This window comes from Gottfriedia sp. NPDC057948 (assembly GCF_042887255.1).
In the GTDB taxonomy this organism is placed as follows: Bacteria; Bacillota; Bacilli; order Bacillales; family Bacillaceae_G; genus Gottfriedia.
Map to the genome: position 1 here is coordinate 57,672 of NZ_JBHVPN010000018.1, position 40,741 is coordinate 98,412.

A 40,741-nucleotide genomic window follows, 5' to 3' on the forward strand; every position below is an offset into this window, starting at 1 on the left:
GTTTTGAATGTGCCATTTTATAGGCCATCACGCCAAAGAATACTCCCGCCAATCCTCTGAATATCGTTGAAATAATCATGGCAATATTCATACTGAATGATTCAAGTAAAAAAACACCAAATTGTGGAGCGATGAAGGCAACGATTGAAAGTAAGAAATTATAATTGGCAATATAGGAAGTGCGATGTTCTTCTTCTGTAGCTTCTAGTAAGCTATTAAAAAGTATTAAAACTGTACCAGATACAAAAAATCCTGATGTAAAGTTTACGATAAATAGGTATACATAATTTGTTGATAAAATATTTAAAATAGGTGCAGATGCCATTCCGATTGAAATCCAAATTAATAATTGAGTATTACTATAACGATTAGCCATCTTTGCCCACCAACGAAAACTAACGATTTGCGATAGTTGGTTGCTTACAGTAAATAAACTAATCCAGAAAGCAGTTGCATGAGCAAATCTTATTTGATAGATCGAAAATAAAGACCATGCCATTTGCCATGCGAAGTTAAAAAATAGCGCACAAACTAAAAATGAGATATAGGGTTTATACTGAAAAAGATGTTTTGAAAAAGGAGAATAATGATTTGAAATTTCAATTTTTTGCTTCTCCTCTTTATGTTTCAATATATAAAAGAACTCAATCATTCCGAATATAAACGCGAATAAAAAAAGTAATTGATATGGAAGGGCACTTTTTGGGCTGATGGATTTCATACATATTCCTGCTACAAGCGTTACAATCATTCCTGTAAAGGTTAATATTCTATTTCGGTTGCCAAAAAATGTGTTTCGACGATCTGCTGGAATTAAATCACCAATAAATGCTTGCCAGCTTAAATTTAGAAATGTACCTGGAAAATTCATTAATGCAATTAAAATAACAAAAAACCATGCGATATGCTCTGATTTAACAAATGGAAGAAAAACCATTATTAATAGAAAAAAACGTGTAAAGAAAATGGAGTAGGCAGTGAATTTTCTTTTTTCTTCTAGCTTATTAACCATAAAAGCAGCTGGGAGCATCGCGGCCATTCCGACGATTGAAGGTAAGGAAGAAATTAAACCAACTTGATAATTGGTAGCACCTAAAATTGCAATAGCAAACAATATAAAATAGTTATTTGATAAACTGATTGCGATTGTAGATGCAGCTCCATTTTTAATGCTCTGGGATTCATTGTGTAGCACATCTTGTTTACTGTAAATCAACTGACGTTCCTTCTTCCTTTTTATTAATTTCCTAATTTTAAACAAAATTCAAAATAGAATATTTGATTTTAAATTTTTAAATAATTCATTAGAACAATAGCATATTTATTCATTAAATTCTATGTTTTAGAACTAAGTTTTAATGTAAAATAATGGCTTTAATTTAAACGAAAATTTCCAAAAATTAGCTATTAACTTCAGAGTTTTAAAATTGCATTTTATAATAATTTTTAATAAACTAGAATAATGTGTCTGATGTACTAAGATTAATATTTAAAACATATTAAATATTGGAAAGAACATTTTTTAATAGTTAAGCCATACTAATATTAGAATTGACGTAAAAATAATCCCAATTATTTCATCGTCAATTTTTTATTTCACTATGATGATGAGTACGCGAGCGGAGTAGGCAATTGCACTACGTCTGACTTCGCCTAAAAGGCTTGTCAATCGAAGTTTTCTTTATTTTACATAATTAAGAATATACGGCAAGGAGAAGAGACATATGTTTTCACCAGTTTACAAAGTAAATGATGATGGAGAAATTTACTTAAGTACAAAAGGTTTTTCAGTAACCTACGACCAATTTAAAGAGGATGAACAAGGAAACGCATATGTAATCGTAAAAAGCGATGAAGAACCTCTAATCAGAGTAAAACTACTTCTACATAATATTGGTAATGCAAAAACACCAGAATTAGAAGTGAAAAACAAATCTGGATTAGGTCAGGTGGAAATAAGATTACTTCGTGTAAAAATTAAAAAATTCAAAAATGGATGGGGTGCAAAAATTCCTTTATCCAATGGAGAAGTGACGATTAAAGGTGATATACCTAAACACGTCAAAATCCAAGTAGTTCGAAAAGTTAAATTATCGTAAATTTTTATTTAATATTAACTAATTAAAGTTCCACTATTTTTTGTCCTTATTATGCTTATCTATTAATAATTTTAAAAACTAATTTATCGACTTATATTAATAAAACAGGGAGTCTGCTCCTACTAGTTAGCCCTAGTTCTATATAAGAACTTGGGTTTTCTTTTAATCATCTTGAATAGTTATATATAATTATGTACATCAAAGTTTCTATTTAAGAAAACTGAATCATCAACTAAAATTGTTCAGAATGTAGTATATAAAAAAGGATTTTATGAAGCTTCAAAGAATATGTAATGATTAAAATATAAAAATAACATATTCTAATAGACTTTATTAATGATAATATTTTAAAAAATGAATAGTAAGATAGTATCCTCCGAATTGAATAAAGATGAATATTAAATGAATAAACTAAACTGTTTTTTAAGGATGTGAAAGAAATTAATATTGAAAATATAGAAGCGTTTATCCATGTAATTCACTATGGTAGCTTTAACAAAGCTGCAGAATCACTTTTTCTATCACAACCAACTGTTACAGCTAGAATTCAATCGTTAGAAAGAGAATTAAATTGTCAGTTTTTTCACCGTTCCGGTAAACAAGTTAATATTACAGAAGAGGGTAAACGCTTCTTACCGTATGCTCAACAATTAGTTCATATATACGAAAAAGGGAAGATGCACATTAATCAAAAAAAATCCCATAATAATGAATTGAAAATTGGCTGTACTGTTTCGGTTTCAAATTATGTTATTTCAGAAATTTTGCCAAAACTTTCGGTAAGTAATGAAGATTTACATTATAAAGTTATTACAGGTAAGAGTGATGAATTAATGGATAAAGTGTTAAATAATGAAATTGATATAGGTTTTGTTCGGAAAACTAGTCACCCTAGCTTTCAATCAATTAAATTATTTGATGATCCAATTACACTTTATGTTTATAAAGATCATCCATTTATTTCAAAAAAATCAATCACAATTCAAGATATCGCTCAGGAAAATCTTATTTTCTTTGAATGTGGTTCTTTGGATTGGCTGAGAATTCATCGATTATTTGAAAATCTAGAGGCTCCTCCAAATATTAGGATTCATACTGATAGTTCGGAGATGGCAAAAAAACTTCTAATAGAACAATTTGGAATTGCTTTCTTGCCTAGTATCAGTGTCAAAAAAGAAGTTAAAGAAGGAATACTATTTCCAATACATATTGAAGAAACAAAGGGAATCTTTCTTCAAACAAATATTTTCTGCAATCGTGGAGAGTATACAGATTTAATGAATGAAATAGTTGATTTAAGCAAAGAGTTGGTGAAATAGCCAACTCTTTTTTTTTATAAGGATATAACAATTGGGGGCATCTACATTTGACAATCAACTAGATCGTACTGAAAGGATCAATAAAATTAATGAGCTAATTCAAATATTTAATTAAACGATAGAAAACTTCTATTGGAAATTACGTTGACTAAATATTCTGTCAGTGATAAAGTTTATAACAATTAATTCCTAGTTAACCAATAAGAAATATTGGTTTTAAGAGATGAGGAGGGAAATCATTGAAGGAAATCGTCATTATTTCAGCTAGTTCGTCACCAAACTCAAGATTGAATGGCATACTCCAATTTGTAAAAGAAAAATGGACCAAAGAAGGTGTTAAAGTATGCCAAGTAAATATTGGGGATTTACAAGCGGAAGCTTTAATTAAGAGCGATTTTAATAATGAAGAAATTAAAGAAGCCCTTAATAAAATTGAGAATTCAATCGGGGGTGTTATTGCTGGACCTGTCTATAAGGCCTCATATTCAGGTTTATTAAAAATATTTTTAGACTTAATTCCCCAGAATGGTTTGAAAAATAAAGTTGTGCTTCCTATCTTCATCGGTGGTACAATTGCCCATTTACTTAGTTTAGATTATGCATTAAAACCAGTCCTCTCTGTTCTTGGGGGAAATCATTTTGTTTCTAGTGTTTATGCAATTGATGATTGGGTAATAAGAGATTATCAAAATCATTTTTTATTATCTAATGAATTAACAGAAAGACTAAATAAAGCAACTGAAGAATTATCAGAAGAATTAATTTGGCAAGCAGTAAGACCTTAAAAAAATTATCAGAAATGAGGAATTGAGAATGAAAAAGTTTGTGATTACACTTGTATCCTTGGCAGTCGTTGTTTTAATCATTACATTTGCTTTAAAAAATAAAGATAAAGAGGCAGCAACAGCTACTGGTTCAAAAGTTCAAAGAATTGTTGTAGGTACTGGTACACAATTTCCAAATGTGTGCTTTATCGATAAAAATGGGAATCTAACTGGTTTTGATGTTGAACTTGTAAAAGAAGTTGATAAAAGATTACCAGAATACAAGTTTGATTTAAAAACATATGAATTTTCAAGCTTATTGTTAAGTCTAGAAACTAAGAAAATAGATTTTGTTGCACACGAAATTGAAAAAAATCCAGAGAGGGAAGAGAAGTATTTATTTAACAAAGAAGCTTATGCGCATTGGAAAAATAAAATCGTTGTTGCAAAAGGTAATAATTCAATTCAATCAATTGATGACTTAAAAGGCAAAAAGGTATTAACAACAGCTACAAGTGCAGAAGCACAAATTCTTGAAAATTATAATAAAGAGCATAATAACGCAATTAAAATTGTTTATCAAAATGGTGGAGCAAATGACACTGTACAACAAATTACGTCAGGGCGTGTAGATGCTACAGTCTCTGCAGATTTTACCTTATCTTTGATTGATCCAAAAGGCGAATTGAAAGCAGTAGGGCCAGCTTTAACCGAGGCTGATGTATTATTTGCCTTTAGAAAAAATGATACAAAAGATCAAAAATTAGCAGATGCAATTGACGAAGCACTATTAAAAATAAAAGCTGACGGAACACTTGCTAACTTAAGCAAAAAGTGGTTAGGTGCTGATTATACAGAAAATTAAAGCTAAAACCAAAAGGGTGAGAAAGAATGGGTGCTGATTTTAAAGCTGGATTGATCTTTGAATATTTTATTAAATTACTACCTTTTATAAAGATTTCGTTAATCATTGTAGGGAGTTCTATTTTAGTAGGGTTGGGTGTTGGTCTACTTGTAGCCTTACCTAGAATGTATAAGGTACCAATTTTTCAAAGAATCTCGCAAATATATGTTTCATTTTTTAGGGGAACTCCTATTTTAATTCAATTATTTTTAATTTATTATGGCGTACCTGAGCTATTAAAACTAGTAGAAGTAGATGTTAGTAGAATTGATGTTTTATATTTTGTCATTTTAACATACGGATTACACAGTGCAGCTTTTATTTCAGAAGGTATTCGTGCATCAGTTAGTGCTGTAGATAGAGGGCAAATTGAAGCAGCTTATTCTGTTGGAATGGACGGATATCAGGCTTTTAAGAGAATCATAGCACCACAAGCATTCGCAATATGGATCCCTATTTTAGGAAACTTATTAATAGGAACACTAAAAGATACATCATTAGCATTTACTCTTGGGGTAATGGAGTTAACAGGGCAATCACAAACATTAGGTTTACTAAATCGTCATTTTATTGAATCCTATCTTGCCCTTGCTCTCGTTTATTTTATTTTAAGTGTCTTTCTTGAAAAAGGATTTATCTTATTAGAAAACCGATTTGGAAAATATGAAAGAACAAGTGTTGAAAAGAAAGAAAAAACTTTTAGGATCCGTAACTTATTTGGAAAAATGAATCGTGATGTCGTTGTTGTGAAAGAAGGTACGAGATTATGAAACTAGATTTCTCATTTATTTGGGAGGCATTTATACAAATACTACCTGCAATTCCAACTACACTTTTCATAACTTTTTTGTCAGTCCTTATTGGATTTGTAATAGGAACTTTTACGGCTATTGTTCGTATTTATAACGTTCCAATATTGAGTCAGGCAGCATCTAGTTACGTTACGATCATTCGAGGAACGCCGATGATTACACACTTGTTAATTATTTATTATTCAATCTCAATGCTATTAGATTCACTTGCTAAACATTATCATTTATCTTTTAATTCATCATCAATTCCTATGACGGCTTTTGCAATTATTTCCTTTTCTATTACAGCAGGTGCGTATTTATCTGAAGTGGTTAGAGCTGGAATTACAAATATCGATCGAGGACAAATTGAAGCTGCTTATTCAGTTGGTATGACAACAACACAAGCACTAAGAAGAATTGTATTTCCACAATCCTTCGCTGTAAGTTTACCAAATTTATCAAATACATTTATTGGAATGCTGCATGGATCAACTTTGGCATTTATTGTTTCTGTTGTAGATATAAACGCAAAGGCACAAATTGTTGCTTCTACAAATTGGAAGTTTTTTGAGGCATATATTGCAGCCGCACTAATTTTCTGGGGAATTACATTAGTTATTGAAAGAATGACAAGTTTATTAGAGAAGAGATTTAGCGTCTTTAGTCGAGGGGGAGTGAAATGATTACTTTAACGAATGTAACAAAGTCCTTTGGAAAAAATCATGTGTTAAAAGGTATAGATTTAACAGTTAATAAAGGAGAAGTCGTCGCAATTCTAGGTCCTAGTGGATCAGGAAAAACAACTTTACTTCGTTGTATAAATTATTTAGAGAAACCAAATAAAGGAAAAATTACAATAGACGATTTTAAAGTAGATTTTAGTCAAGCTTCAAAAACTGAAATTCTTTCATTGCGCCAGAAAACTGCTATGGTATTCCAACAATTTAATTTATTTAAAAATAAAACAGTAGTTGAAAATGTAATGGAAGGATTAATAGTAGCTAAAAAATGGCCTAAGGAAGCAGCATACAAAAAAAGCGCTGAATTACTTGAGAAAGTAGGCTTAGGAAACAAGTTAGATTCTTACCCTCTACAGTTATCCGGCGGACAGCAACAAAGAGTAGGAATTGCTCGGGCCCTTGCTTTAAATCCAGAGGTCATTTTATTCGACGAACCAACCTCTGCTTTAGACCCTGAATTAGTAGGTGAAGTACTAGCGATTATACGAAAAATAGCAAAAGAAGGAATTACAATGATTATCGTCACACATGAAATGGCATTTGCTAGGGATGTTGCTAATCATGTTGTGTTTATGGACGGCGGCATAATTGTTGAAGAAGGGAATCCCAAGGCTATCTTTCAATCACCTAAAGAAGAAAGAACAATTCAGTTTTTAAAACGATTTTCAGAGGAAGACATGTACTATATTTAAAAAAATGGAGGAAAGAATATGGGACTTAAATATGGATTCTTAGATCAAAGTATTGTTTTTCCTGGTCAAACTGCAAATGAAGTACTTATAAACACTATAAATCTAGCAAAAGAAGCTGAAAGATTAGGATTTAACCGATTTTGGGTATCAGAGCATCACAATTCACAAGGAATTGCTGGATCATCTCCAGAAGTACTTGTTTCACATATTCTTGCTAAAACTGAACGAATTGCTGTTGGTTCAGGTGGGGTAATGCTACAGCATTATAGCCCGTATAAAGTAGCAGAAAACTTTAATGTATTAGCTAATTTGTCACCAAATAGAGTAGAACTTGGCATAGGAAGAGCACCGGGCGGATTTCCAAAATCTAGCCAAGAGCTCCAAAAAAACTTGAAAGAACCTCAATCTCTTGAAGAGAAAATTGATGAACTAGAAAATTTTTTATATCAGGAAGCTTCAGAAGTAAGTTCGTTTGATTCTTTACAAGCTTCTCCATTACCACAGATTAGAGTTCCGCTATTTTTATTAGGAACAAGTGTATCAAGTGCAAAATTTGCAGCTAAAAAGGGCTATCCATATGCATTTGCATTATTCATAAATAATGACCCAGTGGCAGCAAAGGAAGCGATCGAGGCTTATAATAATTCCTTTAATCAACAAAGTAGTCGAAAACCAAAGTTTATTTTAGCCTTGTCTACGATTGTGACTGAAACGGAAGAGGAAGCACTAAAATTATCAGATCAATTACAAACTGTGCGAGTTACATTAGGGAATGGGCAAATTGTAAATGTCGGCACGCTTGAGCAAGCAGAGATTTACGCTAAACAAGCTGGCCAAACCTATACTACAGAAGTTCGAGAGGCAGACGTTCTTAAGGGAACAAAAGAAACTTTTCAAAAAAGAGTTTTTGAATATCAAAAAGAATACGGTATTGATGAATTTATTTTCACATCATTAATTTCAGATTTTGAACGAAGAGTTCGTTCGCTGCAATTAATTAAAGAGGCTTTTACAGAAATAACAGTTTGACTTAACAGTTTAGGAGTTGAAAACCATGCAATTTGAGATATCTGATGCGCTACTTGAAAAGCTAATTCAAATTAGAAGGAGTTTACATGCAATACCAGAGTTAGCGTTTGAAGAATATGAAACAACAGCCACACTTGTTCAACTTTTAACAGAGTATAACATACGGATCCTTTCTTTACCGTTAAAAACTGGTCTTGTTGCAGAAATCGGTGATGATCGAAAAGGTCCTACAATCGCAATTAGGGCGGACATTGATGCACTTCCAATTCAGGAGGAAACAGGATTACCTTTTTCATCAAAAAATCCAAATAAGATGCACGCTTGTGGACATGATTTTCATACAGTTGCAATCTTGGGTACAGCCATTTTATTGAAGGAAATTGAAAGTGAACTGCCGGGAAAAGTACAGATTCTATTTCAACCTGCTGAAGAAATCGGAAAAGGTGCATTAGATATTATTAAAACAAATGTATTAAAGGATACAAAGGTGATTATTGGTATGCATAATAAACCTGATTTAACAGTTGGAACGATTGGGATAAAATCAGGTCCTTTAATGGCAGCTGCCGACGGATTTACTGTTGAAATAAATGGGAAATCTAGCCATGCAGCGGTACCGGAAGCAGGGCTAGATTCAATCCTTACTGCATCACATATTATTACGTCCCTTCAATCGATTGTGAGCCGTAATATTAGTCCCCTTGAAAATGCAGTTGTAAGTGTAACAAAATTCCATAGTGGGAAAGCATCAAATGTGATCGCAGACAAAGCGGTTTTTAGTGGGACAGTTCGTACCTTTAAGATGGAAGTCAGACAGAACATTCAAAATCGATTAAATGAAATTAGTAAGTCTGTTGGTGATGCTTTTAGAACGGATGTTCATACGATTTGGAAACCTGGTCCACCCCCTGTTGTTAATGATGAAAAATTAGCACGAATTGCAAGAGATGTAGCAACTGATCAAAGCTTACATGTAATTGAGCCGTCAATATCTGCAGCAAGTGAAGATTTTTCCTATTATTTAGAAGATATTCCAGGTTTATTCGTATTTTTTGGAACTTCAGGAAAATATGAGTGGCATCATCCTAAATTTGATCTTGATGAGAAAGCAATCCCACTAAGTATTAAATTTTTTACAGATTTTTCTATAACGATACTGAATGAACTTTCAAAAAGTGTAGTCAAAATATAGGAGGAAATAGATGAGTACTTTATCAATTGAATTAAGTGAATTTAAGCAACTTTATGACTTACTATCGGAAAAAACTTTCAATCTTCCAAAAGAGAAACTGCATTGGAAGAAAAATGAAAGATCGTGGAGTATTTTAGAAGTGCTAACTCATTTATTAGATCATGCATTTGTAGTGAACTTTCGACTAAGGGAGGTTTTAGCTGGATCAAGTGTTCAATTACCTGCTTTTGATCAAGATAAATGGATTGCAGGGCAATATGCAAACGATGGAAATATTGCAGATGTACTAGAAACATACCGTGTTATTTTATATTACAATAGTCAATTGCTTAAAAGACTAACAAGTGATGATTGGAAGAAGAGCGGAATAAACCCTCAAAATGCAATCGTTACAGTTGAAGACATAATTAAATCTTTTATTTCACATGTTCATCTTCATTTAAAACAAATACAACGTATTTTGTATGAATACAGCTTAGTTTAATTAGAGGAGGTAAACTATGTCTTCAAAACGCTTAATTATTAGAGAGTCCCAACCAAATGAAATAGATAAAATAAAAAAAGTGTTAATCGATGCGTATGAACAATATGCTGCTATTCTTTCAAAAGAACAATGGGAAAACTATAAAAATAGTATTATTGATGCAACTGATAACAGCCACACTAAGACAAAGCTTGTTGCGATTGTCGATAATGTTCTATTAGGTGCATGTTTTATCTATGACTCTGCTGAAAAAGCATATGGGAAGCCTGAGTTAGAGATTAATTATCCTATTATTCGCTTAATAGGTGTTTCCCCTAAAGCAAGAGGATTAGGGATTGCGACAGAATTAATAAAAGCAAGCTGCAATCTTTCATTAGAGTGGGGAACGGACAGAATTGTTCTTCATACATCAGATATGATGGAATCTGCCATAAAGTTATATGAAAAAATAGGGTTTAAACGGGCTAAACAATATGAGTTTATGAATGGAAATATACTCGTTAAGAGCTACGAACTTAATATTAAAGATACGGCAATATTAGCGAATTAATGGAGGGGAAAAAAATGACAGAAAGAAAAAAACTAAAGCTTGGTGCACTAGTTCATGGAGTAGGAGGCAGTATGTCTGGCTGGCGTCATCCAGAGGTTCAAACGGACGCAAGTGTAAATTTTTCCTATTACCAAGAGCAAGTGAAATTAGCTGAGAACGGAAAATTTGATTTAGTTTTTATTGCAGATGGATTATATATAACAGAAAAGTCGATACCACATTTTTTAAATCGCTTTGAACCAATTACCATCTTATCGGCATTAGCAGGAGTAACAAAGAATATAGGCCTAGTTGGTACGCTCTCAACTACTTATAGTGAACCATATACTGTAGCGAGACAGTTCATGTCAATTGATCATATAAGTAATGGGCGTGCAGGATGGAATTTAGTTACTTCTCCACTTGAAGGCTCTGCTAAAAACTATAGTAAAAATGGTCACCCTTCACATGATAATCGATATAAAATTGCAGAAGAGCACTTAGAAATAACTAGAGGTCTATGGGATTCTTGGGAAGATGACGCGTTTGTTCGAGATAAAGAATCAGGTGTATTTTTTGATCCAAATAAGCTACACAGATTAAATTATGAAGGGAAGTATTTTCAAGTAGAAGGTCCTCTTAATATCGGACGCTCTAAACAAGGTCAACCAGTTGTGTTTCAAGCTGGATCTTCAGAGAGTGGTAAGGAATTAGCTGCTAAAGCAGCTGACGCAGTGTTTACTGGTCATGATAATATAGAAGAAGCTAAGCAATTTTATAAAGATGTAAAGGATCGTGCAGTAGCATACGGCAGATCAAAAGATGATATCGTTATTTTCCCTGGTATTGCTCCAATAGTTGGTCAAACCGAAGAGGAAGCAGAGCAAAAATATTTAGATCTTGTTAATTTAACAAGTATTGAAAATGCGTTGGATTATTTAGGTCGTTTCTTTGAGCATCATGACTTTTCTCAATATCCTTTAGATGAACCTTTCCCAAATATTGGTGATTTAGGGAAAAATAGTTTTAGGAGTAATACAGATAAAATAAAGAAAGAAGCGAAAGAAAAAGGATTAACACTTAGACAGGTAGCATTACAAGCTGCTACTCCTAGAAGTGCATTTATTGGCACCCCGGAAAAAATTGCTAATCTAATTCAAGAGTGGTATGAACAGGAAGCAGCTGACGGTTTAATGATTTATTCTGCAATTCCAAGTGCATTAAAGGATTTTACGGAACAAGTCATACCATTATTACAGGAACGAGGAATCTATCGTACAGAATATGAATCGTCTACTTTGAGAGGAAACTTAGGATTACAAATTCCTCAAAATCGTTATATTACTAATCTAGTTAAAAACTAATCTTAAAATTTATCGAAAACCATCTTAGACAGGTGGTTTTTTTTATGATTTTTATTCTAAAAAAGTCAAAAATAATTATGTGTTAAGTAAAAATTAAGGTTTCTATTACATAATTCAATTAATTGAATTTAAGGAGTGGAATCAAGATGGAAGATTTGGAATCAAATTTCGTAGAAAAAAATCAAAAAACGAATTTGAAGAATCGTTCAACTATGGGTGCGTTTTCGCCTAAAGTCATTTCTATTTTATTAGTTATCAATTTAGTAATTGGCATTTTTACGTTAATTGGAATCGGCTATTTAAGTTATAAAAATAATAATCGAACGGAAATGATGAGAAACTTCCGAAATGGAGGAGGATTCCCACAAAATGGTGGCGGAGTTTTTTTCAATCAACAACCAAGCGATTCATCAGGCAGCAATTAAAGGAAAACCACGGTTGTCGCACATATTAGAATTATATAAACTTCAAGCTACAATCGGTAAACATGAACAAGAAACAGATACAATTACAATTTTAATCGAATATTCGTACTTAGCTCATTTGGTGGTATGATAAGTGTAACAAACTGTATTCAATTAAAGTTATTGCATTCAATTTACCTGTATTTTCTCTATTAATTTAGGTGATTTTTTAGGGTATTCCCTGTAGAACTTCAAATATGAGACCAATTCAAGCAGTACGATTTGAATAAATAAAGGGGAGCGTTGTTATATGATGAACGCTTCTTTTTAGTCTAATGGAGGCAAAAAAAGTGAGAATTTTAGTTGTAGAAGATCATATAGAAGTTTTAAATTCAATCGTTGTATTATTATCAAATGATTTTAAAGTAGATAAGGCGTTAGAAGGGGAAGAAGGCTTTTTCATGGCGATGCAAAACATATATGATGTGATTGTGTTAGATGTAATGTTGCCTGAGAAAAATGGTTTTGAAATTGTTAAGGACTTGAGAAAAGTAGGGGTACATACACCAGTTCTTTTCCTAACTGCCAAAGATTCACTTGAAGATCGTGTTAAAGGATTAAACTTAGGAGCGGACGATTATTTAGTAAAACCATTTCAAGGGCCGGAGTTACTAGCAAGAATCTATGCATTACTTAGAAGAAGTGGTAAATTAACAATTGATAGTTCATTGAAGTATCAAGGAATCATTTTAAAAGGAAAAGAGCATCCTGTTGAAATAAATAATGAATCGATTCATTTAACCATCAAACAATATGAACTACTGGAATACTTCATTCAAAACCAAGGCAAGATTTTAATGAAAGAACAAATTTTTGATAGAATTTGGGGTTTTGATTCTGATACGACTGTTGCGATCGTTGAAGTATATGTACATCAACTCCGAAAAAAACTAGAGCCATTTAATTATGGTAGTATGATTAAGACTGTCAGAGGAATCGGATATATTATGAAAGATGACTAGGTGAAGAGATGTTTAAGAAAACAAAAATTCGATTAACGATTATAAATTCAGTAGTATTTATCTTAATAATTGGAATCCTTTCTTTAATTATTTATTCATATACAAATAATCGTTTATATAAAGAAGTTGATCAATCACTTTTATGGAATATTAATCGCATACAAAATAGTGATAATCCAAATCGTTTACCAATTTCCAATCGAGATCCACGTGTTTTAATGATCATGTGGGATGAAAATAAAAAATTAGTAAATCCCATGCCGGGTATGAATGCGATTATTCTACAAGATGAACTTAAATATCCTACAAAAATAAACGAATTATATAATGATAAAATCGGGGATATGAATTATCGAACGATCTCAATTCAAGGTGAGACGAATCGAGGGAAAATTACTTTACAAATTTTACGTAATATCGACTCTGAAAAGGATTTAGTTGATACATTATTAATCATATTAATCGTTGGTTGGGTTTTGGGAAGTGTATTATCAGTTGTAGCTGGTTATATTTTGGCTGGACGTGCACTCGTACCAATAACAAACGCATGGCAAAAACAACAAGAGTTTGTATCAGATGCTTCTCATGAAATACGAACTCCTTTAACCGTAATTCAATCACGTTTGGAGTTATTGCTTAGAGAGCCAGGCGCAACAATCGAAGAAAAGGCACAAGACTTTTCAATTATGTTAAAAGAGAATAGGCGTCTATCCAAACTAGTAGCAAGCTTATTAACCTTAGCTAGATCAGATTCTGGGCAAATACAATTAAATAAAAAAATATTCTCTTTAAATGAATTGTTAGAAGAAGTTGTTTCACACTTCACTGAAATCATTTCATTTCAAAGTAAAGAAATATTTTTGTCTATTAAAGATACGTATTTTTATTTTGGTGATCAAGAAAGAATTCACCAATTACTTGTGATTTTAATCGATAATGCAATGAAATTTACAAACGAAAATGATACGATTCAAATTAGCTGTATTCAAGTGAAAAATAATTTTCTAATTAAGGTTATAGATAGTGGAGTGGGAATAAAAGAAGAAAACCTTCCTCGAATATTTGACCGTTTCTTCCAAGAAGATGTCTCGCGTACATCCAAAAATGGAATTGGACTTGGATTATCAATTGCAAAATGGATTGTTGAAGAACATGGTGGGAAAATCAAAGTTCAAAGTAAAAAAGGAGAAGGCACTAGTTTTGAAGTATCTTTACCGATTATGTCCTCATCAAAAAATAGTTAAATGCCAAGTTATCGTAGCTCAAGAAAGTATTTTGGTGATTTCCCCAAGAAAATATAGTATATTTCCGACATTATTTCCTAAGAAATAACGATAAACTACAATAAATTAATTAAAACAAAAGAATTTAAGTGAGAAAATCTACTGAACTAAGTAGGTTTTTTTTATGGGAGAATAAATGAAGGATTTCAAATACATTACTTGAGGAATGAAAGGAATCATTAATTATCGAATAGAATATGTATTTAAAAGATTAAATGTAATATTCTGGAGCTTTTTTATATAATTAGTTGTGTCTTATATGAGTAAACAATGATTCAAAAAGCAACGTTCTACTTTCACAGTTATTAGTTCTTTGATCTTTGATCTAGTTCCTGCTTTTCTAAGATTAAAGCGTGGAAATCAGCATTCCTCTTAAAATAGATACTAAGTCGCATTTTTAAATTACACCTACATAAAATAATAGTAAGGAGGTCATTTGAGATGGAAAAATATATTTTATCACTTGACCAAGGGACGACTAGCTCAAGAGCAATTTTGTTTGATAAAAAAGGTAAGATTGTACATACAGCTCAAAAAGAGTTTACACAATATTTTCCACATCCAGGTTGGGTAGAGCATAACGCAAATGAGATTTGGGGTTCAGTACTTGCGGTCATTGCAACGTGCCTTGCAGAATCAAATATTCGTCATGATCAAATTAGTGGAATTGGGATTACTAACCAACGTGAAACGACTGTAGTTTGGGATAAACAGACAGGGGCTCCAATCTATAATGCGATCGTTTGGCAATCAAGACAAACAGCCGAAATTTGTGAGGAACTGAAAGCGAACGGTTAAGATTCAATTGTTCGCGAAAAAACAGGCCTATTATTTTAATGTACCTGTCGAGCGCCCTTTAATAAATGAAACAACAGCCTTAGGTGCAGCATATTTAGCTGGTTTAGCAGTTGGATTTTGGAAAAACCGAGAAGAAATAGCCGGACAATGGCAAATGGATCGATGCTTTGAACAACAAATGAAAACTGAATTAAGTAATGAGTTATATTCAGGCTGGAAAAAAGCAGTTAATGCCACTTTAGCATTTAAATAAGTAAACCACATAATTATTTTTTAATTCGAAACTCTAGGACCTTTCTACATGCAGATGTAATTGTAGCGGTCCTTTTTCATTTTAGATTGATTTCTTTTTGTGTCGCTTTTTAAGACAACTAGAAAATTTGTTGAAGTGAGGTTTTACAATGGAAGAACAATTTTCAAGTTTAAATAGGAAAAGGATTAAGAAAACATTAGCTGAAAAAGAGTTCGATTTATTAGTAATTGGTGGTGGAATAACAGGATGTGGTATTGCACTTGATGCAACTACTAGAGGGATGAGTACGGCCCTAGTTGAGATGCAGGATTTTGCATCGGGTACATCTAGTCGTTCTACTAAGCTAGTTCATGGTGGTTTACGATATTTAAAACAGTATGAATTTAAAATGGTAGCTGAAGTTGGGAAAGAACGTGCAATTGTTTACGAAAATGGTCCACATGTGACTACACCTGAAAGGATGTTACTTCCCATATATAAGGGTGGAACTTTTGGTAAGTTTACTACTTCTATTGGCCTTAGATTATATGACTACTTAGCGGGTGTAAAAAAAGACGAGCGAAAGAAAATGTTAAATCGAAAAGAAACGATAGAAAAGGAGCCATTAGTTAAAAGAGAGGGGCTTAAAGCTGGAGGATATTACGTTGAATATCGAACCGATGATGCTCGCCTTACAATCGAAGTTATAAAAAAAGCATTTGAACACGGAGCACATGCAATCAATTATGTAGAAGTGACTGATTTCATCTATGAAAATAATAGAATAGTAGGAGTCAAAGCAATTGATTTGATAACGAAAGTACCTTTTACAATTCGGGCAAAGAGGATTGTTAACGCAACTGGCCCATGGGTTGACCAGCTTAGGGAAATGGAACGATTAGAAAGTGATAAAAATCTTAGACTAACAAAAGGGGTTCATTTAGTAATTGATCATAAGAAATTTCCTTTAAATCAGTCTGTCTATTTTGATACGGTGGACGGTCGAATGGTCTTTGCAATTCCAAGAGATGGAAAGACTTATGTTGGTACAACAGATACATTTTTTAATCGAGATACCTCTAATCCAAAAGTAAGTAATGAAGATCGAGAATATATATTAAATTGTGTTCAGTATATGTTTCCAACAATAAAGCTGGAAGATACTGACGTTGAATCAAGTTGGGCTGGCATTCGTCCTTTAATTTTTGAAGAAGGTAAGGATCCTTCTGAAATCTCAAGAAAGGATGAGATTTGGGAATCTTCTTCTGGTTTAATTTCTATAGCTGGGGGAAAGTTAACAGGCTATCGGAAAATGGCGGAGACAATTGTAGACCTTATTTCAAAAGATAATGAAAATAGATTTAAAGTATGTCAGACTAAAACTTTACCAATATCCGGTGGCGATGTTGGGGGCTCAAAAGGTTTTAATTATTTTAAAAAACGATTTTCATCTGCTGGTATAGCAATTGGATTAAGTGAATCGGAATATAAAAGATTAAGTAAAATATATGGATCGAATATAGAACATTTAATGAATATATCATTTAGTGAATTGAAAGATGATTCTAATTTTCCACTATCATTATTTTTACAACTAGAATATGGAATTCAAAACGAAATGGTTGTAAAGCCAGTCGACTTTTTTATAAGGAGAACTGGATTTTTATATTTTCAAATTGGTCTAGTTAATAAGTATAAAGACGAAGTGATTCGTTATATGGCGAATCGATTAAGTTGGAATAAGTACCAAGTTTTAGAATATCGTTTGGAATTGGAAGAGCAAATAAAAAATGCAGTTTCTTCATCTGATGAATGATATTTAAAAATAGGTTCCGAAATTAAGAAGACCCAGACTGCTTGAAAGCGAGAATTCGTCAACAGCCTGGGTATTTTTTATTATCTTGAAACAAATTTATTTTCCGTAATCCAAAATCTCCATGGATAGTCCCTCGCTTCACCGGTATTTTCAATACCGATTCTAGGTCCACTACTAATATGTTCTGGTTTAATTCCTTCTTTGATGTAAACGGGAGGGAGCCAAATCGGTTTTCCATAAGATTCCATCGTAATATTCAATGCTTTTGTAAGCTTACCTGGTCCATTCGTTAAATTAGATATCGGCTGATTTTTTCTAAATTCGATCATTTTTTCAATACCGTTCAAAGGTTCTAGTGCTCTTATTAATACTGCATTAGGTATGCCAACTTCCCCGCAAACAACATTTATTAAAGTATGAGTGTGCATTTGATAAGTATAGATGAATCCTGGCTCATGAAACATAATTTCTGTCCGCTTCGTACGTCGGTTTTGAAAACTATGTGCAGCACGATCATCTGGGCCCATATATGCCTCGGTCTCTACAATTATTCCAGAAATCTCCAATTCATCAGTACGATGAACTAATATACAGCCTAAAAGCTCCTTTGCTAATTGTAAAGTTGGTTTTAAAAAGAAATCTTTCTTAATTGTCGAATTCATAATAAACTCCTCGAAAATTGTTTGATAAAAAGAGAAAATGTATTTTCTTGTCACACTAATAGGGATATTTACCTATTCATATTATTAGAAACCCATTAAAATTAGATTAAATATATTAACTGAATTATTAGAAATCATTTATAATTACTCATTGTACAATCCCCTACAAGCTTGTACTATTTACTTATTGTTAGAAAATTCGAAAAAGGGGTGTAGAATTATGGCAAGACCATCATACTGGAAGGTATTATCGAGTGTCTCACTTGCTGCAGCATTAAGTATGTCCATTTTTTCAACTGGAGTTACTTCAAAAGCAGCAATTCCTACTGAAAGTAAGCAGTTAGTAGAAAGTCCTTATTTAGATTTAAACGTAGTGGATGAAGAAAGATTAGAAAAAGCTTTAAGAGACAGAGGCGAGATCAAAGAATCTGATAGCGCTGAAGTAGCTAAAGAAAAAGTACAAGCATACATAAAAGAAAAACAAGGTGCATATAAAGAAAAAGTTAATGCACAATCAGATTCAAAAATTGCTGATAAACAAATAGAAACACTAGAAAAACGTAAAGCTCAACTTTTATCACAATTAAATAAAGGACACGAAAACTATAAAAAAGGCAAACCAACTGGTGTAGTAAAAGTTGATTCTGCTAAACAAGCTAGCTATAACGGCGGAGTTCGTGAAGATAAGGTATTAGTAATTTTAACTGAATTCGCTGATTTCAAACATAACAATATTGATAAACAAGCTGGGTATATGTACACTGATGATTTTAGTAAAAAACATTACGAAGATATGCTTTTTGGAGATAAAGATTTTACTTTAAACGATGGTTCTAAAGTAAAAACATTTAAACAATTTTATGAAGAGCAATCTGGTGGGAGCTATACTGTTAAGGGTACAGTTACAAACTGGTTAACAGTTGCTGGTAATGCAGCTGATTATGGCGATGATAGCCCAACTGGTGGACATGATAACTTAGCACCAAAAGGTCCTCGTGATCTAGTTAAAGAATCACTACGTGCTGCAATTAATTCAGGTATTAATTTAGCTGATTTTGATGATCTAGATATTTATGACCTTGATGGCGATGGAAATATTAATGAGCCTGACGGATTAGTGGATCACTTAATGGTTCTTCATGCTGGAACTGGTCAAGAAGCTGGTGGCGGTAAATTAGGAGATAATGCGATCTGGTCACATCGTTGGACTTTAAATGGAGTAACTACTTTCTCAGGAACAAAATCAAAATCTACAAATTGGAACGGATTGATGGCTGCATATGATTACACAATTGAGCCAGAAGATGGAGCAGTTGGTGTATTCGCTCACGAATTCGGTCATGATTTAGGATTACCAGATGAGTATGATACCGGGTACACTGGAAATGGTGAACCAGTTGCTTCTTGGTCAATCATGAGTGGTGGTAGTTGGAACGGTGCAATCGCTGGTACAACACCTACAAGTTTCTCACCACAAAACAAGGAGTACTTCCAAAAAACTTATGGTGGAAACTGGGCAAATATGACAGAAGTAGATTATAAGGATATTGACGAAAAAGGTATTGCTACTTTTATTGACCAAAGTGTTACTAAATCTAATAACCCAGGTGTAGTAAAAGTTAACTTACCAAAGAAAGAAGTAAAAAGTAAAATTCAACCTCAATTTGGTGCTAAGTATTACTATAGTACAAAAGGAGATAACCTCCATACTACGATGACTTCACCAGTATTTAATTTAACAACAGCTACAAATGCTAGTTTCGCTGTAAAAGCAAACTATGAAGTTGAGTATAGTTATGATTATGTATATGTAAATGTATTAGATGCAACAACTGGTGCTAAACTTGCAACAATTGATACGATTGGTGATGAAAATACTGCAGGTCGACTTGAAACATCTAAAGGACTTTGGGTAGATAAAGTTTATGACTTATCTGCATTCAAAGGCAAAAACGTAAAAGTTCAATTTGAATATGTAACTGATGGTGGACTAGCTCCTGAAGGATTTGCTTTCGACGAAGCAAAATTAACAATTGACGGTGCAGTTAAATTTACTGATGGTGCTGAAGGAACTCCAGCATTTACATTAGACAAAGCAACTGTATCAAATGGTACTGATTTTAAAGATCACTACTACTACTTAGAGTGGAGAAACTATGCTGGCTCTGATAAAGCATTAGAATATGCTCGTGGGGTTAAGTATAATACTGGTTTAGTAGTTTGGTATGGAGATGATAGCTACACAGATAACTGGACAGGTGTTCACCCTGGTGAAGGTTTCTTAGGTGTTGTAGATGCTCATCCAGAAGCTATGGTTGGTACATTAAATGGTAAACCATCTGTATCACAAAGTACTCGTTACCAAGTAGCTGACGCTGCTTTCAGTTACGACAAATCACCTGAATTCTACATTAATTCGCCATCTCGTGGGATCTTTGACTATGATGGACTACCTGGTGTAACAGAATTCAATGATTCAAATAGTTACCAAAATACTTTAATTCCAGATGCAGGAAGAAAAGTACCTAACTACGGCTTAAAATTCCAAGTAATTGGAGAAGCAAAAGATAATTCAGCTGGTGCTGTTTGGATTCATAAGTAAGAAAAAAGAATACGAGTCTGATATAATTTCAGACTCGTATTCTTTTTTTGTTTTTGTAGACTGGTCGAGAAATGAGTTTTTTTTAGTCTCTTGGTTAATTTCTATTATAGCTTGTTATGAGTAAGTTAATTTCGAGTTCTAGCGTTTATGGTTCCTCATGAGCCTGTTATGAGGAAGTAAATTACAAAAACCAGCGTATCAAGTTCCTCATGAAACCGTTATGAGTAAGTTAATTTCGAGTTCTAGCGTTTATAGTTCCTCATGAACCCGTTATGAGGAAGTAAATTACAAAAACCAGCGTTTATGGTACCTCATGAACCCGTTATGAGGAAGTAAATTACAAAAACCAGCGTAAATAGTTCCTCATGATGCCGCTATGAGGAAGTAAATTACAAAAACCAGCGTATCAAGTTCCTCATGAACCCGTTATGAGGAAGTAACTTACAAAAACTAGCGTAAATAGTTCCTCATAAACCCGTTATGAGGAAGTAAATTACAAAAACTAGCGTATCAAGTTCCTCATAAACCCGTTATGAGGAAGTAACTTTCAAAAATTAGCGAATCAAGTTCCTCATGAACCCGTTATGAGGAAGTAAATTACAAAAACTAGCGAATCAAGTTCCTCATAAACCTACTATGTGTAAGCAATGTTCAAATTCCCAACTACGCCCCTTTTTCCACCTAAACCTTGCTAATCGGAGAGTCTTCTTTATCGTGGTTTTTATGAACAAAATGGTTTTAATGGACTTTACGTCTTTAACGTTCATAAAAACTTTTTTCAGAATTATTAAATTATAATACTTGTATTAGAAAGCGTTTTCAAAAAAGGGAGGAACTAAAGATGAAATTTAAAAAGACTAGTTTGTTTGTAATGACTTCTTTAATCGCTGTAAGTCTTGCAGCATGTAAAAGTAGTAGTGTAACAACAGGAAGCAGTAACTCATCTTATCCAAATAAGGCAATTTCAGTTGTAGCACCATCAGGAGCAGGGGGAGGATGGGATTTAACAGCAAGATCGTTCACTAAAGTTTTAAGTGGTACAAAACTTGTTAAAGAACCTATGACGGTAGAAAATAAACCAGGCGGTGGCGGTACGGTTTTCATGGCTGAGTATGCTACACAGGATAAAGCGAATAATGAAAAATTATTTGTAAACTCACCTCCTATTATTATTAACAACTTGAAAAAAGAGGGAAATAGTCCTTATGGCTATAAAAATAGTACGCCTTTAGCTCAGCTAACAAAGGATTATGGTGCAATCGTTGTTAAGGCTGATTCTAAGTATAATGATTTAAAATCACTTTTAGAAGATATTAAAAAGAATCCGAAGAATATTACATTAGCTGGGGGATCTGCTCCAGGGTCAATGGATCATTTAATCGGAATACTACCAGCTTATAAATACGGTATTGATCCTACGAAAATTAAGTATGTTTCCTATGATGGTGGTTCAGAGGCAATTACAGCATTATTAGGTAATAATGCGGATGTCATTTCGACCGATGTTTCTAGTACGCTTGAGTTTGTTAAATCAGGTAAAGTTAAAGTTTTAGCAGTAACATCACCTGAACGTTTACAAGGAGATGTATTGTCTGAGTTTCCAACTGCTAAAGAACAAGGCGTTGATGCTGAGTTTATCATTTGGCGTGGGGTTTTTGGACCAGAGAAAATGTCTAAGGATGCATACTCATATTGGGAAAAAACAATTTCAAAATTAGTTGAAACAAAAGAATGGAAAGAAGAAGTAGAAAAGCAAGGCTGGCAGACGGAATATAAAGGTGGTAAAGAATTTAATTCGTTTTTATCAGAACAAGAAACACAGGTTCAAGACTTATTAAAAGCATTAGGAATGAATAAATAGTTGAAATAAAGAAGGGGGAAAACACTCCTTCTTTTCCATTACTTAACATAAAGAGGTGAGATACATGAATAAAAAATTTGATCGATTAGCAGCAATCATTTTTCTTATTACAGGTATTACTTTTATTATAGAAAGTCGGAGTATAGCAGCCGCTGCTTATGGAAGTGTAGTTGGTCCGAACGTTTTTCCATTTATACTTGGCTGCGCGCTTTCTTTATTAAGCTGTAGGTTATTTTACGAAACATTTTCTTATAAGGGACAAGAAAAGGAAGCAGTTCAATATAATTATAAGCAATTTTTTATCATCCTTGCTTCAGCTATTCTTTATGCACTTTTACTTGAGAAAATCGGTTTTATTATTAGTTCGTTTTTATTCCTAATTGTAGCAATTCAAACAATGGAGCGTGGAAACTGGATCAAATCACTTTCGATTTCATTAGGTTATTCACTCATTATTTATTTTATTTTCGTCGATGTTTTAAAAGGTACGTTACCTGTTTGGTCAATTTGGTTTTAGAAAATCGAAGGGAGAGTTATTAACTTGAGTACTTTTCAATATTTAATGCAGGGATTTGAAACTGCATTTACATGGTACAACTTATTGTTTGCTTTTGCCGGAGTATTAATTGGTACAGCAGTAGGGGTATTACCTGGTATTGGGCCAATGAGTGGGGTCGCTTTATTAATACCTGTTACTGCTTCTGTAACTGGTTTTTTAGGACCTGAGCAAGCAGCGGGCAGTGCAATTATATTATTAGCTGGTGTATATTATGGTGCTATGTATGGTGGTTCTACTACATCAATTCTATTAAACACTCCAGGTGAATCTTCATCGGTAGTGACGACTTTAGATGGCTATCAAATGGCTAAAAAAGGTAGAGCTGGAAGTGCTTTGTCAATTGCCGCAATTGGTTCATTTGTAGCAGGGATTTTTACTCTTATTGCACTGATCGTATTAGCAAAACCATTATCGGCATTAGCAATTAAGTTCGGTCCAGCTGAATATTTTTCATTAATGCTTCTTGGTTTATGTGCAGTAAGTGGACTAGCAGGAAAGTCAGTAACAAAAGCATTAATTATGACGATCTTCGGACTACTACTAGCAACAATTGGAATTGATTCCGTATCAGGCGTTTCTCGTTTTACATATGACATTCCATGGCTATATCAAGGGTTAGAATTTTTAACAGTAGCGGTAGGATTATTTGCGCTAGGTGAAGTATTTAAAACTATTATTGAAAATGAAGTTGAAGATGGTGAGATGGCAAAGATTAATAATTTATTACCATCTAAAGAAGAATTAAAAGAAAGTGTAGCACCGATTGCGAGGGGCTCTGTTTTAGGATTTTTCGTCGGTTTATTACCGGGAGCGGGTGCTATTTTAGCTTCATTTTTCGCTTATATTTTAGAAAAGAAAGTTAGTAAAACGCCAGAAAAGTTTGGAACTGGTACAATTGCTGGAGTTGCATCTCCTGAGTCAGCAAACAATGCCGCATCTGGGGGAGCGATGATTCCTTTATTAACTTTAGGGATTCCAAGTTCAGGAACAACTGCAATCCTAATGGGTGCTTTAATGATGTATAACATACAACCGGGACCACTTCTTTTCGAAGAACATCCTGATGTTGCATGGGGGTTAATTGCTAGTATGTTTATTGGTAACGTAATGCTGATTATCTTAAACATGCCTTTAGTAAAAATATTTGCAAAGATTATTCAAACGCCAAAGAAATACTTATTGCCACTAATTGTAGCCATTTCAATATTTGGTGTTTATGCCGTACAAGTATCTGTAAATGATTTACTTCTATTAATAGCATGTGGTATTTTTGGATATTTCCTTTCTAAAAATGATTTTCCAATCGCACCACTAGTATTAGGTATCGTTTTAGGACCAATGATTGAGAATAATTTAAGAAGAGCTTTAACTGTATCAAATGGTGATTATAGTATTTTCTTTACTCATCCTATTTCATTAGTATTTTTAATAATTGGAGTACTTTGGATTCTTATTCCAATTATTATTAAATTGAAGGGTAAAGAAGTAGTTATTAATGTAGAAGCTTAATTTTCTAACAAAACTCCTTTAACAAAAGGAGTTTTTTGATTATTATAAAAATATAAGGAGAAATTTTATGCGTTTACATTATAAGTTAATCATCTTTATTTCTGTTCTCATTTTAGTTATTAGTAGTGTTTTTGAAATAGTATCTCAAGAAATGTTTCTAAAAAACCTTAAACATGAAAAGGGATTAAAGGCTTTAGCTATTTCTCAAACAGTGGCAAATATGCCAGAAGTTCGTGAAGCATTTTTAAGTGAAAATCCATCTGGGATCATTCAGCCGATCGTTGAACAAATCCGAAAGAAAGTTGGAGCGGAATTTATCGTTGTTGGGAATAAAAATGAAGTACGTTATTCACATCCAAACCCATTCCTCATTGGGAAGAAAATGGTTGGAGGAGATAATGATAAAGTAATTAAGGGACAAGAAATCGTATCGGAATCGACTGGAACACTCGGTCCTTCTTTAAGAGGAAAAACTCCTATTTTTGATGATAATGGTAGTGTAATTGGAGTTGTTTCTGTAGGCTACTTAATAAAAGATATCGACCATGAGGCACAAGTGTTTAGTAAAAAACTAATAAAAAATAGTATTGTCATCTTACTTCTTGGAATAGGAGTAGCATTTTTAATTTCATTTAATATAAAAAAATCGATCTTCGGATTGGAGCCGAAAGAAATTGGAAGGATGTACAAAGAAAAACACGCAATTTTGGAATCGATTCATGAAGGGATTATTGCGATTGATGAATACGGAGAAATAACGGTAGTTAATGAAAATGCTCATAAAGTACTTTCTATTCCAAATAATTTAAAGCTTAGAGGATTAAAAATAGAAGACGTATTGCATAATTCGCATCTGAAGAAAGTAGTTGAAACAGGTCAGCCAATTTATGATTTAGAGTTTTTAATAAATGAAAAAGTAATGATTATTAATTGTATACCGATTGTTGGAATGAATTCTAAAATTGTTGGAGCAGTAACAACCTTTAGGGAAAAATCTGAATTGAATAAATTGCTAAATGAACTATCGCAAATAAAAGCATATTCAGAAGGCCTGAGGGCTCAGGCACATGAATATTCAAATAAGTTGCATACCATCTTAGGTTTAATACAGCTTGAATCCTATCAAGAAGCGATTGAATTAATTTCAAAGGAATCAAATATTACTCAAAATATTATCCATTTTATTATGGAAGAAATTTCAGACCCAGTTGTTGCAGGACTTCTTTTAGGAAAAATAAGTTTAGCTAATGAGTTAAAAGTAGACTTTAACATTGATTATAATAGTAGTTTTGCAGATGTCCCAAAAGAAATAAATAGGGAAGACTTAATAACAATAATCGGAAATCTATTAAATAACGCATTCGATGCAGTATTAGAAACAAATAAATCAGAAAAGCTTGTTTCACTATTTCTTACTGATTTAGGTAAGGATTTAGTGATTGAAATTGAGGATAATGCAAATGGTATCCCTGAGGAATTAATCGATGAGATTTTTGAATATGGTATTTCTACTAAGGAGCAATCTAAAAACTCAGGGATTGGACTTCACCTAGTCCAGAGATTGCTCCATAAATTAAACGGACAAATTACTTTTCATTCAAACGAACATGGGGGAACTACATTTATTGTTGCCATTCCGAAACGCCAAAAGGAGAGTAACAGATACGATGAAAAAGAATTTAATAGAAGTGTTAATAGTTGAAGATGATAGTAGAATTGCAGAAATTCATCAACGATTTATTGAGAGAATAGAAGGGTTTAGTGTAATTGGTATCGCGACAAATTACCAAGATGCTGTTGATTTAATTGAGATTCTAAAGCCGCAGCTAGTATTATTAGATGTTTATTTTCCGGATATGAATGGTTTAGATTTTTTACAATGGATGAAGAAAAATTCAATTTTGGCAGATGTTATTATGATTACAGCATCGAAAGAAATCGATTCAGTTAATAAGGCCTTACATTATGGTGTATTTGATTTTATTATTAAGCCAGTCATTTTTGATCGTTTTAAAAAGTCTTTAATACGTTATGTAAATCATTCAAATAAAGTACAAAGCCTACAATCCAAAAGTGCTTATCTAACTCAGGAAGAAATAGATGGTTTAATCGGAAAAAATAATTCGATGATTGAAGAGCAAAGTATATACCCTAAAGGTATTGATAAGCTTACTTTAGATAAGGTGTTATTTGTGATAAATGAAGTTCATAACGGTATGACTGCTGAGAATATAGGACTGGAAATTGGCGTTAGTCGTACTACTGCCCGGAGATATTTAGAATATCTAGTATCTGAAGGAAAAGTATTAGCGGATTTAGCGTATGGAACGATTGGTAGGCCAGAAAGAGTATATTTGATAAAAAACTAGATTATTTGATTTAGTAAAGTTTACTTAATGACTATGACAAACCTAACATTTCTGTAACAAGAATTGAGAAAAATCATGAAAAGAGAATCATCTAAACGCTTGGTATACAAGCGTTTTTTTATGTTTTTTACAAATTTATGACAATGTGAGTTTACTAGAGTCTAGCTTTTGAAAGCGTTGAAAACCTTCCATTTGTTATATAAAATATACTTTGCAAGAACTACGGAGGGATAGGTATGAAAATACGTTTATTAACTAAAGAAGATGCTGAAATCTATCTTAATATTCGTTTAGAAGGTTTAAAAGAGAATCCTGAAGTTTTTATTACAACTATGGATGAAATACTTGATCAAGATGACCCTATTGAATACAAAGCAGAAATATTGGATCAAGATAAAAACTATACGATCGGTGCATTTACTGACAAAGGTCAATTAATTGGAGTAGCAACTTTAAAAACATTTGAAAAAGTTAAAGCAGAGCATAAAGGAAAAATTGAGTCTGTCTATGTTTCTCCTAGCGCTCGAAAAATGGGGGCAGGCTATCTTTTAATTGAAGAAGCGATCCACTTAGCAAAAAGCTTTGGACTTGAACAACTTACATTAAATATCGTAGAAGGTAATGAAACAGCAAAAAAACTGTATGAAAAACTAGGATTCAAAACATTTGCTAAAACACCTAATAGTTTAAAATTTAACAATGAATATTGGGACCAGGAGCATATGATGCTTACGCTAATTGCAGGAAATGTTGAAGATGCAGGAAAAGCGGGATAAGCAAGTATTGCAGGAATGGAAATTAGCTAAATACCGACTTTAACAAAAAAAGTTTACCTAAATTGTCATTCGATCTGACAATAAAGGTAAACCTTTTTAAATTCTATTATTTAGTAAAAGTCTTTTCAATATCATCTAACATTAAGTAAGCAACCTTGATTCCACCTGCAGTATTCCATGTAACATCATTTACTTTAATGACATGTCCATTTTTAGAAGCATTTAACTTTTTGAATAAAGGATCTTCTGTAAATTCTTTTTCAAGCTTAGATCCAGACTCTTTACCGTCATCAAACGTAAAGTAGAATATGTAATCTCCATCCATCGCTGGAATACGTTCTTTTGTCACGCCTCTTTCAGCAAAATCAGGAGCATTTTGTTCCTCTGGACGTTGGAATCCTAATTGTTTAAGAATTACACCAGAGAATGTATCTTGGTGATAGATTCGTACATCAGCACCCATGAAACGGACCATTGAAATTTTTTGATTTACTTTATCGCCTAATTCAGCTTTTAGTTCATCAACACGTTTTGTATAATCAGCTAATACTGTATTACCTTGTTCTTCTTTGTTTAAAACTTTTGCATAAAATTTGAAATTCTCTTGCCAATCTCCACGTAATGTTTCAGCGAAAACTGTTGGTGCAATAGCACTTAATTGCTCATACACTTTTTCTTGACGCATTTTATTACCGATGATTAAATCTGGTTTTAAACTAGCGATTTTCTCAAGGTTAACTTCACTTTCCACACCTACAACTTCTACGCCATCCATATCTTTAGAAATATGATCATACCAAGGGTTTCCTGTCCATGATTTAACAGCACCAACTGGTTTCACACCTAATGCTAATAAAGCTTCAGTTCCTTCGTTTGTTAATATAACAACTCTTTTTGGATTAACAGGAACTTTTGTCGTACCCATTGCATGCTCAATTGTAATTGTATTTGCCTTTTTACTTTCTTTACCAGAAGCTTCTTCTGATTTTTTTGTGCCACAAGCACCTAATACCATAATTGCTGCAATGAATAAAGCAATTAGTGAAGAAAATTTTAGTTTTTTCATAGAATGGTCTCCCTTTTTAGTTGATAATGATTATCATTTATCTTGACAAATAGTATTATAGATTAAAATTTGATTAGAAGTCAATAAGGAAATGAAAATCATTCTCATTGACTTGATAATTCATATCATTTAGACTAATAAAAGAGAATAGAATAGTAGGAGATATAAAATGCTTATTCATCCAAGATCAAGAGTTATTGTATTAGTAGCTTGTTTTTTATTATTAGTAATTTGTTTTTTTTCTAGTATTTTACTAGGATATACGGATACTAGTTTTACAAGCTTAGTTCATTCATTTACACAATTTGATGGGTCTAATGAACAGTTAATTATTCAAAATGTTCGAGTTCCAAGAGCGATCATTGCTTCAATAGTAGGAGCAAGTTTAGCAATCGCTGGTTTATTTATGCAAGTTTTAACTAAAAATCCTCTAGCATCACCAAGCGTTCTAGGAATTAACGCTGGTGCCTCGATGTTAATTGTACTTAGTATCACTTTTTTTCATTTACAATCACCTAATGCGACTATATGGCTTTCATTTATAGGAGCTACATTATCAGCTGTATTTGTATTTGGTTTAAGTTCAATAGGGAAAGACGGAGCGACACCATTAAAAATTACTTTAGCTGGTGTTTCAATTGCAGCTATGTTTAGCTCAATAACCCAAGGCTTACTAGTAACTAACGAAGTGGCATTAGAGCAAGTACTATTTTGGCTAGCTGGTTCAGTTCAAGGGCGTTCACTTGATTCTTTACATATGGTACTACCATATATCGTAATAGCTTGGGTGGTCTCACTTACACTTGGTGGAAAGATTAACACATTCATGTTAGGCGAAGATGTATCTAGAGCTTTAGGTCAAAATACAGCTTTATTAAAAACGACATTAGTTGTATTAGTCATCATTCTAGCCGGTGGTGCTGTAAGTATAGCAGGACCAATAGGATTAGTCGGTATAATTGTCCCTCAAATAGTTAGAATGTTCGTTAAAAATGATTATCGTTGGATGATTCCGTTTTGTGGTATTTTCGGAGCAATACTACTTCTTTTAGCTGATGTAGGATCTCGTTACATTTTAATGCCAGAAGAAACGCCAGTTGGTATTATGACCGCAGTTATTGGTGCACCATTTTTTATTTACTTAGCAAGAAAAGACGGTACAGTAAAATGAACATGATCAAATTAAGAAACAAGTACTTTTCACTACTATTTAATAAGCGATCATTTTCCGTTTTAATAATTGCTCTTCTTTTACTGATCAGTTCATTTATAGTGAGTTTAACGCTAGGTGACCGTTACATCTCGATTCCAAAAGTATTATCTGTTATTTTTGGTGAAGGTGAAAAAATAGATGAATTATTTATACAAGCATTTCGAATGCCACGAATCCTCATTGCCATTTTTGCTGGAATTTCTTTAGCAATCGCTGGAGCAATTCTTCAAGGCTTAGTTAGAAACCCACTAGCATCACCAGATATTCTTGGAATAACAGGTGGAGCAGGTGCTACCGTTGTTTTATTTTTAGCTATTTTTAGTGATAATCGGACGAATCAATTAACAGTAAGTATAAAATGGTTACCATTAGCGGCATTTATCGGTGCCATCATCAGTTTAGTATTTGTCTATGCTTTTGCTTATAAGGATGGGGAATTAAGACCTTTAAGATTAGTTTTAGTAGGGGTAGGATTTTCAGCATTAGCTCAAAGCACAACTTCATTTTTTATGATTATTGGACCTATTTTTAGAGCAACCGAAGCGAATATGTGGTTAACTGGGAGCGTCTATGGAGCGAACTGGGAACAAGTTAAAATCATTACAGTCTGGACGCTAGTTTTTATCGTGTTAGCATTATCGTTTATAAGACATATCAATACGCAGCAACTTGGAGATGAAGTTTCAACAAGCTTAGGAGTTCAAGTAGAAAAAAATCGACTAATCTTGTTATTTATAAGTACAGCATTAGTAGCTGGTGCAGTTGCATTTGCGGGAGCAATCGCATTTGTTGGACTAATTGCGCCTCATATTGCTCGGAAAATAGTTGGTGCTTCTTACGGTGCATTGATTCCCTTATCTGGAATCATCGGTGCCATCATGGTATTGGTAGCTGATACAATTGGAAGAACGGTGTTTAGTCCAATTCAAATACCTGCTGGTGTATTTACTGCTGTAATTGGTGCACCATATTTTATCTATTTATTATTTAAGACAGGAAAAAGGTGATAAGATGTCAACGAGTGCAATCGAAACAGAAAAATTAACGTTATCGTATGATGATCGTACAATTATAAACGAATTAAATTTTCAAGTCCCAAAAGGAAAAATCACAGTTTTAATTGGAGCTAATGGGTGCGGAAAATCAACATTACTTCGTTCACTTGCAAGATTACTTCAACCAAAAAGTGGAACCATCTTACTTGATGGAAAAGAAATTAGTAAGCGACCTACAAAGGAAATTGCACGTAATCTTTCAATCCTGCCTCAAAGTCCTGTTGCACCAGAAGGTTTAACAGTTTTTCAATTAGTAAAACAAGGAAGATATCCATATCAAACTTGGTTAAAACAATGGTCAAAAGAAGATGAAGAAAAAGTAAATCATGCTTTGAAAATGACAAATATGTATGAATTAAAGGATCAATTAGTCGATTCTTTATCTGGTGGACAACGTCAACGTGCTTGGATTGCGATGACATTGGCTCAGGACACAGATACAATTTTATTAGATGAACCAACAACATATTTGGATTTAACACATCAAATCGAGATTTTAGACCTACTTTACGAATTAAATGAAAAAGAGCAGCGTACAATTGTTATGGTACTACATGATATAAACCTAGCATGTCGTTATGCACACAACGTTGTTGCAATTTCAAATGGTGAAGTATACGCAGAAGGAGACCCAGAAAAAATCATTAATCAGAGCTTAATCTGTGACGTTTTCTGTATGAACTGCGATATTGTAAAGGATCCATTATTCGGAACGCCACTTTGCATACCTCATGGCCGAGGAAGAAAAATAATTTAATCAATTTTAAAAGGTGTCCTTATATAGGGCACCTTAGTTTGTAGGCAAAGTACTAAAAGCTTGATTCTCAGACTGATTGCAAGCGCTTGTCTTTCGAGGCGCGAAGCCTGGTGAGGAGCGGAGTTACCTTAGACGGTAATTGAGCACCGCAGTTAGGCGAAGCAACGAAGAAAGCGAGCTTTTGGCGGGCAGTCTGAGGTGTCCTCCTTGTATAGGGCACCTTTCATTTAGAAAGAGGTGAAATAAAATGACCCTATCAATTAAGAGTATAAGTGTAGATATTCTTGGTAGTTCAATCCTTAAAAACATTAATTTTCAAACGAATAAGGGTGAAATTTTTTGCTTAATTGGAACTTCAGGGGCAGGGAAAACGACATTGCTTCGGACATTAAATCGATTACAGTCAATTAGTAAAGGTGAAATTCATTTAAATGGACAATCAATATATAAAATGACACCTCAAAGTTTAAGAAAAAGTGCAGTAATGATCCTACAAACTCCTTCATTATTTGAAGGGACCGTTGAGGATAATATTTTGTTTGGAGTCAAATTAAACGGTAGCTATGATAAGACTGATTCCAAAACAGTAGCGAAATCTTTATTAGAAAAAGTAGGATTAGAGACGAAATTACTTGATCGGAATGCTTCGACACTTTCGATTGGACAACAGCAAAGAGTATCAATCGCTAGAGCAATTGCCATGAAACCAAGCATTTTATTATGTGATGAAATTACCTCAGCATTAGATCCACAATCGACTCTACATATTCAGGAGCTTCTAGTAACTTTAAATAGAGAAGAAAATTTAACGATTATTCTTGTTACACACAATATGGATTTAGTTCAACAAATAGCTGATCGAGTAGGGCTACTGATTGATGGTAAATTAGTAGAAGTGAGTCCAGTTAATGAATTTTTTAATAATCCCAGCACAGAATTAGGGAAGAATTTTCTTTCTACAATTGCTTAAAAGAGGTGAAATGATGGATGGTAATTTGCATATTACAGGAGTATCTCTGACATTTTTATTAATTATTATAGCTATCGCATTATCCTATTATCAGAAACTTGGTGTTGAAAAAGACATTGGTGTTTCTTCATTAAGAACCGTCATTCAATTAATGATCATGGGGTATGTACTTGAATATATACTGCAAATTGAGCACCTTTTTATTATAATCATTATTTTATTTTGTATGATTTTATTCGGTGCTTATACTTCGAGTAAAAGGTCACAACAAATTGAAGGAGCATTTTTTATTTCATTTATTAGTATATTGCTAGGTGTCATGATTTCTTTAGGAGTCGTATTGTTAGCAAATAAAATTGCGTTGAAGGCTCAATATGTTATTCCAATTTCAAGTATGATTATTAGTACATCTATGAACGCGAATAGTTTAGCATTAACGAGACTTAGAGCTGAAATTCAAGCAAGTAAAAATCAAATTGAAGCTGCATTATGCTTAGGGGCAACAACTAAACAAGCTTCAAATAATGTCATAAAAAATTCAATTAGAGCTGCCTTAATTCCATCAATTGATCGAGCTAAAACTGTAGGAATTGTTACATTACCAGGCTCGATGACGGGAATGATCTTTGCTGGCATAAGTCCTTTATATGCGATTAAATATCAATTGCTAATCGAATGTATTTTAATAGGTGCAATTGCAATTAGTGTATTCTCCTCAACACTTCTATCCTATAGAAAATTCTTCACAAAAGACGATTCATTAAAATATGAAACGATAATAGAACAAGGATAAGGATAAAGGGAGAAGGTGTAAGTAAAAACTTTTCCTTCTCCCATTATGCTAAATATTATCCAATTACTCTTAATTGTACATCCATGTTTCCTTTAGTTGCTTTTGAATATGGGCAAACGCCATGAGCTGCTTTGACTAGTTCTACAGCTACTTCTGTTGGAACACCTTGTACTTTTACATCAAGTTGAGCAGCTAATTTGAATCCTCCGTCAGCAGGGTCTTTACCAATTGTTATATTTGCAGTAACTGATGTAGATTCTAATTTAATTTTCTGCGTACGAGCTACTAAATTTAATGCACTGTCAAAGCAAGCTGAATAGCCAGCGGCAAAAAGTTGTTCAGGATTTGTTGCTCCACCAGGACCACCTAATTCTACTGGTGGTTTAAGTGATAAATTAATAAAATCATCTGATGAAATAACTCTTCCGTCACGTCCACCTGTTGCAGTTGCTGTAGCAGTATATATTTTTTCCATTACAATCTCTCCTTAATATTTATTATCTATTTTTTATTTTCATTTGCAGATTGAACTTTCTTTAATAATGCTTTTGTTTGGTTTAATAGTGTTAAAAATTCCTCTTGAGTAGCATTACTTTCCGTGAAAAATTTCTCAGGTATACAGAAAGCTTTTTCTTTTAATTTAATACCTTCTTCAGTTAATGTAATAAATACTTTTCTTTCATCACTTGAGTCACGTTTACGAAAAATTAGTCCCGCAGATTCCATCCGTTTTAGCATTGGTGTAAGAGTTCCTGAGTCTAAAAAAAGAGTCTCCCCAAGTTCTTTCACAGTTTGTTGGTCTTTTTCCCAAAGTGAAAGCAATGCAAGATATTGCGGATACGTTATGCCAATCTCATCTAAGATTGGTCGATATAATTTAGTTATTTCTCGAGAACAAGCATAAATTGAAAAGCATAATTGATTTTCAAGCAAAAGCTGATTTTCTTTATTCATTAATCAACATCCTTTTATATTAGTTGTGCAAAATTTAATATGACACAATCATAATTGATGAGAAATAATTTTGCAAGTGATATTAACTATTATTTTTTACCAATTTCTTTATTTTGATTATGAATTGAGGAGATTTGAAGTGAAAAATACCTTTTTCACAATAAAAAAGCCAGTCAATGTTCAATACATTAACTGGCTGTAAATTTAATTTTTTCTAGACCTAGAAATTAATGAAGTTATTTGTAGCATTGTGATTGGTAAGGATGTTTTTTTGTGATACGCCAAAAACTTAGGTGTCCAAGAATTAACATATTTCTCTTTGAAGCTTCTTAAACCTTGAAAGTGATATAAAAATTGTCCATATTGATAAATTTGCGCTGCAACTTTTTCACTTGTAAAAGAATACTTAGATAGACCCACGTTTGCTAAAGGTGTCATACCGACATTAAAATAATGAAAATTTCTAGACCTAAACCACTCAATTAAGTTAACAAACATAAAGTCCATAATTCCTTTTGGAGCGTCAACTTTATGACGCATTAAATCAATTGAAATCGTATGCTCATTATAGTTTGGCATAATGGATGCAAATGCAATCATTTTATTTTCATTGTTTTTAATAATTGCTACTGGTGCAAGTTTGATGTAATCCTCATCAAAATAGCCAAGTGAAAACCCTTTTTCTTTTCGCCCTTTCAACCACTCTTGTGATAATTCCTTTAATTCCGTAAAGAATTCATTTGAATAAGGGGGCTCAATAATTTCAAAACTAAATTCTTCGCGTTCAAATTTATTGTAAAGTGCACGAATTCCTTTATTACGTTTTCCAGATAAAGTGAATGATGAAATATCAGTAAATCCTTCTTCACCAAGTTTAAAGAAATCAAATCCATTTTCATGTAAATAGGATAGTGAATTTGAGTTTACTTGGTAGAAGACAAGAGTATATCCAAATTGATCAGCATAGTTTAATAATTCCTCAATAGCAGGATATAAACGAGATTTTTCACCAACCGGGTCACCTAAAATAACTAATTTGTCTGCATATGGCTGAAAAATAAATAATACAGTCTCATCCTGAGCCCAGAATAAATATTTATCATGTAAAAAAACCAAATGTGAAAGTTCTGTACCACCATACTTATTAAAATGTTCTTTTATTTTTTCTTCTTCAGCTTTCGTATTTATAAATTCAAATTGTTTTCTTTTAACTTTGAAAAATGCGATATAAAAAAATAGTAAAGCAGCTGCAAAACCAAGAACTGCACTAATCACGATATCTCTCGAATTAACAAGTATATAAGGTAAATATTTAGCAGGTATTTTGACATTTGTTTGAGGTAGATTGATATAAGCAATAAGTAAATAACTACCCAAAAAGAAAAATAAAATAAAATTATCAACAATAAGCTTACCCCAGGTTAAAACGAAGCTTTCTCTATAAAATTGTTTCTTTGAAATAAATAATATAAAAGCAACTGCTAATACGAAAAGTGCTTCTTCATAATCTAATCCTTTTGAATACGTTGTAACTGCCCCAACAATCAGCATGAAAAGTGTAATATACCATGCTCTTTTATCTTTATAATCAATTCCACGAGAAAGTCCTAACAATGTAAAGCCTGCTGTGACCGAAATTAAATGTGAAATATTAATAATTGTCGAAGGTAAAATTAAATTTAAAAGACTAATTCTTAAAAGCATGCTTGGTACAGCAGCAGAAACTAATAGGATAACGCCAGATAAAAATACTAAAATCGTTAAAAGCTTATGCCCCATATAAGTTGAAATTTGATTTGGAATATTATTAAATGATTGATTTATTTTATTCCATAATAATTTAAGAGCTAAAATAATACCGCAAGCAAACGGGAAAAAGAAATAACTGAAACGATAAATCAATAAAACAAGAAGTGTCGTTTCCTTATCGATTCCAAAGTATGTAAAACCAAGGAGGAAAATAAAATCAAAAGACCCAAGACCGCCTGGAATCATACTTAAAAGAGCTGCAACAGATGCTACTAAAAAAACAGGTAAAACCTCAATGATTGTAATGTCGATATGTAAAAATAAACAAATGAAGTAAATGAATAATAAAATAAAAGACCATTCACATAAAGAAATGACAACCAATGAAAGCATATATTTTGCCGAAAAATTCTCCGAGAAAAAATTACGTTTTAAATAAACGACTAAAAACATTACCGGGAAATAACAAATTGCAATAATAATAGCGATATATAGATACTTATATTCATTTAAAAATGATAAATCAAATATTCCTGTAAATAAAACTAAGCTCAATATCGATAATCCAGAAAGTAAGAATATCGTTACACTACTCACTGCTTTAACAATTTCGGGTCCGGTGCGATCTTTTCGATAAAATAGAGTTCGAATGGTGGTACCTGCAACTCCACCAAGACCTATTAGGTTTGAGGAAGTATTCGCAAGCCAAGCAACCATTAGTATTTTTCGAAAACTGAAATCTAATTTTAATAGACTTACAAGTACGAAGTCATATAAAAACATTGGCGATACAGCTAAAATACCTAATGCAAAAATCAAAAAGTACTGTATTAATGTAAGAGACTCCATATAGTTAAAGAACATTTTAAAGTCGAAGTTTAAAAGTACGTTTTTTCCAACGAATATAAATGTAACTAGTAATATTGAAATGAAAAATAGTTTAAATAAACCTACTTTACTAATCCGAATCTTATTCATAAGACACTCCTGAAGTTATTATTCAACAATTAAAATAATAGTTATTAGCTTTAGTATTCCATATTATTCCACTATTTAACAAGAAGAATATTAACACGTACTAGAAAATTTACTAACTTATTATTTTGGAGATAAAAAGTTAATTAGATTTTAATTTTCGGGACTATTTTCTGATTAGTATTAATGAAAAAAGACCTAGGTTACCACTCGTTTTCTATGGAGCGAGACCTAAGATAATTCCAAATTCCAATGGAGTCGGGGCATTAAAGTTCAATTATGAGAGGACTATTTTATGTTTTTTTGAATATTTATAAATGAAAATATTAAATGGGTTCTATAGAAAAAAGGGAGACTCTTATTTTGAAGAGAAAAGAAATTCAAACCTCTCTTGAAGAATATTCAAATGAGTAGATAAGGCTTTATAGCTGAATAAGGACATATTCGATGATGCAAGCATTGTATAAATTGGAAGGAATTATGTAAAGAATAAAATGTAAACTCGATTAAGGAGAGTAAGAATGGAGTATTTTAAATTAAAATAAATTTGATAGCAATGTTACGGAACTTTTTCAAGGGGGAATTATAATTGAATATAACAAATGTTTTAATTATCCTTGGATTCATTTTTTTTGCCTTAATACTTTTAGTTTTATTAATAGGTACACTATATTTGTTTTTTATAGATCGAAAACAGAAGCAACATCCAATACTTCGTAATTATCCAGTAATAGGACGAGTTAGGTACTTCTTAGAAACGATTGGACCTGAGTTACGTCAGTATTTATTTAACAGCGACCTAGAAGGCAAACCTTTTTCTAGAGAAGAATATGGGCATATTGTTAAAAAAGCAAAATATAAACGAGATGTCCTTGGGTTTGGGTCTAAAAGAGACTTTGAAGAAAAAGGATATTATATTAGAAATTCGATGTTTCCAAAACTGTCAGAAGAATTAAAAATGGACCAGCATATAAACGTAACAACAAATCGATATTTATTGATTAAAGAGCCTTTATTTACACAGAAGGAAGAAAGATTAGAGAAGAATGATTCACTTGCATTTTTATTGGATGATAGTGATGCAATTGTGATCGGTAAAAACACAAAGTATCCTTTTATTGTAAAAGGCCAGATTGGTATGTCTGCTATGAGCTATGGATCCCTAGGTGAAAAAGCTATTACTGCATTATCAGAGGGATTAGCAATTGCGAAGGGGACATGGATGAATACAGGTGAGGGTGGCTTGTCTGAATACCATCTAAAGGGTGGCGTTGATATTATCATGCAAATTGGCCCAGGTTTATTCGGGGTTAGAGATAAAGAGGGGAATTTTAATTGGGATGCCTTGAAAGAAAAAAGTAAAATTCCTGAAATAAAAGCTTTTGAACTTAAATTAGCTCAAGGTGCCAAAACACGCGGTGGGCATATTGATGGGGAAAAGGTAACAGAGGAAATCGCAAGAATAAGAATGGTAGAACCGTTTAAATCGATTGATAGTCCTAATCGTTTTAGAGAGTTTCATGACTTTCCTTCTTTGTTTGACTTTATGGAACAAATTCGGGAACAAACTGGAAAACCAGTAGGAATGAAAGTGGTTATTGGAAGTGGTCATGAAGCTGATGAATTAGCGAAATATATAAAAAGTACTGGAAAGGGCCCTGACTTTATTACTGTAGACGGTGGTGAAGGGGGAACAGGTGCCACATACCAGGAACTGGCGGATAGTGTAGGATTGCCAATTAAATCTGCACTACCTTTAATGGATCATGCTTTAAGAAAATATGGCGTACGTGACCAAGTTAAAATAATAGCATCAGGAAAATTATTCTCGCCAGATCGAGTAGCGATTGCACTAGCAATGGGGGCTGACCTTGTTAATATCGCAAGAGGATTTATGATTACGATTGGTTGTATTCAAGCTTTAAAATGCCACTCCAATGCATGTCCAGTCGGTGTGGCCACAACAGATCCTGATTTACAAAAAGCCCTTGTCATTGATGAAAAAAAATATCGAACGGCGAATTATCTAATTTCAATGCGTGAAGGTTTATTTCGGTTAGCTGCTGCTGCAGGTTTGGATTCCCCTGTCCATTTTCAAAGTGAACATGTTGTTTATAAAGATGAAAAAGGGAAAGTGTGGTCACTGAAGGAAATTTATCAATCATTGGTAGAAAAAGTAGATTAAAAATAGTAACTTTACAACATATTTTTCGGTGCTAGTCCGAACTTTATCGTAATAGTTGAACAATGAGAGACTACTTAGGTAGTCGCATAGGGTGCTGACCTAGTCAGTGCCCCTTTTTAGACAGAGAAGACATTTCGGTGTTACGACAGACAGGATGAAAGATAATGTTCACCTAAAAATTTTTAAGCCATGCTTATAGCCTATTCCGCAAACTCCCAAATCTACATATATTATAAAGATTTGAAAGCCCAAGATTGCATAAAACGTTATTTAAAAGGGAGGAAAGTTAATATGAATTTCTACAACTATGTACCTTATAATGATTTTTATAGAAATCCACAGCAAACTGTAAATCCACAACAAATTCTAACATTAATAAATCCAGCTGTTAGCCATGGATTAAAAGAAGCACAACAGCTTGGCTATCAACATGCATTAACAGAAGCGGTTGCTATAGGTTACTTGATGGGAAAAGGTTACGATTATAATACTGCTTGGAAAACTGTTGAATCTTGGTGGAGACCACCGGGAACGCCAATACCTACTCCATATTAAAAGTTAAAAAGTTATTTGAATAGTATCATAGCTAAAGAGAATTTTTGAGGAATCATTAAATTAGGAGATTCCTTTTTTTGTGTTTGTTGAGCTATATAAATAATACTTCATTTAGTAATTAGGACTCTATTATTGTAAGTATGTAAAGTATAATTTAGTTTGTTTTACAGAGTGTTGAAATATAAAATGGTCAATAGGGTAAACGGACATTAAATGAACATTTCATCTATTTAATGACGAAATTATCATTTTTTGGATGATCTATTAATGGTTTTAAAGGTTAAATGTTTGAGCAATTTCATGATTCCAATAATACTAGTAATCATTTTTTTTAGAAGTTAAAAATAATATGAGCTAATTTTTAGAAAAACAAATTCAATTGATTAGTTTAATTAATGTTCCATTTGAATTGACCTACAAAGAGATTAAACTGTTAGGATACTCTAAGTAAAGGCTATTTGATTAGATTTTTATTGCAGACTTTTTTTGATTGAATAAAGTTGATTGGAACAAAAGGGGTGCTCGACTCCTATGGGATTAGCGGGAAGGCTAAAGACCCCGCAGGCTTGCCGAGGCCACTGAAAAACAGCATTTTTATTTGCCTAATCAATATATAAATTAAAAAAGTGGATTTTTCGTTCAGAATTGAACGGAAAATCCACTTTT

General features: G+C 32.8%; 37 protein-coding genes and 1 pseudogene (1 of these 38 running past the window's edge). 32 read left to right on the top strand and 6 right to left on the bottom strand.

What is annotated here, in order from left to right:
- Nucleotides 1-1,216, bottom strand: partial view of an MFS transporter gene (locus ACFVRR_RS20360; protein ID WP_176522546.1) — the 5' portion only. It extends 35 nt beyond the left edge of the window; the window shows 1,216 of its 1,251 coding nt (coding positions 1-1,216); the start codon lies at nt 1,214-1,216; its stop codon lies off the left edge, out of view.
- Nucleotides 1,217-1,724: 508 nt separating this feature from the next.
- Here ACFVRR_RS20360 and ACFVRR_RS20365 point away from each other — a divergent pair.
- The 18 genes and pseudogenes from ACFVRR_RS20365 (at nt 1,725) to ACFVRR_RS20450 (ending at nt 17,465) form a co-directional block, all read left to right on the top strand.
- The gene (locus ACFVRR_RS20365; protein WP_387332191.1) at nt 1,725-2,099 is read left to right on the top strand and encodes a hypothetical protein; all 375 of its coding nucleotides are present in this window, start codon (nt 1,725-1,727) and stop codon (nt 2,097-2,099) included.
- Nucleotides 2,100-2,530: 431 nt separating this feature from the next.
- Nucleotides 2,531-3,418: a LysR family transcriptional regulator gene (locus ACFVRR_RS20370; protein ID WP_387332193.1), complete on the top strand. Its 888-nt coding sequence runs from the start codon at nt 2,531-2,533 to the stop codon at nt 3,416-3,418.
- Nucleotides 3,419-3,657: 239 nt separating this feature from the next.
- Complete coding sequence (gene ssuE / locus ACFVRR_RS20375) at nt 3,658-4,203, top strand: NADPH-dependent FMN reductase (protein ID WP_387332195.1); 546 nt, start codon at nt 3,658-3,660, stop codon at nt 4,201-4,203.
- Between the two features lie 28 nt (nt 4,204-4,231).
- Nucleotides 4,232-5,047 (top strand): transporter substrate-binding domain-containing protein, encoded by an 816-nt coding sequence (locus ACFVRR_RS20380; RefSeq protein ID WP_387332197.1) that lies wholly within the window; start codon nt 4,232-4,234, stop codon nt 5,045-5,047.
- Nucleotides 5,048-5,073: 26 nt separating this feature from the next.
- Nucleotides 5,074-5,856: an amino acid ABC transporter permease gene (locus ACFVRR_RS20385; protein WP_387332199.1), complete on the top strand. Its 783-nt coding sequence runs from the start codon at nt 5,074-5,076 to the stop codon at nt 5,854-5,856.
- Nucleotides 5,853-6,563, top strand: coding sequence for an amino acid ABC transporter permease (locus tag ACFVRR_RS20390; RefSeq protein ID WP_387332201.1), 711 nt, complete (start codon nt 5,853-5,855; stop codon nt 6,561-6,563). The genes ACFVRR_RS20385 and ACFVRR_RS20390 overlap by 4 nt, the downstream gene beginning before the upstream one ends.
- Nucleotides 6,560-7,312, top strand: coding sequence for an amino acid ABC transporter ATP-binding protein (locus ACFVRR_RS20395; RefSeq protein ID WP_387332203.1), 753 nt, complete (start codon nt 6,560-6,562; stop codon nt 7,310-7,312). Before ACFVRR_RS20390 ends, ACFVRR_RS20395 begins: the two co-directional genes overlap by 4 nt.
- Before the next feature lie 18 nt (nt 7,313-7,330).
- The gene (locus ACFVRR_RS20400) at nt 7,331-8,341 is read left to right on the top strand and encodes an LLM class flavin-dependent oxidoreductase (RefSeq protein ID WP_387332205.1); all 1,011 of its coding nucleotides are present in this window, start codon (nt 7,331-7,333) and stop codon (nt 8,339-8,341) included.
- 25 nt (nt 8,342-8,366) lie between these two features.
- On the top strand, nt 8,367-9,533 hold the full coding sequence (locus tag ACFVRR_RS20405; RefSeq protein WP_387332207.1) for an amidohydrolase: 1,167 nt from the start codon (nt 8,367-8,369) through the stop codon (nt 9,531-9,533).
- Between the two features lie 10 nt (nt 9,534-9,543).
- Nucleotides 9,544-10,017 (top strand): DinB family protein, encoded by a 474-nt coding sequence (locus tag ACFVRR_RS20410; protein WP_387332209.1) that lies wholly within the window; start codon nt 9,544-9,546, stop codon nt 10,015-10,017.
- A gap of 16 nt (nt 10,018-10,033) precedes the next feature.
- Entirely contained in the window at nt 10,034-10,567 is a 534-nt protein-coding gene (locus ACFVRR_RS20415; RefSeq protein WP_387332211.1) for a GNAT family N-acetyltransferase, read from the top strand.
- Nucleotides 10,568-10,581: 14 nt separating this feature from the next.
- On the top strand, nt 10,582-11,910 hold the full coding sequence (locus tag ACFVRR_RS20420) for an LLM class flavin-dependent oxidoreductase (protein WP_387332213.1): 1,329 nt from the start codon (nt 10,582-10,584) through the stop codon (nt 11,908-11,910).
- 146 nt (nt 11,911-12,056) lie between these two features.
- A complete protein-coding gene (locus ACFVRR_RS20425) occupies nt 12,057-12,335 on the top strand; it encodes a hypothetical protein (protein WP_387332215.1) in 279 nt (92 codons plus the stop codon).
- 329 nt (nt 12,336-12,664) lie between these two features.
- Nucleotides 12,665-13,336 (top strand): response regulator transcription factor, encoded by a 672-nt coding sequence (locus ACFVRR_RS20430; protein WP_387332217.1) that lies wholly within the window; start codon nt 12,665-12,667, stop codon nt 13,334-13,336.
- 8 nt (nt 13,337-13,344) lie between these two features.
- Complete coding sequence (locus tag ACFVRR_RS20435; protein WP_387332219.1) at nt 13,345-14,580, top strand: sensor histidine kinase; 1,236 nt, start codon at nt 13,345-13,347, stop codon at nt 14,578-14,580.
- 480 nt (nt 14,581-15,060) lie between these two features.
- A pseudogene (locus tag ACFVRR_RS20440) lies at nt 15,061-15,414 on the top strand (FGGY family carbohydrate kinase); the annotation flags it as partial.
- A 10-nt stretch (nt 15,415-15,424) separates the two neighbouring features.
- Complete coding sequence (locus ACFVRR_RS20445; protein ID WP_387332221.1) at nt 15,425-15,670, top strand: hypothetical protein; 246 nt, start codon at nt 15,425-15,427, stop codon at nt 15,668-15,670.
- Nucleotides 15,671-15,818: 148 nt separating this feature from the next.
- Nucleotides 15,819-17,465, top strand: coding sequence for a glycerol-3-phosphate dehydrogenase/oxidase (locus ACFVRR_RS20450; RefSeq protein ID WP_387332223.1), 1,647 nt, complete (start codon nt 15,819-15,821; stop codon nt 17,463-17,465).
- Between the two features lie 80 nt (nt 17,466-17,545).
- Here ACFVRR_RS20450 and ACFVRR_RS20455 read toward each other — a convergent pair whose 3' ends face one another.
- Nucleotides 17,546-18,127, bottom strand: a complete 582-nt coding sequence (locus ACFVRR_RS20455; protein WP_387332225.1) for a DNA-3-methyladenine glycosylase — start codon at nt 18,125-18,127, stop codon at nt 17,546-17,548.
- Nucleotides 18,128-18,347: 220 nt separating this feature from the next.
- Between ACFVRR_RS20455 and ACFVRR_RS20460 the strand changes: the two genes are divergently transcribed.
- The 7 genes from ACFVRR_RS20460 (at nt 18,348) to ACFVRR_RS20490 (ending at nt 27,803) form a co-directional block, all read left to right on the top strand.
- Nucleotides 18,348-20,729 (top strand): immune inhibitor A domain-containing protein, encoded by a 2,382-nt coding sequence (locus ACFVRR_RS20460; protein WP_387332227.1) that lies wholly within the window; start codon nt 18,348-18,350, stop codon nt 20,727-20,729.
- A gap of 841 nt (nt 20,730-21,570) precedes the next feature.
- Nucleotides 21,571-22,590, top strand: a complete 1,020-nt coding sequence (locus ACFVRR_RS20465; protein ID WP_387332229.1) for a Bug family tripartite tricarboxylate transporter substrate binding protein — start codon at nt 21,571-21,573, stop codon at nt 22,588-22,590.
- Between the two features lie 64 nt (nt 22,591-22,654).
- Entirely contained in the window at nt 22,655-23,107 is a 453-nt protein-coding gene (locus tag ACFVRR_RS20470; protein ID WP_387332231.1) for a tripartite tricarboxylate transporter TctB family protein, read from the top strand.
- Nucleotides 23,108-23,152: 45 nt separating this feature from the next.
- A complete protein-coding gene (locus ACFVRR_RS20475; protein ID WP_387332262.1) occupies nt 23,153-24,658 on the top strand; it encodes a tripartite tricarboxylate transporter permease in 1,506 nt (501 codons plus the stop codon).
- Between the two features lie 67 nt (nt 24,659-24,725).
- The gene (locus ACFVRR_RS20480) at nt 24,726-26,360 is read left to right on the top strand and encodes an ATP-binding protein (RefSeq protein WP_387332233.1); all 1,635 of its coding nucleotides are present in this window, start codon (nt 24,726-24,728) and stop codon (nt 26,358-26,360) included.
- Nucleotides 26,326-27,027 carry a response regulator gene (locus ACFVRR_RS20485; protein WP_097976577.1) on the top strand — a complete coding sequence of 234 codons (702 nt, stop codon included), beginning with the start codon at nt 26,326-26,328 and terminating at the stop codon, nt 27,025-27,027. Before ACFVRR_RS20480 ends, ACFVRR_RS20485 begins: the two co-directional genes overlap by 35 nt.
- Before the next feature lie 236 nt (nt 27,028-27,263).
- Nucleotides 27,264-27,803, top strand: coding sequence for a GNAT family N-acetyltransferase (locus ACFVRR_RS20490; protein ID WP_387332235.1), 540 nt, complete (start codon nt 27,264-27,266; stop codon nt 27,801-27,803).
- A 106-nt stretch (nt 27,804-27,909) separates the two neighbouring features.
- Here the strand turns inward: ACFVRR_RS20490 and ACFVRR_RS20495 are convergent, their stop codons facing one another.
- On the bottom strand, nt 27,910-28,869 hold the full coding sequence (locus tag ACFVRR_RS20495) for an ABC transporter substrate-binding protein (protein ID WP_387332237.1): 960 nt from the start codon (nt 28,867-28,869) through the stop codon (nt 27,910-27,912).
- 169 nt (nt 28,870-29,038) lie between these two features.
- On the opposite strand from ACFVRR_RS20495, the gene ACFVRR_RS20500 reads away from it, so the two are divergent.
- The 5 genes from ACFVRR_RS20500 (at nt 29,039) to ACFVRR_RS20520 (ending at nt 33,657) form a co-directional block, all read left to right on the top strand.
- On the top strand, nt 29,039-30,040 hold the full coding sequence (locus ACFVRR_RS20500; RefSeq protein WP_387332239.1) for a FecCD family ABC transporter permease: 1,002 nt from the start codon (nt 29,039-29,041) through the stop codon (nt 30,038-30,040).
- Nucleotides 30,037-31,089, top strand: a complete 1,053-nt coding sequence (locus ACFVRR_RS20505; RefSeq protein WP_387332241.1) for a FecCD family ABC transporter permease — start codon at nt 30,037-30,039, stop codon at nt 31,087-31,089. Before ACFVRR_RS20500 ends, ACFVRR_RS20505 begins: the two co-directional genes overlap by 4 nt.
- A gap of 4 nt (nt 31,090-31,093) precedes the next feature.
- Complete coding sequence (locus ACFVRR_RS20510) at nt 31,094-31,894, top strand: ABC transporter ATP-binding protein (protein WP_387332244.1); 801 nt, start codon at nt 31,094-31,096, stop codon at nt 31,892-31,894.
- A gap of 247 nt (nt 31,895-32,141) precedes the next feature.
- On the top strand, nt 32,142-32,864 hold the full coding sequence (locus ACFVRR_RS20515; RefSeq protein ID WP_387332246.1) for an ATP-binding cassette domain-containing protein: 723 nt from the start codon (nt 32,142-32,144) through the stop codon (nt 32,862-32,864).
- Between the two features lie 13 nt (nt 32,865-32,877).
- Nucleotides 32,878-33,657 carry an ABC transporter permease gene (locus ACFVRR_RS20520; RefSeq protein WP_387332248.1) on the top strand — a complete coding sequence of 260 codons (780 nt, stop codon included), beginning with the start codon at nt 32,878-32,880 and terminating at the stop codon, nt 33,655-33,657.
- A gap of 55 nt (nt 33,658-33,712) precedes the next feature.
- Here ACFVRR_RS20520 and ACFVRR_RS20525 read toward each other — a convergent pair whose 3' ends face one another.
- The 3 genes from ACFVRR_RS20525 to mprF form a co-directional block, all read right to left on the bottom strand.
- Nucleotides 33,713-34,132, bottom strand: a complete 420-nt coding sequence (locus ACFVRR_RS20525) for an organic hydroperoxide resistance protein (protein ID WP_387332250.1) — start codon at nt 34,130-34,132, stop codon at nt 33,713-33,715.
- A 26-nt stretch (nt 34,133-34,158) separates the two neighbouring features.
- Entirely contained in the window at nt 34,159-34,611 is a 453-nt protein-coding gene (locus ACFVRR_RS20530) for a MarR family winged helix-turn-helix transcriptional regulator (RefSeq protein ID WP_387332252.1), read from the bottom strand.
- Nucleotides 34,612-34,815: 204 nt separating this feature from the next.
- Nucleotides 34,816-37,338, bottom strand: coding sequence for a bifunctional lysylphosphatidylglycerol flippase/synthetase MprF (gene mprF / locus ACFVRR_RS20535; protein WP_387332254.1), 2,523 nt, complete (start codon nt 37,336-37,338; stop codon nt 34,816-34,818).
- 586 nt (nt 37,339-37,924) lie between these two features.
- On the opposite strand from mprF, the gene ACFVRR_RS20540 reads away from it, so the two are divergent.
- Both ACFVRR_RS20540 and ACFVRR_RS20545 read left to right on the top strand, forming a co-directional pair.
- A complete protein-coding gene (locus ACFVRR_RS20540) occupies nt 37,925-39,520 on the top strand; it encodes an FMN-binding glutamate synthase family protein (protein WP_387332256.1) in 1,596 nt (531 codons plus the stop codon).
- 291 nt (nt 39,521-39,811) lie between these two features.
- Nucleotides 39,812-40,075, top strand: coding sequence for a hypothetical protein (locus ACFVRR_RS20545; RefSeq protein ID WP_387332258.1), 264 nt, complete (start codon nt 39,812-39,814; stop codon nt 40,073-40,075).
- Nucleotides 40,076-40,741 lie beyond the last annotated feature (666 nt).

What these genes read in the sequence shown, in the direction of transcription:
- ACFVRR_RS20365 (WP_387332191.1), top strand. Translation starts at nt 1,725, where the DNA reads ATGTTTTCACCAGTTTACAAAGTAAATGATGATGGAGAAATTTACTTA.
- ACFVRR_RS20380 (WP_387332197.1), top strand. Translation starts at nt 4,232, where the DNA reads ATGAAAAAGTTTGTGATTACACTTGTATCCTTGGCAGTCGTTGTTTTA.
- ACFVRR_RS20385 (WP_387332199.1), top strand. Translation starts at nt 5,074, where the DNA reads ATGGGTGCTGATTTTAAAGCTGGATTGATCTTTGAATATTTTATTAAA.
- ACFVRR_RS20390 (WP_387332201.1), top strand. Translation starts at nt 5,853, where the DNA reads ATGAAACTAGATTTCTCATTTATTTGGGAGGCATTTATACAAATACTA.
- ACFVRR_RS20395 (WP_387332203.1), top strand. Translation starts at nt 6,560, where the DNA reads ATGATTACTTTAACGAATGTAACAAAGTCCTTTGGAAAAAATCATGTG.
- ACFVRR_RS20400 (WP_387332205.1), top strand. Translation starts at nt 7,331, where the DNA reads ATGGGACTTAAATATGGATTCTTAGATCAAAGTATTGTTTTTCCTGGT.
- ACFVRR_RS20405 (WP_387332207.1), top strand. Translation starts at nt 8,367, where the DNA reads ATGCAATTTGAGATATCTGATGCGCTACTTGAAAAGCTAATTCAAATT.
- ACFVRR_RS20410 (WP_387332209.1), top strand. Translation starts at nt 9,544, where the DNA reads ATGAGTACTTTATCAATTGAATTAAGTGAATTTAAGCAACTTTATGAC.
- ACFVRR_RS20415 (WP_387332211.1), top strand. Translation starts at nt 10,034, where the DNA reads ATGTCTTCAAAACGCTTAATTATTAGAGAGTCCCAACCAAATGAAATA.
- ACFVRR_RS20420 (WP_387332213.1), top strand. Translation starts at nt 10,582, where the DNA reads ATGACAGAAAGAAAAAAACTAAAGCTTGGTGCACTAGTTCATGGAGTA.
- ACFVRR_RS20425 (WP_387332215.1), top strand. Translation starts at nt 12,057, where the DNA reads ATGGAAGATTTGGAATCAAATTTCGTAGAAAAAAATCAAAAAACGAAT.
- ACFVRR_RS20435 (WP_387332219.1), top strand. Translation starts at nt 13,345, where the DNA reads ATGTTTAAGAAAACAAAAATTCGATTAACGATTATAAATTCAGTAGTA.
- ACFVRR_RS20450 (WP_387332223.1), top strand. Translation starts at nt 15,819, where the DNA reads ATGGAAGAACAATTTTCAAGTTTAAATAGGAAAAGGATTAAGAAAACA.
- ACFVRR_RS20455 (WP_387332225.1), bottom strand. Translation starts at nt 18,127, where the DNA reads ATGAATTCGACAATTAAGAAAGATTTCTTTTTAAAACCAACTTTACAA.
- ACFVRR_RS20460 (WP_387332227.1), top strand. Translation starts at nt 18,348, where the DNA reads ATGGCAAGACCATCATACTGGAAGGTATTATCGAGTGTCTCACTTGCT.
- ACFVRR_RS20465 (WP_387332229.1), top strand. Translation starts at nt 21,571, where the DNA reads ATGAAATTTAAAAAGACTAGTTTGTTTGTAATGACTTCTTTAATCGCT.
- ACFVRR_RS20470 (WP_387332231.1), top strand. Translation starts at nt 22,655, where the DNA reads ATGAATAAAAAATTTGATCGATTAGCAGCAATCATTTTTCTTATTACA.
- ACFVRR_RS20475 (WP_387332262.1), top strand. Translation starts at nt 23,153, where the DNA reads ATGCAGGGATTTGAAACTGCATTTACATGGTACAACTTATTGTTTGCT.
- ACFVRR_RS20480 (WP_387332233.1), top strand. Translation starts at nt 24,726, where the DNA reads ATGCGTTTACATTATAAGTTAATCATCTTTATTTCTGTTCTCATTTTA.
- ACFVRR_RS20485 (WP_097976577.1), top strand. Translation starts at nt 26,326, where the DNA reads ATGAAAAAGAATTTAATAGAAGTGTTAATAGTTGAAGATGATAGTAGA.
- ACFVRR_RS20490 (WP_387332235.1), top strand. Translation starts at nt 27,264, where the DNA reads ATGAAAATACGTTTATTAACTAAAGAAGATGCTGAAATCTATCTTAAT.
- ACFVRR_RS20495 (WP_387332237.1), bottom strand. Translation starts at nt 28,869, where the DNA reads ATGAAAAAACTAAAATTTTCTTCACTAATTGCTTTATTCATTGCAGCA.
- ACFVRR_RS20500 (WP_387332239.1), top strand. Translation starts at nt 29,039, where the DNA reads ATGCTTATTCATCCAAGATCAAGAGTTATTGTATTAGTAGCTTGTTTT.
- ACFVRR_RS20505 (WP_387332241.1), top strand. Translation starts at nt 30,037, where the DNA reads ATGAACATGATCAAATTAAGAAACAAGTACTTTTCACTACTATTTAAT.
- ACFVRR_RS20510 (WP_387332244.1), top strand. Translation starts at nt 31,094, where the DNA reads ATGTCAACGAGTGCAATCGAAACAGAAAAATTAACGTTATCGTATGAT.
- ACFVRR_RS20515 (WP_387332246.1), top strand. Translation starts at nt 32,142, where the DNA reads ATGACCCTATCAATTAAGAGTATAAGTGTAGATATTCTTGGTAGTTCA.
- ACFVRR_RS20520 (WP_387332248.1), top strand. Translation starts at nt 32,878, where the DNA reads ATGGATGGTAATTTGCATATTACAGGAGTATCTCTGACATTTTTATTA.
- ACFVRR_RS20525 (WP_387332250.1), bottom strand. Translation starts at nt 34,132, where the DNA reads ATGGAAAAAATATATACTGCTACAGCAACTGCAACAGGTGGACGTGAC.
- ACFVRR_RS20530 (WP_387332252.1), bottom strand. Translation starts at nt 34,611, where the DNA reads ATGAATAAAGAAAATCAGCTTTTGCTTGAAAATCAATTATGCTTTTCA.
- mprF (WP_387332254.1), bottom strand. Translation starts at nt 37,338, where the DNA reads ATGAATAAGATTCGGATTAGTAAAGTAGGTTTATTTAAACTATTTTTC.
- ACFVRR_RS20545 (WP_387332258.1), top strand. Translation starts at nt 39,812, where the DNA reads ATGAATTTCTACAACTATGTACCTTATAATGATTTTTATAGAAATCCA.